The organism is Kitasatospora sp. NBC_00458, from assembly GCF_036013975.1.
In the GTDB taxonomy this organism is placed as follows: domain Bacteria; phylum Actinomycetota; class Actinomycetes; order Streptomycetales; family Streptomycetaceae; genus Kitasatospora.
In genome coordinates, this window is record NZ_CP107904.1 from 230,687 (window position 1) to 288,357 (window position 57,671).

Genomic DNA, 57,671 nt, shown 5'->3' on the forward strand with positions numbered 1-57,671 from the left:
CAAGCGAATGTCTCGCATGGTAGCCATGCGGGATGGACATGGCATGGCTCGAAGTCTTCCGCACCGCGGCCCGGCTGGGCTCGTTCACCGCCGCCGGCGAGCGGCTGGGGTTCACCCAGTCCGCGATATCGCGTCAGATCTCCACGCTGGAGGCCGAGTTCGGCGCTCCGCTGTTCGACCGCCTGGCCCGCGGGGTGCGGCTCACCGAGCACGGGCGCACCCTGCTGCCGCACGCCGAGGCGCTGCTGGAACGGCTGGACGGCACCCGCCGCGACCTGGCGGCGCTCACCGAGCTGGACCTCGGCCGGCTGCGGCTCGGCGCCTTCGACAGTGCCAACGCCGCCCTGGTGCCGGCCGCCCTGGCGGCGTTCCGGGCGGCGCACCCGCAGATCGGCGTGTCGCTCACCGAGGGGCTGTCGGCCGCCCTGCTCGACCGGCTGCGGGACGGCGCGATCGACCTCGCGGTGGTCTCCGCCTATCCCGAACACCCCTACGACACCGAGCTGTTCGATCTCCGTCCGCTGGTCGACGACCCGGTCCTGGTGGCCGTTCCGCCGGACCACCCGCTGGCCGGCCGGGAGGTGGTGCGGCTGTCCGAACTGGCCGACGAGCACTGGATCGCCGTCAGCCGGCGGGCCGAGTCCACCCTGCTGGCCGCCTGCGTGCGCAGCGGGTTCCGGCCCCGGATCGAGTACGAGGTGGCGGGGTGGCCGGCCAAGCTCGGCCTGGTGGCCGTCGGCCTGGGCGTCACCCTGATCCCGGCGCTGGCCGCCCGGGCCGCCCGTCCGGACGTCGCGCTCGTCCCGCTGCACCCGGACGACACGCCCGTCCGCCTGGTGCGCACCGCCGTCCGCCGGGGCTGGTCGGTCCCCCCTGCGGTGACCGCCTTCCTCGACCACCTGGCCGCGGCGGCCCGGCCGTCCCGGCGGGGCTGAGCGCCCTCGGGCGGGCGGGTCGGCCGGCTTCGCCGGCCACCGGTCCGGTGCCGCGCCGGCCGACCGGGGAGCGCGGTCGGGGAGCGCGGTCCGGGACCGGGACCGCCCGGGACCGGCCCCGGGTCCGGATGGGGCCCGGGGCTGGGACACCCGGGACCGGGGCGGGCGCGACCGGGCGGAACCGGGCGGCGGACCGGGCGGGAAGTCGGGCCGGGAGACGACCCCTGCCCCAGGCATCCGGGACGCCGGGCGGCGGACCTTGGAGGTCACGCCCGGCCGGTGCCGGGCGGCCGCCCCGTTCCGCACCCACCCACGGGAACCCCCTCATGACCGCACAGCCCGTCCCGTCCGCCGCCCTCCTCGACGCCCGACGCTCCGTCTGCCTGCCCGACCTGCTCCGCGAGCAGGTGGCCGCCCGGCCCGACGCCACGGCCGTGACCGGCGGCGACGGCCGGCTCAGCTACCGCGGGCTCGGCGAGGCCGCCGACGCCCTCGGCGCCCATCTGCACCAGCTGGGCGTGGCCGCCGACGACTGCGTCGGCCTGTACACCGAGCCCTCCCTCGACCTGATGACCGGAGCCTGGGGCATCCTCTGCGCGGGCGCCGCCTACCTGCCGCTCTCCCCGGAGTACCCGGAGGAGCGGATCCGCTACATGATCGAGTCGAGCGGGACGAGGGTGGTCGTCACCCAGGCCCACCTGCGGGACCGGGTGGCCGGGCTGGTCCCGGCCGGCGTCCGGATCGTCACACCCGCCGACGCCCGGGCCGCCGCCACCACGACCGCCGTCACCGCCGCTGCCGACGCCTCGCACCCGATCCCGCACCAGAGCCAGGGCCCCGGCGACCGCCCGCCCGGCCCGGCCCCGGACGCGCTGGCGTACGTCATCTACACCTCCGGCAGCACCGGCCGCCCCAAGGGCGTGATGATCGAGCACCGGAGCATCGTGTCGCAGCTGCGCTGGCTGGCCGACGCCGGCCACCTCGGCCCGGACACCACCGTGCTGCAGAAGACCCCGATGAGCTTCGACGCGGCGCAGTGGGAGATCCTCGCCCCCGCCGCGGGCGCGCACGTGGTGATGGGCGCACCGGGCGTCTACCGCGACCCGGACGGTCTGATCGACACCGTGCTGGAGCACGGCGTGACCGCCCTGCAGTGCGTGCCCACCCTGCTCCAGGCCCTGCTGGACACCGACCGGCTGGCCGGCTGCACCACGCTGCGCGCGGTCTACTCGGGCGGCGAGGCGCTCTCCGTCCGGCTCGCCCGGACGCTCACCGCCGCCCTCCCCCGGGCCTCGCTGGTCAACCTCTACGGGCCGACCGAGTGCACCATCAACGCGACCGCCCACCGGGTGGACCCGGAGTACCTCGGCGGGGGTTCCGGTTCGGTGCCGATCGGCGTGCCGGTCGACCGCACCCGCTGCTTCGTGCTGGACGCGGAGCTGGCCCCGGTGGAGGTCGGCGCCACCGGGGAGCTGTACATCGGCGGGATCCAGCTGGCCCGGGGCTACCTGAACCGGCCCGACCTGACGGCGGAGCGGTTCGTCGCCTCCCCGTACCTGCGGGGCGAGCGGCTGTACCGCACCGGCGACCTCGCCCAGTGGAACCCGGACGGCACCCTGCAGTGCGCCGGCCGGGTGGACAACCAGGTGAAGCTGCGCGGCTACCGCGTCGAGCTGGACGAGATCGCGCTGGCGATCGAGGAGCACACCTGGGTGCGCCGGGCCGCCGCCGTGGTCACCGACGACGCGCGGACGGGGCACCGGAACCTGGTGGCCTGCGTGGAGCTGAACCCCAAGGAGGCGGCCCTGATGGACCAGGGCAGCCACGGCGGGCACCACCGGTCCAAGGCGAGCAGGCTCCAGGTGAGGGCGCAGCTGTCGAACCCCGGTGTGCGGAGCCCGGGCCGGCTGGCGGGGCGGCCGGTGCTCGCCCTGCCGGGGCGCCGGGAGACCGCCCGGCAGCGCCGGGAGACATTCGCCCGCAAGACCTACCGGTTCTTCGAGGGCGGCCCGGTGACCAGGGACGACCTGCTCGCGCTGCTCGCCGCACCGCACCCGGCCGGCGGGCCGGTCCGCCGGAGCGGTGGCGTGACCCTCGCCGAACTGGGCGGGATCCTGCGGTGGTTCGGGCAGTTCCACAGCGCGGAGCGGCTGCTGCCGAAGTACGCGTACGCGTCGCCCGGCGCCCTGTACGCCACCCAGCTGTACCTGGAGACGGACGGGTCCCAGGGCCTGGCGGCGGGCGTCCACTACTACCACCCGGTCGACCACGGTCTGGTGAGGGTCGGCGACGCGGCCGGGGACGCCGTCCCGCTGGCCCTGCACTTCCTCGGCCGGCGCGGCGCCATCGAACCGGTGTACCGCAACAACATCCGGGAGGTCCTGGAGTTCGAGACCGGGCACATGCTCGGCGTGCTGGAGGAGGTGCTGCCCGGGTACGGGCTGGCCGTCCGGCCGCTCGGGTTCGAGCCGGCCGTCCGGGAGCGGCTGGACGTCGCCGCGGAGGACCTCTACCTGGGCAGCTTCACCGTCGTCCCGGAGGACGGGCGGCCGCACCGGGACGACACCGAGCTCTACCTCCAGGCCCACCCCGGCCGGGTCGAGGGCCTGGCGGCGGGCACCTACCGGTACGCGGACGGCGGGCTGACCAGGATCTCGGCCGAGCTGGTGGAGGCCCGGCACGTGATCGCGATCAACCAGCAGGTCCACCGGCGGTCGGCGTTCGGCATCACGGCGGTGAGCCGGGCGGCGGAGCCGTGGCTGGAGTACGTCGGCCTCGGCACCCGGCTGCACCACCTGCAGCGCAACGGGCTCGGCCTGGGGTTCATGTCCTCGGGCTACAGCTCGAAGACCGGGCACCCGCTGCCGGCCGCCCGCCGGCTGGACGCGATCCTCGCCTCCAGCGGGATCGCGGCCGGTCCGTCGTACTTCTTCCTCGGCGGGCGGGTGAGCGGGGAGCAGGTCCGCAGCGAGGGCATGCGCGAGGACGCCGTCCACATGAAGGGCCCGGCGGAGATGATCAGGGACGAGCTGGCCGCCGCGCTGCCGGACTACATGGTCCCCAACCGGGTGCTGATCCTGGACGAGCTGCCGCTCACCGCCAACGGCAAGGTCGACGCCAAGGCGCTGGCCGCCGCCGAGCAGGTGCGGGACGCCGACACGGGCGCGCCGTTCGTGGCCCCGTCGACGCCGACCGAGCGCCGGCTCGCCGAGGTCTGGGGCGCCGCGCTGAAGTACGAGGCGGTCTCGCTGGCCGACGAGTTCTTCGCGGCGGGCGGGAACTCGCTGATCGCGGTGGCGCTGGTCAACCGGGTGAACCGGGAGTTCGGCGTCCGGCTCCCGCTCCAGGTGCTGTTCGAGAGCCCCCGGCTGGCCGAGCTCGCGGAGCGGATCGAGCGCACCGGTACCGGCGCTCACGACGGTTCCGACGGGTCCGGCGATGCCGCCTCGCGGCTGGTCCCGCTGCACCGCGGGGGCACCGGCGACCCGGTGTTCTGCTGGCCGGGGCTGGGCGGCTACCCGATGAACCTGCGGCCGCTCGCCGGCCGGTCGGGCCGGCCGTTCTACGGAGTCCAGACGCACGGCATCAACCCCGGGGAGACGCCGTACCCGACGATCCGGGAGATGGCCGCCGCCGACGTGGCGGAGATCCGCCGGATCCGCCCGGAGGGTCCGTACACCCTGTGGGGGTACTCCTTCGGCGCCCGGGTGGCGTTCGAGGCCGCCTGGCAGCTGGAGCGGGCCGGTCAGCGGGTGGACGACCTGCTGCTGATCTGCCCGGGCAACCCGGAGCTGCGGAAGGCCGACGGCGAGCGGTACGGCCGCGAGTACTCGTACCGCAACCCGGCGTACCTGACGATCCTGTACTCGGTGTTCGCGGGCTCGATCAGCGGGCCGGGGCTGGCCCGGTGCCTGGCCGAGGTCCGCGACGAGGACGGGTTCGCCGCCTTCGTGCACGGGCTGCTGCCGGAGCTGGACGAGGAGATGGTCCGCCGGATCGCCCGGATCGTCGGGGAGACGTACGAGTTCGAGTACAGCTTCCGCGAGCTGACCGAGCGGCGGCTGGCGGCGCCGGTGACCCTCTTCAAGGCCACCGGCGACGACTACTCGTTCATCGAGGACGGCTCCGGCCGCTCGGCGACGGTGCCGGCCGTGGTCCAGCTCGCCGGCGACCACTACGGGGTGCTGAAGGAGCACGGTGTCGGCGAGCTGGTCGACGCCATCCGGTCCCGGCCGGGCGCCTGAACACCCGGACGCCCTGAACCCCGGACGCCCTGACACCCCGGCACCCCACCAGCCCGGTCCGGTCCGGTCGCCGCGAGCGGCCGGACCGGACCGGCCCACCGCCCTCGGACGGTCCACGCCTGGCACGCCCTCAGGGGCGCGTCCCCTTTCCCGCGCCCCCCGCGTTCGCCGCGGGCGCCCCCGACACCCCGGCGGCGTCCGCGGCTCCGGCGGGGTCCCCGGCCTCGGCGGCCTCAGCGGCCTCGGCGGCCTCGGCGAGCAGCTTGATCCGCGCCAGCCGCCGGTCCCAGTCCGCCGCGAGCGAGGCCATCCACCGCGCGGTCGCGTCCAGCGCCGCCGGCCGGACGGCGTAGCGGACCTCCCGCCCGGCCCGGTGGCCGGCGACCAGCCCCGCGGCCTCCAGCACGGCGAGGTGCTTGACCACGGCCTGCCGGGTGACGGGCAGCGGCTCCGCGAGGGTGGTCGCGGTCGCCTCGCCGCGGGCGGCGAGCAGGTCGAGCAGCCGGCGCCGGGTCGGGTCCGCCAGCGCGCCGAGCACGCCGTCGACGACCTCGGTGCCGGCGCCCCGCTCCTGCGTCACTCCGACCTCTGCTCTGCGCGCGTGCGGAGCGCGTCGAACACCTGGGGCCAGCCGCCGCTGTTGTCCTGGACGGCCTTGCTCCGCTGCTCCTCGGAGGCGGCCAGGGCCGCGAACCCGCTCTCGACGACGCGCAGCCGGGTCTTGTCGCCCTCCGCGCTCAGGGTGAACTCCACCAGGGTGGAGTTGTCCTCGCGCAGTTCCTCGCCCGGGAACGCGCTGGCCCAGCGGTAGGCCAGGTAGGTCGGCGGTTCGACCTTCTCCACCCGGACCGGGAAGTCGCCGTACTCGGGGTTGTGCGCCACGACGGACTCGCCCTCGCGGGCCACCGTCCCGGCCACGCCCTCCGGCGTGCCCACCCAGAAGCCGGGCTCGGCCACCAGCGACCAGACCCGCTCCAGGGCGGCCTCGATCAGGGTCTCCCGCTCGATCCTGTCCTCGCTCATGGGATGCTCCTCCGTCGTCACCAATGAATGCAACTCCATGGTTGCACTTCGATCCACTCGGGCGCAACCGGAGAGTTGCGCCCGAACGGCGTCACGCCGGTCAGCCCCACCACTGCTCCGGGACGGCGGCCTCCTCCCCCGGCCGCCCGGCCGGCTCCTCGGCGGCCCGCGCGGGACCGGCCGTGACCAGCAGTTCGTCCAGTCCGGTCGCGGCCACCTGGTAGCCGGACTCGCGCAGCACCACGGCGACCGCGCCGGTGACCGCGACCCTGATCCCCTCGACCGGCGGCGACGGGTCGGCCCCGCCGCCCCCGCCGTCCCGGCCGGGCCCGTCAGGGCCGTCGACCGGCTGCCAGTCGACCACCACCCCCTGCGGACGGTGGCCGATCCGCAGACCGGACACCCCCCGTCCGGTGTCGAACCCGGCCCGGGCCAGGTCGGCTGTCACGTCCTCGAAGAGTTCCCGGTGATCCACCATTGGCGCAGCGTAGGCCCGCCACCGCACCCTCCCCGGGCACGGCGCGCGCCGAAACGCTTCAGCGCCCCGGCACAGCACCCGGGCGCAGCATCCCGGCACCCCGCGGGGGGTCGCGACGCCCCGGACGGGCCGACACGAGCGGCCGGACGGGCCGATGGACGTGCACAGGCGGCGCGGTGCCGACAGCATGTCAGAGTAAGCGCTCCATCACTTTGAGCAACGGGGTCGGCGGATCGGCGGATCCGCGCGTCGGCGTTCCCGGCACCCCCGCATCGAGAGGTCCGATGATCACATCACTCCGCCGGCCGGCAGCTCTGCCGCCGGGCGTCCAGGACGTTCCGCAGCGGACGCCGGGGAGCCCGTCGTGAGAGCCGGCCGGCAGCCGAGCCCGGCGCCCGTCACCAGCACCCGCGCGGCGCCCGCCAACAAGGCCGAGGCGCTCGTCGACTGGGCCGACGGGCGACTCGGCATCTACGCCCTGTCCAAGTCCAACCTGCGCAAGATCTTCCCGGACCACTGGTCCTTCATGCTGGGCGAGATCTGCCTCTACACCTTCGTCATCATCATCCTGACCGGGGTCTGGCTGACGCTGTTCTTCGTCCCCTCGATGGGCGAGGTCATCTACGAGGGCTCGTACGTGCCCCTCAGGGGCATCCCGATGTCGGAGGCCTTCGCCTCCACGATGGAGATCAGCTTCGACCTCCGCGGCGGCCTGCTGATCCGGCAGATCCACCACTGGGCCGCCATCGTCTTCGTCGCGGCCATGTTCGTGCACATGATGCGCGTCTTCTTCACCGGGGCGTTCCGCAAGCCGCGCGAGATCAACTGGCTGTTCGGGGCACTACTGCTGTTCCTCGGCATGTTCGACGGGTTCATGGGCTACTCGCTGCCCGACGACCTGCTCTCCGGCACCGGCATCCGGTTCATGGAGGGCGCGGTCCTCGCCGTGCCGATCGTCGGGACGTACCTCCAGTTCTTCATCTTCGGCGGCGAGTTCCCGGGCGTGGTGATCATCCCCCGGCTGTTCACCGTGCACATCCTGCTGATCCCCGGGATCATGCTGGGGCTGCTGGTGGCCCACCTGATCCTGGTCTTCTACCACAAGCACACCCAGTTCGCCGGGCCCGGCCGGACCAACTCGAACGTGGTCGGGATGCCGCTGATGCCCGTCTACATGGCGAAGGCGGGCGGCTTCTTCTTCCTGGTGTTCGGCGCCGTCTCCGCGATGGCGGCGATCGCGACCGTCAACCCGATCTGGCTGTACGGTCCGTACCGGCCCGACCAGGTCTCCACGGACGCCCAGCCGGACTGGTACATGGGCTTCTCCGAGGGCCTGATCCGGATCATGCCGGGCTGGGAGATCGGGCTCTGGGGCCACACCCTCAACATGGGTGTCTTCGTACCGCTGATGATCTTCCCGATGGTCCTGATGGCGATCTGGTCCTACCCCTTCCTTGAGGCGTGGATCACCGGCGACCGGCGCGAGCACCACATCGCCGACCGGCCCCGCAACGCCCCGGTGCGCACCGCGTTCGGCGCCGCCTGGATCAGCCTCTACCTGATCCTGCTGGCCGGCGGCGGCAACGACCTGCTGGCCACGCACTTCCACCTGTCGATCAACGCGATCACCAACGCGGTCCGGATCGGGTTCTTCGTCGTCCCGGTGGTGGTCTTCGTCATCACCAAGCGGTGGTGCCTGGGCCTCCAGCGGCGGGACAAGGAGAAGGTCCTGCACGGGCGGGAGACCGGCGTCATCAAGCGGCTCCAGCACGGCGAGTTCGTCGAGATCCACGCGCCGCTGCCGCAGGGCCGGCTGTACACCCTCACCTCGCACGACCAGCCGCAGCCCGTGGACCTGCCGGCCGAGGTGGACGAGAACGGGGTGGCCCGCAAGCTCGGACTGCTGGCACGCACCCGTGCCAAGCTCTCCCGCGGCTTCTACGGCTCGGGCAGCCAGATCGCCAAGCCGACGGTCGAGGAGCACGACGAGATCACCAGCGGCCACGGGCACCACTGACCCGGACGCCCCGCACCGGCGGGCCCGCCGCACCCCGTGGGTGTGCGGCGGGCCCGCCCGTCGTTCCCGGCCGGGCGGGGTTCCGCCAGCCGGACGGGGCTCCGTCAACCGGGCGGGGCTCCGTCAGCCGGACGGGGGCGTCAGCCGTGCAGGGCGGCCGGGAGGGCCGCGAGCAGCGCCGCCGCCAGGGCCACCGAGAGGCAGACGGCCGCCCAGCGGGCACAGATCCGGCGGCACTCGGAGCGGTAGCGGGCGGCCAGCTGCCGGCACCGCTCGACCGCCCGGTCGACGACCTCCTCGGCGTACCGCAGCCGGTCGTCCGCGTAGGCGCGCTCCAGGGCCTCCCGGTCGTCCGGCGCGAGCCAGGGGAACCGGTCGGCGAAGGCCCGGGCGTCCCGTTCGGCCGCCGCCACCTCCGCCTCCCAGGCGAGATAGCCCTCCAGCCGGGCGATCTCCACCCGGGCGTCCACCGCCGGCCCGCCCGCGCGCGGGTCCGTCGCCCGCCTGCCCGGCCGGGCGTTCCGCGCCTTCGGCGGGCGCTGCCTGCCACCCATGACCGCTCCTTGTCCCGTCGTCGTCCCAGCACCCCCCGGCGCGGACCGCTCCGCAGCCACGCAACTACTATCAGTGACCGGTGGCGGGCGGCGCCCGACTCGCCGGACCGCAGCCCGCCCGGCCCGCGGCGACCGGGCGCGCGGAACGCGGCGCGCGCCGGGGTGGCTCCGGCGCACGTCAGCGGGGGTGCGCACGGGCGTGGCGCCGCCGAAAGGATGGACACGCTCCGCACATGGCCGTGTACCATCAGCGATCGAGACCGGCGCCCTGCCCGCGTCGGCCCGGCCGCCCCGGCCCCGCCCGGAGCGCGAACCCAGGAGGTCAGCCATGCCCGACGCCGGTCGGTTCAGCGAGTTGGGCGAGCAGGGCTCGCGCGCGGTCATGGAGGCCGCGGCCGTCCTGGAACGCGAGCTCTCCGCCGGGCTGGCGGACGCCAAGGCGGCCACCGCCCGGCTGACCGGCGAACACCGCGTGGACCAGGAGGAGTTCGACCGACTGGTCCGCCGGGTCTCGGAGAACACCCACCAGCTGATCGACGCGGTCAGCACCCGGGTCCTCGCCAGTACCACCGGCGAGGTGTCCGACCAGGCCGAGCGCCTCACCGCCAACGCCCACGACGTCCTCGACCTGCTGCTGAACCTCAGCAGCCTCGCCCCGGGCCTCGCCAACCGCACCCTGCAGGGCGCCTTCGGCCCGCAGCGCCGTTCGGGCGAGCGCGCCGAAGGCACCGGCGGCGGGTCGGCCGAGCGGCCGGAGGGGTGAGCACGGCGGCCGGCCCCGCGGCCGTCGGGGCGCCGCTGGTCGAACGGGTCCTCGCCCGGTACCGCGAACGGACCGTCACCGAACTGCTCCGCCACATCCCCGAGCAGAGCCCGCCCTACCTCTACGAGCTCACCGCCGACTACCCGGCCCGGCCCTGCAAGGGCCTGCGCGCGGCCCTCTGCCTGGCCACCTGCACCGCCTTCGGCGGCTCCCCCGGGCGGGCCCTCAACCCCGCGGTCACCGTCGAGCTGTTCCACAACGCCTTCCTGATCCACGACGACATCCAGGACGGCAGCGAGCTGCGCCGCGGCGCGCCCACGCTCCCCACCCGGTACGGCGTCGAGGTGGCCCTGAACGTCGGCAACGCCACCCACCTGCTCGGACTGCGCAGGGTCATGGCCAACCGGCGCGGCCTGGGCGGCGAACTGGCCTGGCGGCTGTTCGAGGAGACCGAGCTGATGTGCCGGCAGTCGCTGGAGGGCCAGGCGATGGAGATCGGCTGGATCAGGGACAACGTCTGCGAGCTGACGGCCACCGACTACTACCGGATGTGCCTCAAGAAGACGTCCTGGTACACCTTCCTCTACCCGTGCCGCTCCGGACTGCTGGTCGCCCGGGGCGCCGGCACGGACGCCAGCCGGCTCGACCGCTTCGGCTGGTACCTCGGCGCCGCCTTCCAGATCCAGGACGACGTGCTCAACCTGATCGGCACCGCCGAGGAGTACGGCAAGGAGATCGCCGGGGACCTCTGGGAGGGCAAGCGGACCCTCATGCTGATCCACCTGCTGGAGCGCTGCACCGCCGCCGAACGGGCCCGCGTCGTCCGGTACCTGAGCCGCACCCGGTCCCAGCGCGGCCCCGGGGCGGCCGAGGACGTCCGCTGGCTGCTCGACCGGATGACGGCCTACGACTGCGTGGCGCACGCGCAGGAGGCCGCCGCCGGGCTGGTCGCCGCCGCCCGGCGGGAGATCGAGAGCGTCCTCGCGGACGTGCCCCCGGCCGGGCCCGAACCGGCCGCGGAGGACCCCGAAGCGGCCCTGGAGGCCACCGAGGCGCGGGAGTTCCTGCTGGCCCTGCCCGGGTTCGTGGTCGCCCGCGGCCGCTGACCCTTGCGCGTTCACCCACCCTGCGTAAGATCCACAAGGCCGGCCCCGGACGGCGGGAACCGACCACCGGCCGGCCGACGTCACCGGGGGTGACGTCGCTGCGGTCAACGTGGGGGTGGGGTGGCCGATGTCCATGGAATCCGGCCTGCGCGAGCTCGAACGGCTCGCCGGGCGACTGCCGGGCGGGGTCGACCTGTACCGGCTCCGGCCCGACGGCCGCGTCCTGCTCGCCGACCGGGACGGCGCACGGGAACTCGGCCCGGACGCCGCCCACGGACCGGCGGGCGAGGAGCTGCTCCGCTTCATCGACGAGGGCCAGTTCGCCCACTACCTGGTCGGCGACGCCAAGACCTCGCCCGAACGGCCGTCCAACGCCACCTACAAGCTCGGCATCGTCGCGCCGCGCAGCGCCTTCACCCCGCACGCCCACGGCGGCGAGCACCTGGTGCTCAGCCTCGGCCACGCCGCCTGCGGCCTGTACGACGCCGAACGGCGCCGGGTGGTGAACGTCCCGCTGACGCCCGGACTGCTGATCCGGATCCCCGAACTGATGCCGCACTCCTTCGCCAACCGGGGCGACGAACCGCTCAACATCCTCGCCGCGAACACCGGTTACGGCATCGACCACGAGGACTACGCGATCACCGCCGCCGAGGCCGAACGCCGGCAGGAGACCGAACTCGCCGAGGCGCTGCGCGCGGTGGAGCGCGGGCAGCAGGTGGGCGGGGTCAGCCCCCGGGAGCGGCTCGCCGCCCGGCTGCGCCGGCTGGCGGCGGCCCTGGAGGTGCCGCGGTGATCTGCCCGCACTGCCGGCAGCAGCTGCTGCACCGCGAACGCTACGGCCGCCGCTGCGGCCGGTGCCGCCGCGAGTTCGCGCTGGAACCGAAACTCGACCAGGGCCTGCACGACCTCCGGGTGATGCAGCACGCCGCCCGGCTCACCGACGGCGGCCGCCTCCTCTGCACCACCGACCAGCTGCGCTGGTCCCTCGTGAAGCGGCAGCAGCCCCGGGCCCTCCCGGACAAGGCGCCCGCGGAACCGCCCGCACCCGTCGCCGACACCGACAGCCCGGGCTGCGCGGCGGCGGGCGCGGCCGTCCCGCTGACCGTCGCCGCCCTCTGGGCCGTCCTCGCGCCCGCGTACCCGCTCCTCGCCCTCGCACCGGCCGCGTTCGGCCTGTGGTTCCTGTTCGGCCTGCTGGTCATCGCCGTGGAACGCCGGCAGCTCCCGCGCAAGCGCCGGGAGTGGCAGCGGTCGCACGACCGGTGGACCGAACACCTCCGGGAGTGGCAGCACGAGCAGCGGCGCTGGACCGAACCCCTCGTGACCCCCGTCGACCTGACGGCCCAGCAGGTGCGGTCCTCCCTCATGCACTCCTGGAAGAGCACCTACGGCGCCCTGCCCGAGGGCGTGGTCGACGAGTCGACCGTCCGGCCGGCCCGCCCGCCCGGCGCCCCGGCGCTCGCCGTGCTCTGCCCGGACCCGACGGTGACGGCCTTCCTGCACGCCAACGGCTTCCCCGGGCGCCACGACGCACTGCTCGTGCGCACCCCGGAGGAGATACCCGCCGGACTCCCCGTGGTCGTCCTGCACGACGCCTCCCCGCAGGGCCTGCTGCTCGTCGCCGACACCCGGGCCGCGCTCCCCGGCCGGCGGGTCGTCGACGCCGGACTGTCGGCCCGCACCGTGCTCGCCGAACCGACGCGGACGGTCCAGCTGTACACCCGTCAGCAGCGCGCGGTGCTCGCGGAACAGCTGGCGCGGATACCGGGACTCACCGACGCCGAACGCACCTGGTACGAGAAGGGCCTGTCGAGCCCGATCGCCGCCCAGCCGCCCAAGCGGGTGATGGCGGCCGCCGAACGGGCCGCCGAACGCGCACGGGGACGCGACCTGGGCTTCCTGAGCTGGCCGGCCCCACCGGCCGGACCCGCCCCGGCGGTGCCGCCCGCCCGCCCGGCGGACCTGGGCAAGGCGACACCGGAGGCGCCACGATGATCTGTCCGCACTGCGCGAAGAGCCTGCAACAGCGCGAACGCGGCGGGCACCGCTGCTCCTACTGCCGCAAGGAATTCGCCCTCGACCCGAAGTCGGAGGGCACCGGGCTCCACGACCTGCGGATCCGCAAGCTCACCGCCAGACTCACCCTGGACGGCCGGCTCGCCTGCACCACCGGCCAGTTGCGGTACGCCCTGCAGCGGCGCGGACGGCCCGACCCGGCCTTCCTCGGCAACCGCGGCGGAGGCTCGTGCCTCGCCGTGCTCGGCCTCGCCGCCATCGTCGTCGGCGCGGCCCTGAACGGGACCCTCACCGTGCTCCTGGTACTCGGCGGCCTGGTCCTGATCGGCACCGGCGTCCGGATGTTCCGGCTCGCCGACACGCCCGCGCCACCCGTGCCGATCGAGCTGCGCTGGGACGCCGACGGCTTCCGGCGGACCGTGGTCGACCGGTGGAAGAAGGTCTACGGCACGCTCCCGGCCGGGCTGGTCGAGGACGAGCTGCTCCGGCCGGGACCGCCGCCCGCCGACCCCGCGTTCGTGCTGCTCTGCCCGGACCGGACGGTCACCGCGTTCCTGCACGCCAACGACTACCCGCGCCGCCACCGCGCGCTGCTCGCCGCCGACCTGCGCGCCGTCCCCGCCGGACCGCCCGTGGTGGTGCTGCACGACGCCTCCCCGCAGGGCCTGCTGCTCGTCGCCGACACCCGCGCCGCACTGCCCGGCCGCCGGGTGCTCGACGCGGGCCTCCCGGTGCGCACCGTCCTCGTCGACCAGGACAAGTACGTCCTGCTGCGCGACCCGCACCGCCCCGAGGAGTTGCAGGTGCGGCTGGAGCGGACCGTACCGGGGCTGACCGCCACCGAGCTGACCTGGTTCGCCGAGGGCTGGTGGAGCCCGCTCGCCGCACTGCCGCCCAAGCGGCTGATGGCCGTCGCCCTCCGGGCCGCCGAACGGGCCGGCGGGGCGCACCCGGCACACGGCCGCGGCACGGCGGGCGGGCCGGGCGCACCGGGCGGCCTCGTCAAGGCCCCGGCGGCCCGGCGGCCCGAACCCGCCGAGAGCCCCGCCGAGACCCGTCGACGCGCCCTCGCCGTCGGCTTCCTGACCTGGCCCGACGACCGGCCCGGCAACGGGCCCGGGCCCGCCGAGAAGGGCACCGCATGACCCCGCGTCCACTGCTGGACGGAGCACTGACCGTCGCCGCCGCCCGGGCCGGAGCACCCGGCGGACTGCGCTACACCGAACGCCAGCTCTACTACGAACTGTGCCGGGTGCTCCAGCCGCTGCACGCCGGCCCGCGCCGGATCCCGTACACCCTGGCGCCGCCGGTGCGGTACGGCCGCTTCGCCACCGCGCTCGCCGCCCGGCGCGACGGGCTGCCGGGCCTGCTGCCACCGCTGGAGCCCGGGGCGACGGTCGCACCGCGCGCCCGGGTCGCCGCCGAGGCGGACCTGTACGACTACGGGCTCCCCCGGCTGCTGGTCTGCCAGAGCCCCGAGATCTCCGCCATGCTGATCGCCAACGACCTCCACCTGGAGGCCGCCTGTCCCGTCGTCCCCGCCTCCGGCCTGCCGCTCGACCCGCGGCTGACGGCCGCGCTGGCCCGGGCGGGCGGCGCCGTGGTGCACGTGCTGCACGACGCCAGCCCCACCGGCCTGGCCTGCTTCGAACAGGTCCGGGCGGAGTACGGCACCGCGGCGGGCGCCGGCGGAGCGGACGGCACCGCCGGCGTGCGGGTGCGCTCGATGGGCCTCGTCCCCCGGCACGCCGCCGCCCTCCACCTGACCTCCGGCCGCGGCCCGCAGGCCCACCGGGGCCCGCTGCCCGCCGGGCTGCGCCCCGAGGAACGGGCCTGGCTCGGCAGCGGCCGGACCATCGAACTGGCCGCCGTGGCGCCGGCCCGGTTGCTGCACACCGTGATCCGCCAGGTCCGCGGCACCGCCGCCGGACCGCGCCGCACGCCGCTGCGGAGCCGGGTCCGCAGCGCACGGGAGGCCGGCTTCCTCAGCTGGCCCACCGCCTGACCACCCGCCCCGTCCCCGACGCGTGAGGACCCCTCGACCCATGAGCAACGCCCGCCACCTCGGCTACCGCGACGAACTGCTGGCCGACGGCCAGCTGCACCGGCGGTACGAGGACGGCCGCAGCGAGTGGCGCCGGCGCGGCGCCGGCCACCTCGTCCACTGGCACGACAGCCTCGGCCGGTCCGGCACCGACGAACGGCTCGGCCGGGACCTCGTCAAACGGCGCCACGGCGACGGCACCACCGAGTACGGCCGCGACATCGGGTACGGGCGCACCGTCTGGGCCGGCGGACTGGTCACCGTCAACCGGACCTCCTTCAGCGGGCGGCTCGGCGTGGTCGTCGGCGCCCTCGGCGTGGCCGGCGTCGCGGCGGTCACCGCCGCACAGCTCCCGCCCGCGGCGCTGACCGAGGAGGAAGAGGAGGAGCTGCGCCAGGAGGCGCAGCGGCAGCGGACCGACAGCGGCGGCGGTGGCGACGGCGGGGGTGGTGGCGACGGCGGGGGCGCCACCGAGGCCGACTGGGGCGACTCCGACGACGGCTGGGACGGCTCGGCCGACGACGGCTGGGACGGCGACGACTTCGGCTGAGCCCGCCCCGCCCCCGCACGACCCCCCGACGAAAGGCACCGCCCACCCATGCCCCGCTGCTGCGCCTGCGCCGGCCCCGACGCCGACCGGGCCCGCTCCCACCTCTCCGCGCTCACCGGCACCCCGGACCGGACCGGCGCCCCGGACCCGGCCGACGCGGCCGGCCGGGGCGGTCAGGCCGCCCTCGTCCACGGTGAACCCGGCTTCGCCACCGGCCCGTTCACCGTCGACGGCGCCACCGCCGTCGGCGAGGTCACCCTGCACAACCGGCCCGAACTGCTCGACGCGCTCGCCACCGCCGGCTCCCCCGTGCCCGCGGCCTGCCCGGACGGCGAACTGCTGCTGCGGCTGTGGCTGCGGCTCGGCGCCGACGGGGTCCGGCGCGCCGACGGCATGTTCGCGCTCGCCGTGGTCGACGGACCCGACCTCGTCCTGATCCGCGACCACACCGGCGCCCGCACCCTCTTCTACGCCCGCGCCGACGGCTGCTGGGCCGCGTCCACCTCGCTGCGCGCGCTGCGCCGCTGGCCCGCGCTCGGCACCGGGCTCAACCTGGCCGCCGTCCGGTCCTTCCTCACCTTCGCCTACCTGCCCGGCGAGGAGACCCTGCTGCGCGGCGTCCACGAGGCGCTGCCCGGACGGATCCTGCGGCTCGCCGCCGACGGCTCCACGCACCAGGACCCCTACTGGGAACCGGCCGAACTGCTCGCCGAGGACGGCCTCCTCCCGCCCGCCGGGTACGCCCGGGAGCTGCGCGCCCTGCTGGAGCGGGCCACCGGGCGCCGGCTGCCCGCGGGCGAGGCGGTCGCGGTCCTGCTCTCCGGCGGCGTCGACAGCTCCCTGGTCACCGCGCTCGCCGCCCGCCTGCACGACCGGCCCGTGCACACCTACTCGATCAGCTTCGGCGACCGGCTCCCCAACGAGCTCGGCTACTCCGGCCTGGTCGCCGGCCACTGCGGCACGACCCACCGGGTCCTCACCGTCTCCGGCGAGGAGGTCGCCGCCCGGCTCGCCGACACCGTCGCGCTGCTCGACAGCCCGGTCGGCGACCCGCTGACCGTGCCCAACCTGATGCTCGCCGAGGCCGTCGCGGGCGACGGGATCACCGTCTCGCTCAACGGCGAGGGCGGCGACCCGGTGTTCGGCGGGCCGAAGAACCTGCCGATGCTGGTCCACGAGATGCACCGGGACGACCCCGACCCCGAGGCGCGCGCCGAGGCGTACCTGCGGTCCTACCGCAAGTGCTACGAGGACCTGCCCCGGCTGCTCACCCCGGCGGCGCTGCGGGCGCTGGCCGGCGAACCGCAGCCGCGCCGCTTCGTCGCCCCGTACCTGCGGCCCGGGCCGATGCACACGCTGCTCAACCAGCTGCTCCACTGCAACCTGCGGACCAAGGGCGCCCACCACATCCTCACCAAGGTCGAGCGGCTGACCGCCTCGCAGGGCGTGCAGGGGCGCTCCCCGCTCTTCGACCGGCACGTCGTCGACCACGCCTTCGCCACCCCGCCGACGCTCAAGCTCCACGGCACGGTGGAGAAGTGGGTGCTCAAGGAGGCCGTCCGCGACCTGCTGCCGGCGGCCGTCGTCGACCGGCCGAAGAGCGGCATGCGGGTGCCGGTCCAGCAGTGGCTGCACGGGCCGCTGCGCGACCTCTCCGGCGACCTGCTGCTCGGCCGCGCCTCCCGTGAGCGCGGCCTGGTCCGGCCCGACACCGTGCGCACCTGGATGCGGCGCGAGGGCACCCTGCTGCCGCGCCAGGGCGGCAAGCTCTGGCTGGTGCTCACGCTCGAACTCTGGTTGCGCGCCTACGACCTGTGAGGCCGTACGGCCTCCGAGGCCGGAGTCCCCGCCCGGGACCGCACCCCGTCCGCCCCGTCCGCCCCGCAATCCCAGCTGCAGCTGCCCAGGCCCGGGAGGCCCGCCCATGGAAGCGTCGACCGAACCGTCGATCCACCTGACCGACCCGCGCACCGGCCACACCCGCGGCACCCTGGTGCCCGCCCGCGCCGGGCGGGTCGCCGAGACCGTCGCCCGGGCCCGGGCCGCCGCCCCCGGCTGGCGCGCGCTCACCCCGCGCGAGCGCGAACGCCGCCTCGACGCCCTCGCCGACCTCGTCGAACGGCACCTGACCGAGTACACCGTGCTGGAACAGGCCGGCACCGGCAAGCCCGAGGCGGAGGCGGCCGGCGAGATACACCAGGTCGCCGACCTGTTCCGGTTCTACGCGGGCGCGGCCCGGACCGGCAGCGCGCCCGCCGCCGGCCGCTACCTGCCCGGCCACGAGAGCTGGGTGCGGTGGGAGCCGATCGGCGTCGTCGCCGCCGTCGTCCCGTGGAACTACCCGCTGCTGATGGCCGCCTGGCGGTGCGCCCCGGCGCTCGCCGCGGGCAACACCGTGGTCGTCAAACCCGCCGAGACCACCCCCGACTCGGCCGCCCTGCTCGCCGCCCACGCGGCCGAGGCCCTCGGTGAGGACGTGCTCACGGCCCTGCCCGGCGACCGGGAGACCGGGCGCCTGCTGGTCACCGCCGACGTCGACCTGGTCGCCTTCACCGGCAGCGCCGCCGCCGGCGCCGACATCGCGGCCCGGGCCGGCCACCGGCGGGTCAGCCTGGAACTGGGCGGCAACAGCCCCGTCCTGGTCCTGCCCGACGCCCCCGCGCACACCTGGTCCGCCCTCGCCGACGCCTGCACCTACAACGCCGGCCAGAGCTGCGCCGCCCCCGCCCGCGTGATCACCCTGTCCGACGACTACGAGCACGTCCTCGCCTCGCTGACCGCCGCCTTCGCCGAGCGGCAGGCCGGCCGCGACTTCGGCCCGCTCAACAACCCCGACCAGGCGGCCCGCTACGACCGCATCCTGGCCGCCTCCGCCGCCAAGCGCTCGACCGCCGCGCCCGGCCGCACCGACGGCCTCTGGCGCCCGGCCCGCCTGCTCGCCGACCTCCCGGACGACGACCCCGCCGTGCTGGAGGAGGTCTTCGGCCCGCTGCTGACCGTCCAGCACGCCCCCACCGCCGAGGAGGCCCTGGCCCTCGCCAACGCCGTCCCGCAGGCGCTCGCCGCGAGCGTCTGGACCCGCGACCTGGCCACCGCCCTGGACCTCACCGCCCGTCTGGAGGCGGGCGAGGCGTGGATCAACTGCCACCTCGTCCAGACCGCCGAACTCCCCCACGGCGGACGCGGCGCCTCCGGCCACGGCACCGACCTGTCCGTCCTCGCCCTCCAGGAGTACCAGCGCCCCAAGACGGTGACCGCCCGGCTCTGAGTACTTCGTGCACGGGGTACCGAGTACCCGTGCTCTGACGGGGCGGCGCGGCGGCCGGGCAGGATCGCCGGTATGACGAAGACGGTGGCCCGGTCGCGGGTCGAGTGGTGGCGTGCACCGATGGTGTCGACCCTGGTGACGGGGCTCTGCCTGCCGATCCTGCTCTTCCTCCGGGGGCTGGCCGAGATGGCCCTCGATCCGTGTCCGTCCGAGCCCGGGTCCTGCCCGGCGACCCGTCACGGCCTGGCGTTCGCGGACGGGTGCCTCACGGCCACGCTGGTGCTGCTGGTGGTCCAGTGGCCGGTCGCGTTCCTGCTGCGACCGGCCCGGGTCTGGGCCGCCCTGGCACCCGGGACCGCCCTGTTCCTCGGTGTGGTGACGGTCTTCGGCGTCCAGCCGGGGCAGTGAGCGGACGGGTCAGGCGAAGGAGCCCGGGCGGCCGAGGGCGACCAGGTGGTGGTCCTTGGTGCCGACGTAGATGCGGCCCTTGTCGGTGGCCGGGACGGAGAACTTGCTGACCGTGCCGAGCGGGAAGGAGCGGCGCAGCCTGAGGACCCCGTCGACCGGGACGGGGTCGTAGGCGCGCAGTTCGCCGCCCTCGCCGTACTGGCCGGTGCCGGACCAGATCACCCAGACCAGGGCCGACCCGGAGCGGGTGCCGTCCGAGGTGACGACGGGTGAGCCGGACATCTTCAGGAAGTCCTCGGCGCTGGTGCCGGCGCTGCTGAGCTTCGGGGTCCCGGCGGCGTCGACCGAGTACCGCAGGGCGCGCAGCTTGCCGAAGTTCTCGACGGTGTAGACGTAGCCGCCGTCGCCGCCCCAGACGGCCGGGTGGCCCCAGACGCCGCCGTGGGGGCCGGTGAGGCCGACCACCTTGTCCGTCCCGCCCGGTCCCTGGCCCATGCCGCCCAGGTCGTCGCGGTCGAGCAGGAAGATCCGGCCGTCCTTGCCGACCTGGACGAGCAGGCGAGGGTGGGCGGGGGTGCCGAAGGTGGACGGGAGGGCGACGGGCCCGCCGGAGCCCAGGTCGGTGTCCCGCTTGTCGAGGGTGGCGTTGTTGCTCGGGCTGAAGAAGTCCACCGGGGCGAAGCCGCCGTCCTCGTCGACGGCGAAGCGGATCACCGACTCGCCGAGGCCGCCGGGGGGCCGGTCGCCGGGGCCGGCGGCGGGTGAGGCGCCGGCCCCCTGGCCGTTGGCGGTGGTGAGGAAGAACCGGCCGGGGCCGTCCGAGACGAGGCCGCTGCCGGCCATCCAGATCGAGGCGCGCTGGGTGTCGGAGCCGGCGACGGTGGAGAACAGGGTGAGTTTGCGGGTGCGGGTGTCGAGGCCGGCCAGGGTGCCGATGTAGTCGCCGATGCCGCAGAGGGAGCCGAAGCCGAAGTAGAGCCGGCCGTCGAGGAGCAGCAGTCCGGGGCGCTGGAGGGAGCGGTAGGCGTTGAACGGCTTGCCGGGGGCGTTGACCGGGTCGCCCTGGACGGTGACGGGCCAGCCGCTGCGCTCGGCGCCGGTCTGGGCGTCGACGGCGTGCACGTAGTAGTGCGGGTGCTTGTCGTCGGGGCCGTCGTCGACCTTGCTGGTGAGGTAGACGGTGCCGGTGGCGGGGTCGTACACGGGGGTGGAGGTGGTGCCGACGTTCGGGCCGGGGTCGGAGCAGCCGATGGCGGCGGAGGCCCAGGCCGGTCCCATCTGGCGGTGCCAGGTGATCTTCCCGGTGCCGGCGGCGATGCCGTAGACGTGGTTGGTCTCGGTGGCGACGACGACGGTCGGGCCGATGACGAGGGGCTGGGCGAAGACCTGTCCGTCCAGCGGGGTGGAGAAGCGGACGCCGAAGTCGGACTTGCCGACCTCCGCCGGGCTCAGCGCGGGTTCGTCGCGGTCCCAGGCGGTGCGGTCGTTGGAGAAGGAGATGGTGCCGACGTCGGCGCGGGCGGTGCCGGCGGCGGCGGGGGCGAGCAGGGCGAGGCCGGTGAGCACGGCGGCGGCGCGCGGCAGCCGGCGGGGGCGCGGACGGCGGCGCGCCGCGGGGCGCGGGAGGGTGGTCCCGTGCGGGAGGACGGTTCCGTCCGGAGCGGTGGTCCGGTGCGGGCGGGGGGCTCGGTTCATGGCGCCCATGGTTCGGGCGCGAGGGTGGGGCCACCAGCGGGGGTGGTCCACTCGGCGGTCGGCCGTTCGCCCGATTCACCGGACACGCCGGGCGCACTGCTCTATCGTCGTCGCGGCAGGTTTCCGAGTGACGGGTGGTGCGGTTGTGCGGTACGGGGTCATTGGTACCGGTGGGGTTGGCCGGACGATTGCGGACAAGCTGGTGGCTCTCGGCCACGAGGTGACGCTGGGTTCGCGGACCAAGGCGAACGAGGCCGCGCTGGCCTGGGCCGAGCAGGCCGGGCCGAACGGGCACAACGGCACCTTCGCGGAGGCCGCCGAGTTCGGCGAGCGGGTGGTGAACGCGACCGCCGGCACGGTGGCGCTGGAGGCCCTGCGGGCGGCGGGCGCGGAGCGGCTCGGCGGGAAGGTCCTGCTGGACCTCTCCAACCCGCTGGTGTTCTCCCCCGAGGGCGCGCTGACGCTGGACCCGGTGAACACCGACAGCGTCGGCGAGCGGATCCAGCGCGAGTTCCCGCAGGCCCGGGTGGTGAAGGCGCTCAACACGCTGACCGCTCCGCTGATGGTGGACCCGGCCCGGCTGCCGGGTGAGCACAACGTCTTCGTGGCCGGTGACGACGCGGCCGCCAAGGCCGAGGTCGTGGCGCTGCTGGGCGAGTTCGGCTGGCCGGCGGATTCGGTGATCGACCTGGGGGACATCTCGGGCGCCCGGGCGCTGGAGATGACGATGCCGTTCTGGATCCGGCTGATGCAGGCCTTCGGGACGACGGAGTTCAACTACTCCTTCAAGCGCGCGCAGTAGCCGGAGCGCCGACGCAGCCGGAGCGCCGACACAGCCGGAGCGCCGACGCCCCCGCGCCCGCCCGTACAGGACGGGGGGCGCGGGGGCGTCGGTCGTCCGGCGGCCGGCGCCACCGGTCGGACGACCGGTCGACCGGTGCCGCTACCGGCCGGCCGTGGAGGCGGGGACCCGGTCGGCCGGGTCCGCCGGGTCGTCCTCGACCGGCTCGGGCGAGCCGGCCGGGCGCGGCACCCGGGCGCCGGCGGGCTGCCCGGCGCGGCCGCTGCGGGCCGCCTCGGCCAGGGCGAGCCGGCGGTCGGCCTCGGCCTGGATGGCGTCCTTGTCGCCGATCTCGGCGTCCGGCAGCGCGTCCGGGAGGAGGTCCTCCAGGAGCCGCAGCGGCCGGTAGGCCAGGCCCAGCAGGCCCCACACCGTGAGCACCAGGCCGACCACGACGAGGAGCAGTCCGGCGCCGCGGCCCGGTCCGGTGCCGAGGACCAGGCCGACCGAGTCGGCGAGCGCCCCGCCGGGGCGCATCAGCGGCTCGAAGACGTGGTCGGACAGCGGACCCGCGGTGAGGAAGCCGAGCGGCATCATCGACATGGCGAGCATCTGGTTGGTGGCCAGGACGCGGCCCTGGAGCTCCATCCCCACCTTGGTCTGGATCAGTGCCATCCAGTGCGAGTTCAGGATCATCATGGCGGCCCAGAGGACGAACAGTCCGCAGGCGGTGAGGGCGGCCTCGGGACGGCTGCCGGTCAGGACGGCGGCGACGCCGACCACCGAGGTGAAGCCGATCATGCCGAAGGTCCGCCGCCGCGTGCCGCCCCACAGGGCCATCACCAGGGCGCCGGTCATCGCGCCGAGGCCGCCGAGCGCGGTGATCACGCCGAGCTGCACGGCCGAACCGCTCGCCAGCACCATCGGGGTGATCAGCACGGTGGCGACGGCGAACAGGTAGTTGAACACCACGAAGAAGACCACCATGGCGACCAGGCTGTGCCGGCGCACGATGTACCGCCAGCCGGTGACCACCTCGCGGAGCAGCGGCTCCTCCTGCCGGTCGAACATCGCGTCCGGGAAGCGGACCAGCAGCAGGCAGGTGACGCCGGTGAGGAAGGTCGCCATGTCGAACAGCACGACGCCGTGCAGACCGATCAGCGAGACCAGCACGCCGCCGGCCAGGACGGCCATCATGTCGCCCGCGCCGGTGCCGAGCTGGGCGAGGCCGTTGGCCTGCCCCAGGTACCGTTTGGGCACCAGCTGGGTGATCGCGGCCAGGTAGGCCGGGCGTTGGAAGGCCGAGCAGACGGCCGCCACGCAGGCCACCACGTAGATGTGCCAGACCTGGAGGAGGTCGGCCCAGAGCAGCGCGCCGAGGCCGAGCATGGCGGCGGCGGCCACCGTGTCGGTGACGATCATGATCCGGCGGCGGTCGACCCGGTCGGCGAGCGCCCCGGCGATCGGGAGCAGCAGGACCGCGGGCAGCACCGCGACCACCGAGATCATCGCGAAGTCGAAGGCGGAACCGGTCTGCTGGTAGACCCAGACCCCGAGGGCGAAGGTGGAGAGGCTGGTGCCGATCATCGAGACGAACTGGCCGATCGCCACCTTGCCGAAGGTGGCCAGCTCCGCGCGGGCGGCCGGGCGCTTGGCGTCCGCCTGGCCGGCGACCGTGCCGGTGGCGGCGAACCCGACCAGCACCCGGGCGAGTTCCTCGGCCTGGTGCTTCAGGAAGTAGTGCCCGGCGCGCGGGATGACGGCGAGGTCGACGGTGCCGCCGAAGTGCTCCCACTCGGCGTACCGCTCCTGGTAGAGCAGGGTGGCGCGGTCCTTCTCGCCGACGACGCAGAGGATCGGCGCCGCGATCGGGGCCGGGCGGGCGTCGCCGTAGGCGCGGGTGTAGAAGTCCTCGGCCTGCCGGACGTCGTGGCGCAGCGCCCGGACCAGGAAGTCCTGTTCGGCCTGGTCGTAGACGTCGGTGAAGCCGCCCATGGCGCGCAGGTAGTCGAGGTAGGAGCGGTTGGAGAGCATTCGGTCGCCGGGGAGCCTGCGGGCCATCCACTCGGCGAACCGGCCGGGCAGCCGTGCGGCGGGGAAGGTGCCGCCGAGGGCGACGCCGCGCAGGTCGGCGCCGGCCGCCTCCAGGCGGGAGCCGAGCGCGGTGGCGAGCGCGCCGCCGAGGCAGTGGCCGTAGAGCAGCACCGGCCCGTCGATCAGCTCGCGGATCTGCGCGGTCAGGGTGTCGGCCAGCGCGTCGAGTTCGGCGAGTTCGTCGTCGGGGCGGCTCGGGTCGTGGCCGGGCAGCTCGACGGCGTAGAGCCGGTGGTCGTCGGGCAGGGCGTCGGCGAGCGGCTGGAAGGTGATCGGGCTGCCGCCGCCGTACGGGACGCACACGACGTTGACCGCCGCGGGCCGGTTCCCGCGGGTGAGCTTGTGGACCAGGGTGCGCGGGCCCTCGTCGGCGGTGCCGCCGGCCCGGGCGTCGAGCAGTGCGGCGAGTTCGCGGACGGTGGGGTGCTGGAACAGGTCGATGACCGAGAGGCCGCGGCCGATCAGCCGGACGGCGTGCACGGCGGAGAAGGAGTCGCCGCCGAGGGCGAAGAAGTCGTCGGCGGCGCCGATCTCCTCGGCGGCCAGCACCTGTCGGTAGGCGGCGGCCACCGCGTGCTCGGTCTCGGTGGCGGGTGCGCCGCCGCCCGCCGAGACGGGCTGGGCGGCGACCGGCTCGGGCAGGGCGGCCCGGTCGACCTTGCCGTTGGCGTTCAGCGGCAGGGCGTCCAGGACGACCAGCACGGCGGGCACCATGTAGTCGGGCAGCCGGGTGCGCAGCGCGGCGCGCAGCGCGCCCGGGTCGGGGGCGTCGGCCGGGTCGGCGGGGACGAGGTAGCCCGCCAGGGTGCGGGCGGCGCCCTCGCCGCGGGTGACCACGACGGCCTCCCGCACCTCGGGACGGGCCGTCAGCTCGGCCTCCACCTCGCCGGTCTCGACCCGGAAGCCGCGGATCTTGACCTGGTGGTCGATCCGGCCGAGGAACTCGACGGCCCCGTCGGGGCGACGCCGGACCAGGTCGCCGGTGCGGTAGCAGCGGCGGCCGTTCACCTCGGTGAAGCGTTCGGCGGTGAGGTCGTCGCGGCCGAGGTAGCCGCGGGCCACGCCGGCGCCGGAGACGTACAGCTCGCCCGGGACTCCGACCGGGACGGGGCGGCGGCGGGAGTCCAGGACGTGCGCGCCGACGTTGCCGAAGGGGCGGCCGAGCGGGGCGGTGGCGGCGTCGCCGAGGTCGGCGGGGACGGGCGCGCCGAGCATCGAGACGGTCGTCTCGGTGGGCCCGTAGTGGTTGTGCAGCGCGAGGTCCGGCCGGGCGGACCGGATCCGGGTGACCAGGTCGGGCCGCAGGGCCTCGCCGGCGCAGATCAGCAGGCGGGCGGGCAGGATCGCGCCGAGGCCCGCGCCGTGCGCGGCGAGGCCCTCCAGGTGGCTGGGGACGAGCTTCATGGCGTCGATCCGGTGCTCGGCCGCGTAGGCGGCGAACGCCTCAGGGTCGGTCGCCTGGTCGCGGGTGAGCAGGTGCAGGCAGCCGCCGCCGGTGAGCGCGCCGAACACGTTGGTGGTGCCGAGGTCGGCGGCGAAGGTGGAGACCAGTGCCCAGTTCCAGCCCTGCTGGTCGCCGCCGATCCGCTCGCGCAGGCCGTGCAGGTAGTTGCGGTAGTTGCGGTGCTCGACGGCGACGCCCTTGGGCGCCCCGGTGGAGCCGGAGGTGAAGACCAGGTAGCAGAGGTGCTCGGGCCGGACGTCCACCTCGGGCGCGTCGGCGGTCGCCGAACCGTCCGGCACCACCGCCGGGATCCCGGGGGCGAGCCGCCCGCGCAGGTCCTCGGTGGTGACGACGGCGGCGGCCCCGGCGGCGGCGAGCAGCCCGTGGATGCGCTCGTCCGGGTAGACCGGGTCGAGCGGCAGGTAGGCGCCGCCGGCCTTGAGGATGCCGAGCATGCCGACCGCCAGGGCTGCGGAGCGCTCGACCAGCAGCCCGACCGGGCGGTCCGGACCGACGCCGAGCGCCCGCAGCCGGTGGGCCAGGGCGTTGGCCCGCTGGTCGAGCTCGGTGTAGCTGAGCACGCCGTCGGCGCCGCGGACGGCGGGCGCGTCCGGGGTGCGGCGGGCCTGCTCCTCGACCAGGCCGTGCAGGGTGCCGCCGAGGTCCCAGCCGCGCAGCGTGTCGTCCCACTCCGCGAGCTGCCGCTGTTCGGACGGGGTGAGCAGCGGCAGCTCGGCGACCGGCCGGTCGGGGGCCTCGGCCATCGCGTCGAGGACGGTGGTGAGGTGGCCGAGGAAGCGGCGGACGGTCGGCTCGTCGTACAGCTCGGTGCGCCAGACCAGGTCGGCGGCCAGGTCGCCGCCGGTGTCGACGACGGCCACCGACAGGTCGAACTTGGCGGCGTCGGTGTCGATCGGCCGCCAGCCGACGGTGTGCCCGGGCAGTCGCGGCCGGGCCTCGGCCTGGTTGTGGACGTTGAGGAGGACCTGGAAGAGCGGGGTGTGGGCGAGCTCGCGCTCCAGGCCGAGCGCGTCGATCAGCCGCTCGAACGGGAGGTCCTGGTGGCCGTACGCGCCGAGGGCGGACTCCCGTACGCGCTCCAGCAGTCCGCGCACGGTCGGGTCGCCGGAGAGGTCGGTGCGCATCGCCAGCGTGTTGACGAAGCAGCCGACCAGCGGCTCGGTCTCGCTGCGGGTGCGCCCGGCCACCGGGGTGCCGACGGTGACGTCCTCGCTGCCGGTGTAGCGGCCGAGGACGGTCTGCAGGGCCGCGAGCAGCACCATGTAGACGGTGGTGCCGGTCTGTTCGGCGAGCGTCCGGATCCGGCGGGTGCGCTCGGCGCCCAGCCCGGCCGTGAACCGGGCGCCGGAGGTGCCGGCCACGGCCGGCCGGGGGCGGTCGGTGGGCACGGTGACGGTGGCGGTGGCGCCGCGCAGGCGCTCCTGCCACCAGGTCTGCTGCCGGTCGAGCTCGGCGGCGAGCTCGGTCTGCTGCCAGTGCGCGACGTCGGCGTACTGGACGGCCAGCGGCGGGAACCCGGGCGCGCGGCCCTCGCGCCGGGCCGCGTAGGCGGTCGCGAGGTCGCCGAACAGGACCCCGATCGACCAGCCGTCCGCGGCGATGTGGTGCAGCACCAGGCTGAGCACGGAGCCGTCGCCGGTGCGCAGCAGGGCGGCGCGCAGGGGCAGCTCGGCGGCGAGGTCGAAGGGGCGGTGGGCCTCGGTCTCCAGCCAGGCGTCGACCCGGTCGGCGGGGACGTCGGCGGTGGTGAGGGCGAGGCGGTCGGCGGGCAGCGGCTCCGGGCGGACCTCGCCGTCGACGGTCGGGTAGACGGTGCGGAGCACCTCGTGCCGTTCGAGGACGTCGCGGAGGGCCGCGCCGACCACGGCCGGGTCGGGCTCGCCGTCGATGTGCAGGGCGAGCGGGATGTGGTAGGCGGCGCTGTCGGGCTCGTACTGGGCGAGGAACCACATCCGGCGCTGGGCCGAGGAGAGCGGCGCGGGGGTGCCGTCGGGGCGCGGGGCGATGGCGTACCGCTCGGCGGTGGCGCCGGTGGTGCCGCCGGCGGCGCCGGCCTCGGCGTTGGCCCTGGCGTTGGCCTTGGCCTTGGCGAGGCGGCGGCGGAGCAGCTCCTGCCGTCTGGCCTCCGGGTCCGGCGCGGCGGTCCCGGTGGTGGGCTGGTCGGTCATGCGGTCTCCCCCGTCCGGGCGCCGGTGGTGACGGCGGCCGTGGCGTCGTGCGGGCTCCCGGAGGCGCCGGGGTCACCGGGGCCGTCGGGGTCGGTCGGGTTTCCCGGATCGCCGGGGTCGCCCGGGTGCGCGAGGTCGCCCGGGTCGTCGAGGTCGCCGATCTCGGCGAGCATCCGGTCCTCGATGCGGCGGGCCAGCGCGGCCAGGGTGCGGGCCTCGAAGATCGTGCGCAGCGGCAGCTCGGTCTCGAAGGTGTCGCGGACCCTGGTGAGCAGCCGGGTGGCGAGCAGCGAGTGCCCGCCGACGGTGAAGAAGTCGTCGTGCCGGCCGACCCGTTCGATGCCGAGGACCTCCTGCCAGAGGTCGGCGAGGAGTTCCTCGCAGTCGCCCTCGGGCGGGGCGCCGACGCCGCCGAGCTGCGGTGCGGGCAGCGCGGCCCGGTCGACCTTGCCGCTGGGGGTCAGCGGGAGCGCGTCGAGCAGGACGAGGGAGGCGGGCACCATGTAGTCGGGCAGCCGCTCGGCGAGCGCGGTGCGCAGCGCGTCCTCGGTGAGGCGCTCCGCGGCGGGCGCGGTCGTGGCGGATGCGGTGGCGGGCGGGGTGCCGGGGACGGCGTACCCGGTGAGGACCGGGCCGGCCGGGGTCACGACGAGCCGGACCGCCGCGGCGGCCACCCCGGGGACCGCGGCCAGCGCGGCCTCGACCTCGCCGAGCTCGATGCGGAAGCCGCGGAGCTTGACCTGGGCGTCGGCCCGGCCGTGGTACTCCAGCCGCCCGTCGGCGCGGCGGCAGGCGAGGTCGCCGGTGCGGTACATCAGCGCGCCGTCGGGGCCGCCGGGTTCGGCGGTGAACCGTTCGGCGGTGAGGTCCGGGCGGCCGTGGTAGCCGAGGGCGACGCCCGCGCCCGCGATGCAGAGCTCGCCGACGCCGTTGACCGGGACGGGCCGCCCGGCGGAGTCGAGCAGGTGCAGCCGGGTGTTGGCGATGGGCGCACCGAGCGCCACCACACCTCCGTGGGCGGCGAGTTCGGGGGTGACCCGCTGCACGGTGGACCAGACGGTGGTCTCGGTCGGCCCGTACAGGTTCCACAGCGCGCCGACGCGCGGGAGCAGCGCCTCGGCGAGGTCGGCGGTGAGCGCCTCCCCTCCGCACAGGGCGGTCAGGCCGGGGCCGCCGGACCAGCCGGCCTCCAGCAGCATCCGCCAGGTGGCGGGGGTGGCCTGGAGGTGGGTGACACCGCGGTCCGTCAGCCAGCGGGCCAGCGCGTGGCCGTCGGTGGCGGTGGTCCGGTCGGCGATCTCCACCCGGGCGCCGGTGACCAGCGGCAGCCAGAGTTCCAGGCCGGCGATGTCGAAGGTGACGGTGGTGACGGCGGCCATCACGTCCTGCCCGGTGAGGCCGGGTTCGCGGCCCATCGAGGTGAGGAAGTTGACGATCGCGCGGTGCGGGACGGCGACGCCCTTGGGGCGGCCGGTGGAGCCGGAGGTGTACAGCAGGTAGGCGCGGTCCTCCGGACCGACGGTGACGGCGGGCGCCCCGGTGGGGGCGGCGGCGTGCTCGGGGCCGTCCACCAGGACGGTCTCACGGCCGTCCAGCAGCGGGTCGCCGGCCGTCGCGGTCTCCGCGACCAGCAGGGTGACGCCGGCGTCGTCGAGGACGCCGCGGTTGCGGACGAGCGGCTGGTCGACGTCGAGCGGCAGGTACGCGGCCCCGCTGCGCAGCACGCCGAGCAGGGCGGCGGGCAGCAGCCGGCCGCGCCGGACGGCGACCCCGACCAGGCTCCCCGGACCGGCCCCGCGGGCGACCAGCAGGTGGGCCAACCGGTCGGCGGCGTCGTCGAGTCCGGCGTAGTCGAGGACGCCGTCGGCGGCGGAGACGGCGACCGCCTCCGGGGTACGGGCCGCCTGGGCCGCGACCAGCTCGTGCAGCCGGGCGTCGGGGATCGGCGCCGCGGTGCGGCCGACCGGCCCCTCGGCGGCGAGCCCGGCAGGTTCGGCGGGTCCGGAGAGACCGGAGAGGCCGGAGTGTTCGGCGAGTTCGGCGAGTTCGGCCGCGGAGAGCATGGCGAGCTCACCGAGCGGGCGGTCGGGCTCGGCGACGGCGGCGGTGAGCAGCGCGACCAGGTGGTCCAGCACGGCCTGGACGGACCGCTCCTCGTAGCGCGAGGTGCGGTACTCGGCGGAGAGCAGCGGGCCGTCGGCGGGGAACTCCAGGAAGACCGAGAGGTCGGTCTTGGCGGTGCCGTTGCACACCTCGGCGGTGAACCGCAGGCTGAGGCCGGGCAGTTCGACGGCGGCCACCGGGTGGTTCTGCACGGCGAGCAGCACCTGGGAGATCGGCGAGGCGGTGAGCCCGCCCGAGCCGCCGAAGCGGCGGGCGTGGTCCACGAACGGGTGGCCGCTGTGCTCGGCCGCGTCCAGGACGACCGAGCGGACCCGGGAGACCAGGTCGCGGAAGGTGTCGGTGCCGGCCGCGTCGAAGCGCAGTGCCACGGTGTTGATCAGCGAGCCGAGGACCTGCTCCAGCTCGGGGACGGGCCGGACGGCGAAGGGGCTGAGCACCGCGAAGTCGGTGCGGCCGGTGTAGCGGTGCAGGACCCCGCCGAGCGCGGCGAGCACGGCCATGTAGAGGCTGGCGCCCTCCTGGGCGGCCCAGCGCTCGGTGGACCGGATCAGCTCGGCGTCGAGCCGGCGGGCGATCCGGCGGCCCGCGATGTCCTGCGGGTTGGGGTGGGAGCGGTCGCCGGGCAGGTGCTGCTCGGCGTCCAGCCCGCGCAGCCGCTCGCTCCAGCGCCGGGCCGCCTCCTGGCCGGCCGCCACCGCGCGGTCCTCCCAGCGGGCGACGTCGGAGAGCTGGAGGGCGGGTTCGGGCAGTTCACCGTCCTGGTGGGCGCGGGCGATCTCGGCGAGCAGCAGCCCCGCGGCCCAGCCGTCGATCGCGGCGTGGTGGACGGTGAACAGCAGCTCGTGCCGGTCCTCGCCGGTCCGCACCGCGAGGACGCGCAGCAGCCTGCCGCCGGACAGGTCGAGCGGCCGGGCGGCCTCGGCGCGCAGCGCGGCGTCGAGGGTCCGCTCGTCGGCGCCGGTGAGGTCGAGCAGCGGGACGTCGACGGGGTAGGGCGCGACGACCTCCGCGCTGACCTCGCCCTCGTCCCCGCGCGGGTTCTCGATGCCGCGCAGCGCGGTACGCAGCACCTCGTGCCGGCGGACCACCTCGGTCACGGCGCGGCCGAGGGCCTCACGGTCGAGGACGCCGTCGGCGCGGACGAGCAGCGGCACGTTGTAGAGGGGGCTGCCGGCCTGGATCGACTCGTGCAGCCGGAGCTCGCGCTGGAAGCTGGTGGCGCGGGCGGGCAGTCCGGCCCCGCGCTCGGGGGGTGCGACGGAGCGGCGTCCGCCGCCGCCGTTGGCGACGCGGACGGCCAGTGCGGCGACCGTCGGCGCGGCGAAGAACTCGGCGAGCGGCACCCGGGTGCCGAACTCGCGCTCGATCCGGGCCAGGAGTCCGGCGGCGAGCAGCGAGTGCCCGCCGAGGTCGAGGAAGACGTCGTGCACGCCGACCTCGGGGACGCCGAGCAGGCCCTGCCAGAGCGCGGCGATGCGGGTCTCGACCGGGGTGCGGGGGGCGACGAACAGCTCGTGTCCGGCCCGGCTGCGGGCGACCGGGGGCAGCGCCTTGCGGTCGGTCTTGCCGTTGGGGGTGAGCGGCAGGCCCTCCAGGACGGCGACGGCCAGCGGCACCATGTAGCCGGGCAGGGCGGCGGCGCAGTGGGCGCGCAGCTCGGCGGGCGACGGTTCGGCGGTGCCGGGCGCGGGCTGGACGAAGGCCGCCAGGTAGTCGCCCGCCTCGTCGCGCTGGACGACGGCGGCGGCCGCCTCCACGGCGGGGTGCGTGGCGAGCACCGCCTCGATCTCGCCGAGCTCGACCCGGAAGCCGCGGACCTTCACCTGGTGGTCGACGCGGCCGTGGTACTCAAGGTCGCCGTCGGGCAGCCGGCGGACGAGGTCCCCGGTGCGGTAGCAGCGCACGCCGTCGACGGTGACGAACCGCTCCTCGGTGAGGTCGGGGCGGCCGTGGTAGCCGCGGGCCAGGCCCTCGCCGGAGAGGTACAGCTCCCCGATGCCGCCGTCCGGCACGGCTATCCGCTGCTCGTCGAGGACGTGGCAGGCGGTCCCGTCCAGCGGGCGGCCGATGAGCGGCTCGCCGCTCTCGTGGCGGCCGACCAGCGACCAGGTGGAGTAGACGGTGTCCTCGGTGGGGCCGTAGAGGTTGTAGAGCCGCTCCACCTTGGGCTGGGCGTACACCTTGTCCGCCAGGCCGCGCGGCAGGGCCTCGCCCGCCAGGTTGACCACCCGGACGCCGTCCGGCAGGCCCCCGCCGCCGGGGAGGCCGTCGCCGCGCAGCAGGGCCGCCATGGCGCTGGGCACCGTGTTGATCAGGGTCACCTCGTCGCGGGCCGGCAGCTCGGGCAGCGCGAGGACGTTCTCCGCCACCACGACGGCGCCGCCGACGGCGAGCGGGAGGAACAGCTCGTACACCGAGATGTCGAAGCAGACGGAGGTGCTGAACAGCACGCCGGCGAGGTCGGCCGGGGTGTAGGTCCGTGCGGCCCAGCGGAGCATGGCGTTGACGCCGCGCCGGGGGACCTCGACGCCCTTGGGGCGGCCGGTGGAGCCGGAGGTGTAGAGGACGTAGGCGAGCCCGTCGGGGTCGTCCGGGGCCGGGGAGGCGGGCGCGGCGGGGGCGTCGGAGGCGTCGAAGGCGGAGGCGGATAAGGCGCCCTGCGCGGCCGTGACGGGCGTACCCGTGGCCGTGCCCGTACCCGTGGCGCCCGTGGCGGCCGTGGCATCGCCGTCGACGTACAGGAGAGCGGCACCGGCGCCGGCCAGCAGGTGCTCGTGGGCACGGTCCGTCACCACCACGGGGGCCTGGGCGTCGCCGACGACCAGTTCGAGGCGGTCGCGCGGGTAGGCCGGGTCGAGCGGTACGTACGCGCCGCCGGCCCGCTGGACCGCCAGCAGGGTGACCACGAGGTTCGCCGTCCGTGGCAGACAGACCCCGACCAGGGTCTCCGCCCGGACTCCGGAGTCGGACAGGCGGGCCGCCACCGCATCGACGGCTTCGTGCAGTTCACGGTACGTCAGCCGGTTCCCGCCGTCGATCACGGCGATGGCTTCGGGGGTACGCCGGGCCTGAGCGGTGAACAGCTCGGCCGGCGATGCTGCCGGGTCCAGCGGAGGATGTCCCGTCGAACTCATCAACTCTCCTGAGGGTGTTGCTGCTCCGACTTGTGGTCGGCGAGAAACGGTCGGTGTGCCCTCGGAGATGGTGGGGTAAAGATCTTCTGATGACCAGCACATTTCCGTCACTCGTTCGATATGCCGGAAAGATCACCCCACTCACCCCCGTCGCCGGCACGCAGACGTGAGGGTTCGCCGGTGTTTTCGCACTGATTGTCAGGACCCTTGGCATCGGCGCCCGTTGACGCTACGTTCTTCGCCAACGGGCTTCCGGGAAAAGACCGACGCCGTTCGCCGGAGACGCAAGACCCCTTCCGGCCATCTCGTTGTCAGAGACCTGTCACGCAAGAGGCCGTGCGACCCCGCGCGGGACGGGGCGGCAGCGGCGGGCGCGACAGCCACCAAGCGAGCAACGGTGACCGTGAGTGACGAGCGCGGCGGCCGCCCCGACGGTGGCCGCACCGGTGGCGCACGTCCGACCGGCCGGTCGGGCACACGGGCGCACGGGCGCACGGCGCACAACAGGCCGCGCGGCCGCGCGCGGCCGCGCACCCGGGCGGGCACCCCGTACGCGGCCCCGGCGCTCGGCCCCGGCTCTCGGCCCCGTTGTGCGGCAGGGTGGGCGGGAGCCACCCGGACAGGGGCCAGAATGTACGCCATGTCCCGACGACGCCCCGCGCCCCGCGCCGCCGCGCCCGCGCCCCGCCTGCTCCCCTCCTCCCCCTGCCCGTGCGGCCTGCCCGCGACGTACGGCGAGTGCTGCGGCCGCCTGCACCGCGGCCAGGCCGCGGCGACCACCGCCGAGGCCCTGATGCGCTCGCGGTTCAGCGCCTTCGCCGCCCGCGACGAGGCCTACCTGCTGCGCACCTGGCACCCCGACACCCGGCCGGACACGGTGGACTTCGACCCCGGGCTGCGCTGGGTCCGCCTGGAGGTGCTCTCCGGCTCCGAGGGCGGAGCGTTCCACACCGAGGGCACGGTGGCCTTCCGCGCGCACTACACCGAGGGCCGGGAGGAGGGCGTCCTCACCGAGCACAGCCGCTTCGTCCGGTACGAGGGCGCCTGGGTGTACCTCGACGCCCTCTCGCTCGACTGAGCGACCGGCGGGCGGCCGGTCCGGGCCCCGGCCGACGGGGCGGGCCCGCCGGGCGGACCGCCGGACTGACCGCCGCGTCGGCCGGGGCCCACCGCGCGGCCGCTACAGGTAGTCGTCCAGCCGGGCCAGCGCGAAGCCCTGCGCGGTGACCTCCTCGACGACCTTGCGGAGCAGGTCCGTCATGGTGCCCGGCCAGAGGTCGGTGCCCCGGAAGTGGGTGAGGATGATGTCGCCCGAGTGGAGGCGCTGGTCGAGCTGGCGGTACTCCATCCGGTCCGGGAAGGCCTCCTCGTTCCAGAGCGGCACCGCCTCGATGCCGCAGGAGGCGGCGGCCCGCAGGGTGTCCTCGTTGTACTCGCCGTACGGGGGCCGGAAGAGCCTGGGGCGGGCGCCGATCTGCTGCTCCAGCTGGTCCTGCTGGTTGCAGATCTCCTCCCGCTGGGTCTCGTAGCCGAGGACCTTGAGGTTGCGGTGGTTGATCGTGTGGTTGTTCACCGCGTCGCCCTGGGCCGCGAGCCGGCGGAAGTAGCCGTAGTCGGAGCGGGCGAGGTAGTCGGCGACGAAGGTGGAGAGCGGGATCCCGAGCTCGGCGGCCATCCGGCTGAACTCCGGGTCCTTCTCCGCGCCGTCGTCGACCGTGAGGAAGACGATCCTCTCGTCGGTGGGCACCCGGTAGACCACCGGCGGCAGTCCGGCGGCGAGCTTCACCCCCGAGGCGGCCCGCAGCTCCGGCCGGCCCGCCGGCCGCGGCGGCACCGGCAGCGGCGGGCGCTCCAGCCCCCACCGGTGGGCGGTCTCCAGTGCGGTCCGGACGGCCTCGGCCTTGCGCGCCACCGCCTCGCTGCTGGTCTCCTCCTCGGCGCGGGCGGGCCCGGGCAGCGACAGCGGCACGGCGGGCGGACGCGGCGCACCCTTCTCGGCGGGCGCCCCGCCCGCGAGCGCCCCGCCGCCGGCAGCCGCGCCCGCCCCGGCCCGCGCGGGCTCCGGCGCCGCCGAACCCCCGGCCGGCCTGCCGCAGCCCGCGACCGCGGCGGCCAGGCACACGGCCGCGACCAGCCCGGCCCGACCCCGGTGATGCCCCCTCAGAAACCCGCTAATACGACAATCTGATGGTCTGTCCATGGACCCACTGCTCCCCCGCCACGCCGACCCCCCAATCCCCCCGTCACCCGACCGGCGCAGCGGCGGCACCGCCCACGGCCCGTCCAGACCGGCCCCCCTGGGACGCCCGAGCCGCCCCGGCCGACAACGCACGCGGCGAACAGCCGGACCTCTGCGACGGCTGCCGCCAGGGGCCCGAGGCGATCTGCTCGCTCTGCAACCGGGTCCGCCCTTGCGCCAGCCGCGGCGAGCAAGGCCAGCCGATCTGCGCCACCCACTACCAGCGTCACCGCACCGGCGAGCCGTGCGCCCGCTGCGGCACCGTCCAGCCAGTGATCGCACGGGACGACGACGGCGCAGGCCTTTGCGGACCCTGCGCCGGCTTCGCAGCCGACTACACGTGAAGGAGAGCCCGAACACCAGGCCCCTCGCCCGGCTCGCGGCCGAAGGTCAGACCCTGAGCCACAAGCCGCTGAACGAGCTCCCGCCCAGCCGGACACCAGAGCCCACTCCCGCGGCCCCCACCCCGGCCGTGCACTGCCGCCCCGCCGGCCCACGGCACCAAACCCCACCCCGCCACTCTTCACAACCGCTGCCTGCGGCCCCAGGCCTGTCGAGCAGCAGGAAGAAGGGAATTCTCCCCTTATCCAGACGGCTGCTTGCGCCCTCACCGGACTCCCGGCCACTGAGCTGGTAGTTCGCCAGAATCGGAATCGCCTGACAGGCCAACCGTGCACGCGCCAGTATGAGCCCATCGATTGGGCAACTACGCGGAACCGGAATCACGGGGGAGCATCGTGCAACCTCTACAGTTCATCGGGATCATCTCCAACACGCCAGAGGTTGACTCGCCGACGATTTGGCGCGACCCGGAGAGCGGCACCCTGATCATCCAGTCCTACAAGGCCAGTGAAGTGGACTTGAGTCGCTGCAAGGACGTCGGTTCGATCCCCGGGCACTCGGCTGACGTGCCTGACCATGAGACCGTGATCCGCCTCCCCAAAGAAATGATCAAATCCATCGTGGACCTCGCCGCACGGCTGGCCACTCACGAGGAAGTGAAGGAGTAGCGTGGCCAACCCGATCGCCACAGCCATGGCAGAGGCCAACTTCTCTGCCGTGCACCTGGAGATGCGCGACATCTACGCGCCGAACGACCCGCAGTTCGAGCGCTATCGGGAGGGTCTTCGCTACAGCCCGGACGACCGTCCGGAATGGTTCCAGAACTGGACCGAATTCGCCGGAGAGGTGATCGACCGTGGCGTCGCCATGCGTCGAGCTCGGATCGTCTCCGAACCGGTCACGGAGTACATCCGCTACGAACACCATGTGACATTCCTGAACGTGGCTATCGGCGAGCAGGTGCGCCGGCTTCCGCGCCGCTTGGCGGCAGACATCGCTCTGCCCGGAACCGACCTGTGGATTCTCGTTCCTCCCCGTTCGGACCGGCGTCCGACCGCTTGACCCGAAATTCCTGGAGGCCACGCCCGACCTCGCCACGGCACTGTCCGTGGCAGTCGATGACGGTCGGGACGTCTTCGAGCACATCCCATGCGAGTGGAGGGCAGTAGGAGAATGGGCGAGTTCAATTCCGATGCCGCAGAGGCGCTGAAGGCCGCAGAGGCGGTCTGCGGACCCCTGGAGCTGAAGGAGATCAGCAATCGGCGCGGCTCGGCGGTATGGAAGGCCACCGGTCCCCGAGGAGTGGCGAGCATCAAGCTCGGTACCGGCGAGGCCGCCGAGGTCACCGCCCGCGAAGCCTCCGTGCTGGACCGGCTCCCCGGCTACACCGTGACCGTCAGCCGCTTCGCCGACGGCGTCTGGTACGTCACCCCATGGCTGGCCGGGCCGTCCACCTGGGACGTGTTCCGGCTCGTACGCAGGAGTGACGAAGGCAAGGGCGAAGCCCTCGCCGCTGCGGTCGAACTGTGCCGCGCCGTGGCCGAGCTGCACAACGCCGGGTGGGTACACGGGGACCTCCAGCCCCAGCACGGCATCCACACCGAAGAGGGTGTCCGGCTCCTGGACTTCGCCTGGTCCCGCCGGGTCGACATCACTCCCTGTCCGACCTTCGACGGCACGATGATTCACCTCACCGCCCCCGAGCTGGCCGCCCGTATCATCACCGGCCCTCAGCCCGTCATCACCACACAGACGGCCGACGTCTACGCCCTCGCCGGCACCCTGTGGACCTGCGTCACCGGTAGCTGGCCGCTGGACTACGAGGCCGGCGGACTCCGCAAGGACGCCACAGTGGAGGCGAAACGCAAGGCCATCGCCGGGAAGGCCGTCCCGATGTCCACCACGATGCCCTGGCCCGCCCTCCAGGCCCGGCTTCGCTACGTCCTGCTGGCCGACCCCGACGACCGGCCGACCGCGCCCGAGCTGGCCAAGCTCATTGAAGCGGTGGGCGCGTGATCGAGCTGAGGAAGCTGGCTCCCGACGATGCCGAAGCCCGCTACTACACTCGCGACGCCGCAGCCTCCGCACGGCAGGACCCCCGGACGCCGTACATGCTCGGCCTCGTCGGGGACGGTGACCTCCTCGGTGTAGTCAAGCTCCACCGTGACCGCCCCATCGCCACCATCAGCTACATCCTGCGCGCGGACGCCTGGGGCCGGGGCCACGCCACCGAAGGTGTCCGTAGGATACTCGCCTTGGGCATCGGCCACCTCGGACTGCCGAAGATCCACGCCAGGCACCACCCCGACAACCCCGCCTCCGGCCGCGTCCTCCTCAAGGCCGGGTTCGTCCTCACCGGCGTCAGCGAGTTCATGACCTACGCCTTCCGACCACCCGGGATCGCCGGCCGCGCTCCTCCTCACCTGACGAACAACCGGAGCACCCCGTGGAACCGCCCTTCCGATCACCGCCAGGCCTGCGCGGGAGGACCCCCGTAACGGCTTCGCCTCCATCGACAAGACGCTCGTCACCGAGTGGGCGGGATCACCGGTCCCGGGGTGTACGCAGTACCGAGAACCCTTCCGGTGGATCGCGCGGCGCCTTCGGACGTGCGGTCCTCCCCGTCGGCGGGCCCGAACAAGCCCCGGTCGTCCGATGAGGACGACCGGGGCTGAGACCTACTTGCCCTGCTTACCGCTGACCACGCAGCAGCTCCCACAGGACGGGACCGGTGAGGCCGACGGCCGCGGCCGTCGTCGTCGGCCAGCCAACCTGGCCGTGGAGGACGAGGGCCGTGACCACGCCGTGGGTGTAGACCGTGAGGTCCCGCCAGGTCACGGGCCTATCGGCCCTGGCCAGGGGAACCCGGTTGCGCTGTGCCATGATGGGGCGTTCCTTTCGGTTCTCTCGAATACCGGCACGCGAGGAACGCACGGGTCGCCTCTGCCAGGAGGCGGCCCGCACTCGCACCGGCATCCTAAGACCCGTCAGAGAAGGTCTCAAAATCACCAGGCGTCGAATTGACCGGACATGCATCTGCGCAGGTCAGGCACCACAGAAAACATGGTTTAATTGATTCAGAAAACCATGGCAGGAGTGCACTAAAACCAGATGCGCGGGAGTTATATAACTTCCGCTCCGTCGAATTGATATAAATTACTATTTGACGCCGGTGGATCCTGCTGCTGGGCAATTCCCGCGACCTCCGCTGATCAGCGGAGCAAGGGCAGGGCGCCTGGGCGCTACCGGGCCGCCGCCCAGGCGGCCAGCACGGCGAAGTCCTCCGCCATCAGCCCGCGGGCCGGGTGCACCCGGTGCAGCAGTGCGGGGCCGACGTGGTGGGTTGCCACGTACGCGTGGTCGGCCGGCCCGATGTCGTCGTCCACCCAGGCGAACGGCCGCCCGGCCGCCCAGCTGACGATCGGCCAGGTCTTCGGGCAGGTGTCGTCCGGCCGCCACTCCGCCGGACCGGGCAACCGGAGGTACGGCAGCTCGGGCAGTCCGAGCACCGGTCCGATCCACGTGTTCGCCCCGTCCTGCCAGAGCGACGGGTCGCCCTTGCACCTCCAGGATGCAGGCCCGTGCCGCTGACTGGAGAGTGGAACCATGGCGCGCAAGTCTGCCGGACCGGTGCGATACGTCGACCTGCTTATTAGGAAGTCGCAGGTCGTGAGGGGTACGGCTGCCCGGGACATTCTGTCGTTGAAGGCGCAGGAGGTGCGGGGGCGGGCGTGGGCGAAGGCGGACGGGTACGAGATCCGGAGGATCTTCCGGGAGAACCTTTCGGCCTACAAGAAGGGCGTGGCGCGTCCGGAGTTCGAGGCGGCGGTGCACGCGCTGCTCGAAGGCGATTCGGACTGCCTGTGGGTGTACGACTCGTCCCGGTACTCGCGGCAGGGTGCGGGCGACGTGCTGAAGGTCCTGGACGTGCCGGGCAAGCGGCTGGTGTTCGACCTGGACCGGCTGGACACGGACGTTCCCGCAGACCGCGTCCGCATCGTCGGCAAGGCGGAGGACGCCCGCGAGTACAGCCGTGTCCTGTCGGAGAAGGTCCGGGACACCAAGGCTGCGCAGCGCGAAGAGGGCAAGTGGCTGGCGGGTGCGCCGTACGGGTGCAGGGTCACGAAGAAGCGCAAGCTCAAGCCCGGCAAGTTCTGGGAGGTGATCGTCCGCATCCACGCCGAGGCCGCCGAAGGCTCTTCGAACCGGAGAATCGCGCTGGGGCTGACCGCCGACGGGTACCGGTCCTCGAAGGGCGGGCCGTTCCGGTCGAACACGGTCGGCAAGATCCTGCGCAACCCGGTGTACCTCGGATGGCAGGTCTTCACCGTGAAGGGGCACCACCACCTCTACCTGAACGGCAAGGGGAAGCCGGTGAGGGTGTTCGCCAAGGACGCGCAGACCATCCCGCAGGAGACGTGGGACAAGCACCGTCGGATCGCGGCCGGATTCGAGCGGCGCAAGAACCTGCCGACCGTGGAGGAACAGGCCAAGCCGGTGGAGCGCTCGCCCGCCTCGGGCCTGATGTGGTGCGACGGCGGGGGCCGCGACCCGAGGAAGGGCCACACGGCGACGATCCACGGCCAGTCGTTCCGGTGCGGTCCGCTCAGTCTCGGCATCAAGACCTGCCCCGACCCTGTGTCGGGGATGCGGACCACGGTGGAACGCGTCCTCGGGGAGGAGTGGCACAGGAAGCTGACCACCGCCGACCCGCTGGACCCCGTGATGCTGGCCGTCGCGGAGGGCTGGGTGGCCCTCTCGCAGCCGGAGGAGAGCCAGAAGGAGTCCGAGGCCCGGGGCCGGATCAAGCTGGCGGAGGAGGCCGTGGCCAAGCTCGACCGCCTGAACGCGGGCGGGGCCTACACCGGCCGCGACGGCGAGGAGACGTTCATCAAGCTGCGCCGGGCCGCCGTGGAGGACCTGGAGAGCGCCCGCAGTGACTGGGAGGCGGTGGCCGTGCCGATGGCGGACATCTCGGCGCTGAGAGACCCGGAGCGCTGCCGGGAGCTGTGGGAGTCCGCCGACAGCCACTACCGGGGTCAGCTCCTGCGGCTGGCAATCGAGCGGGTGTACCTGAAGAAGGCCCCCTACTCGGGTGCGCGGTTGAAGGCGGACCGGCTGCACATCGTGTGGAAGACGCCGCGCGGGTGGAAGCAGCCGATGCCGGCGGCCGGAGAGGGAGGCCGTTAACCGGCCCGACTTAATACCTACGGGACCTTCTCCCGTGAGGAGTTGGGGGATCGGCGTTAACCGCCTCCCCTCAATACAGGTGGACAGGTGCGCACACTCGGACGTGCGTGGCGGCTTCGCGGGAGACCCCGGCACAGTGCCGGGGTCTCTCTCATTTGCTCCGGGATTCGTCCGCAGGCGAGAGCGACGGCCGCACCTCTACCTGTTCATGATCACCGCGTTTCGTCGGGGGGAGGAGTGCCGGACATGGAGACCACCACGGCCCGGTGCCGGGTGTGCGGGGTGCGGCCCCGGGCCCGGGACGGCCCGCAGCCGCTCTGTGCGGACGAGCGCTGCCGCAGGGCCTTCGCTCTGGCGCGGGAGTCCCAGCGCGCGGCCCTGAGGGAGCTTGCGGACCCCGCGCTGTGCGGTGAGTGCGGCGAGCCGTCGGGCAGGCGGCCCGCCCGCGCCGGGCAGGCCACCTACTGCGAACGGTGCGCGGCCGACCGCCGGGCCCGCCGCCGTGAGGACGCCCGCCGCGCCGAGCTGCTGGAGCGCACCGCGCACGGGCCACGGGCGTGCCACAACCCCCGCTGTACGGGCACCGTGGACGCGCTGGCCGACCCCCGTAGGCGCTACTGCTCCGACCGGTGCTCGCGCGCCGCCGAGCACGCCCGCCGCAAGGCCCGCCAGGCCGGGAGAGACCCCGGGGAGAAGGCCCGCCCGTGTCGACGCTGCCGCTTCCGCAAGGAGGTGATGCAGTTCCCGGACGGCGTCTGCCAAGTCTGCCAGGACGAGCAGCGCCGCCGCCTGCGGGACCGCCGGGAGTCGATCCGCCGGAAGGTGTCCGAGCGCCACGGCGACCGGTGCGCGTACTGCCCGCCAGCACTGGCCACGCCGGGCGAAGTCCTGGACCACGTAAGGCCGGTGGCGCGCGGCGGGCTCACGGAGATCGCCAATCTCCGCTGGGCCTGCCGGGACTGCAACACCGACAAGGCCGACATGCTCACGACCGAGTGGATCTCACCCCGCGAACGCCTGACCCCACCTCAGATTCGGGGGGATGCCGTGACGTGCGCAAACCCCCCGACCCCCTGACCCCAGGGAGGGGGCCGCACCCCACCCGACACCCACCGAACCCCTTGCCAGCACGGGCCGGACCCCACCCGCACCTCCGACCATGATCACCAGATCCGGGGCGGACGGGACGGCCAGCATGCCGTTTCACCCCCAACCCCCTGGTGATCATGAACCCCGCCACCCGACCGAAAGAAGGACCCCCAACCATGATCCACCCGTTCTCCCTCTCCGCCCGCCGCAAGGCACTGGACCTGTCCGTTGCCGAGGTCGCCGACCGCGTCGGTGTCCACCTGGCCACCGTCTACGCCTGGGAGTCCGAGGACAAGACCCCGACCACCGCGCACTACCTGCGGTGGTGCGCGGCCCTCTCGCTGACCTACCGCGACGTGGTCAACCACGAAGCGTGGGAGGCCAACCCGAACGCCGAGTTCATGTACCTGTCCGCACTGCTCACCCTGCAACGGACGACGGGCGCCCACTTCATGAGCGGTGACGCGCGGCTGTTCCGCGCCCCTGACGGCTACCGGCCGCCGACCGCCGCCGACCTGTTCGACGGGCTTCCCGTACCTTCGGCCGGCTGACCGCACCGACACCCCAACTCCCCAGCCCCGCGCCGCAGATGGCCGGGGCTTCTCCGTTCCCGCCGCATCGGCGGGAACCCCAGGAAAGGCGCTACCCCGTATGACCGGCAACACCTTCGAGATAGACGATGTCGTGGCCGTGGGCCTGGCCCTGATGCGCTCGAACTCCGTCCTGGGCGAGTGCGTGATGCGCGACGCCGAAGCGAGCTTCACCGGCGGCCGGGGCGACTCGGTGCGGGTGCGCACCCCCAAGCGCCGCACCGCCCAGAACTTCAACGGCACCACCGTCTACACCAAGGTGGAGGAGGGCCACGCGCAGGTGAAGCTGACCGACGAGCCCACCGACGCCGCCGCCTTCACCACCAAGGACATGACCCTCAACATCGAGAGCTTCGGCGAGCAGGTCCTCAAGCCCCAGATGGACGCCGTATCCACCTACGTCGAGAAGTCCGCCGCCGCCCTGCTGAACACCGCGAGCAAGGCCGCCACCGCCCGCGTCATCAAGGCGGACGCCAAGCCGGGTGACGCCGGGCACGTCGTGAAGATGCTGACCGCCGCAGCCGCCGACTTCACCCGCCGCGAGATCCCCGCCACGGACCGCTTCCTCGCCATCGGCCCCGACGTGCAGAACGTCCTCCTGGACGTCGAACAGCTCCAGAAGGTCAACGAGGCAGGGGAGCCCCACGCGCTGCGCAACGCGACCATGGGCGACCTGTTCGGCTTCCGCGTGGTCGTCTCGCCTTACCTGGACGGCGCGGTCGCCTTCCACAAGACGGCCTTCGCGCTGGCCGTCCGCGCCCCCAACGAGGTGCAGGGCGGAGCCCGCTCCGTCTCCGCCGCCGACAACTCGTACGCGCTGCGCGTGACCATGGACTTCGACCCGTCCGTGAAGTCCGAGGTGTCCATCGTGGACACCCTGTGCGGCGTGGCCACCATCGACGCCACCCGCGCCATCGCCTTCACGGTCACCCCGCCCGCCAAGGCGTGACCCCAGGCGGGAACCGTCCAGTCGTGGACGGTTCCCGCTCGCTGCCGCCGCGTGGACTTGTCGAAAAAGACATGTTCCAGCGTGCCCAAGGGCGGGCCGCCAGGTGTCAAAACTGACACCTCGCGGCCCGCAGGCGCTCAATGCCCAATTGGACATTGCCCGCCCCGCCCGAGTGGTCCAAACGGGCCGGTTCCAGCCCCCAGCGCAGCCGGGGTCACCAAATGTCCAAACGGACATTTGGTGACCCGCCCCCCTTGCCCCCGCTCGAAGACCGGAGAAACCCACTGTCCGCAGACGACCCGACGCCCGCCGAGGTGATCCCCGGCGGTGTCGCCCACCCCGACACCCCCGTCCAGCGCGACGCCGCGCCGACCCCCGCGACCGAGGCCGCGCCCGAACGCCGGCCGGAGCCCGAACCCGACCCGCGAGACGCCCGAATCGCTGCTCTGGAGGCCGAGTTGGCCCACGTCCGCGAGGAGCACAGCGGCGCATCCGTCGAGGCGGACGAGCTTCGCCACCAGGCCGCCGAGGATGCCCGCCGTGCCGAGGTCGAGCAGATCATCGCCGGGTACTCGCTGCCGCCGTTCGCCGCTGAGGCCGCCCGCGCGGCGGGCCCGTTCGTGGACCTGGACGCGCTGTGCCGCAACCTGGCCGAGGCCGCCGTTCCGCGCCCGCTGTTCGGCAGGGGTGGGCTCGACCCGACCGCCCCCGCCAAGCCCGATCACCAGGCCATCGCCGAGAGGCTGATCCGCCGGGCATGGTGACCACGAGGCCGCCCGGGGCCCCGTGCGTCCGCCTCACAGCCCCGCAGCACCCCAGCAGAGGCGCATGGACCACGGGTGCTCCTGCCGGGCCGCGAGGCGGACGCACAGCGCTTTCGTGAGCCCATCAAGGAAAGCGCCGAGGTTCGCACACCCTCGTAGCCGCGCAGTTCTGTGCGCTTCCCTTGCGAGCAGCCGACGAGTCAAAGTCGAATGGCTTCGCGCTTGCCTGACATGCTCCAAAGTCTCCAACTTCTTTGCATTGCAGCATGGTTGACCAGCTTCGACCGCTGGGGCAGTGCACGTCAGCGCGTGACGCCGGTCACGGAACCCCGGGGGGCGACTCCCCCGTGCGCCTCTTTCTTCTCCGGGGCGTCATAGCAGACCAGCACCGATGCGCATAGGCACACACCAACCCTCATGCGCACAGCGTCACACCCATACACCGAGAGTAGTGAAAGGAGCCTCCCTGAACGAGATCATCACCGACCTACGGGCCGGATTCGCCGCCCTGGAGATCGAGTTGGACCCCCAGGAGGACGCCGCGCTCCGCCTCGCCGAACACCACCTGCGCGACGCCGCGCACTGCGACGAACAGGTCCGCGCGGACGGCCGCCTGATCGCCGGAGGCACCCGCCATGGGGTCATGGTCGCCCATCCCCTGATCGCCGAAGCGCGCCAGCTCCGCGCCGAGGCGGGCCGCCTGATCGCCCGCGTCCGCCTTCCCGCCGATGAGCCCCCCGCGGGCCGCTCCAACGCCGCCCGCAGCCTCGCCGCCTACCGCTGGGGCAACCGCATCTGACCGCCCGAGCACCCCGGCCCCGGCTACCCAACAAGCTGGGTAGCCGGGGCCTTTCGTGCGTTCGGTGTCCTCGGGATTCCAGTGGGCCATCAGGGCTTCTCCGTCGAGGGAACCCTTCGGCTCATCTTGCGCTGAACGGCGTGGGGGATGCGCCTCGTGCCGACTTCGTGCAATTTCGTGCATGCGGGGTTGTGGATCTCACTCGCAGCACCGACGGTGGTGCATGTCCCTGCAACTCCCTAGACGTTGGAGATCGTCGTGGCACTAGATTTCGTGGGCATCGACCCGACCACCGGCGGCGGAGGCTCGCCCACCGTGTGGGTCGAAGACGAGCTTGAGGAGATCATCGTGCAGAGCTTGACGGCCAATGCCGCGCTCTGCGAGAAGATCGCAGGGACTGAGTGGGTTCCCGGCCACGCGATCGGCATTCCCGCTCATGAGTCTGTGATCCGAATCCCGGCACGTATGTTGCCGATCCTGAAGGAGGCTATCGAACGTGTCGAACGTGCCCGACTTCACCACGCTGCTGAAGAGCGCCCAGAAGACTGCCGTACACCTGGAGATGCGTGACGCCTACGCTGTCGGCGACGAGGCCGAGGAAATCGACCACTTCGCCCGAACCGGCGAGATCGAGTTGGACCCCGAGGCGTCGTGGTGGCCCGAGTGGCTGGGCCTCGTCCGCGAGACGATCGGCCGTGGGGTGGTCATGCGGCGGGCCCGGATCGTCTCCGAGCCAGTGACCGACTACATCCGGTGGGAGCACGCGGTCACCCCGATGAACCTCGGTGCTGGCGAACTGGTTCGGTGGTTGCCGAGGAGTCAGGCGTCGGACATCGCGCTGCCAGGCAACGACTTCTGGCTGATCGACGACAAGTTGGTGCTGTTCCACTTCTTCACGGGGTATGGCGACTGGGCCGAACCTGGGTTCGCTTTCTCTGAGGACCCCGCGACGGTTCGTCTCGTCTCTTCCGCGTTCGAAGCCGTTTGGGAGCGCGGCATCCCGCACGACCAGTACAGCGTCTGACCTATCCTTACCCTGCGAGCACCGGACCGCCAGACCTATGCCAACGTCACCGTCATCAAGCGCGCAAGCCGCGCGTCTTGCCCTTGCCAACCGCCTTGTCGACCTCCGCAAGGATGCCGGACTGACGGGTAAGCAGCTGGCGTTCCGGTGCGGGTGGAACCCTTCGAAAGTGTCCCGAATCCAGAGCGCGCGAACCCCGCCGGCCGACTCTGACATTCGGGCGTGGTGCGCGGCCTGCGCGGTTCCCGACCAAGCGGACGACCTGATCGCCACATCGAGAGCGGTCGAATCGATGTATCTGGAGTGGCGGCGGCTCCACCGCACCGGTATGCGCCAGGTGCAGGAGGATTTCTACGCGCTCCACGAGCGTGCGGAGTTGTGCCGGACGTACGTCTCCAACGTCGTTCCTGGTTTCCTCCAGACGCCCGAGTACGCGACTGCCTTGATGCGCTCCATCACGGAGTTCCAAGGAACCCCTGATGACGTTGCCGCCGCTGTTGCCGCGAGGGTGGCGCGGGGGCGGCTTCTACACGAGGGCAGGCACAGGTTTGCGGTGCTGATGGAGGAATGGGTGCTCCGCTCCCAGATCGGTGACGCGGAGACCATGGCCGGGCAGCTCGGCCACCTGCTTGCCGTGATGCCGCTGGCCTCGTTGTCGCTAGGGGTGATCCCGTTCACTGCGCAGCGCGGTATGTGGCCCTTGGAAGCGTTCTACCTGTACGACGATCGGCATGCCATCGTGGAGACGCTGACGGCTGAGGTCAACGTCACTCAACCCCGCGAGATTGCCGACTACGTACGGGCGTTCGGTGAGTTGCAACGCCTCGCCGTCTACGGTGCCCAAGCGCGTGCGCTCATCACGTCCGCGATAGCCGCGCTCGGGTGAATCCCTGCAAGACCGTGCAACACGCTCGCGGCTCGGTCGGCTCGGTCCCTACGGTTCTGACTACGGATCAGAGTTGGAGACAGGAGCCACGGCCAATGTCGCAGACGACGGATCTACAGGAACCGACGGAAGTCGACCGCGTCACCGCGGATTCCGTCCCGGAGCGGGCCAACATCCTGCGGGAGTGGCCGCCCTGCACCTGCGGTAGGGACGTGTGTCCGGACAGGGGCGCATCGTGAGTATTCGCGAGATCGCCGCCCGCCCGTCCGAGGTGCCGCCGGACACCGACGAGTGTCCGGGGTGCCTGTTCTTCGACCGTGCCGAGGCGCAGTACCCGCAGGCCGTGAACCCCATGATCTCGCGGATGCTCGCACGCAACCGTGCCCGACACGTCGAGGACGGGGAGTGCACCGTGCTGGGGGTGGCCGGTGAGTGACCAGGACACCCCGCAGGCGGCTCTGGACGGCCCCACCGAGGAGTTGGGGCCGGTGGACCCGTTCGCGTGGCTGCACGCCCACCCGTGGCCCGTGAGGAAGTTGTCCGGGCCCCGTCCGGTTCTCACGCCGGAGGAGTTCGGCGAGGCGCCCCTGTCGGAGGGAGACAGGGTTCGCCGTGCCCGACTGCTGGCGCGGGTTCGCGAGGCCAACCACCCCTGGCTGCGCTGATGGACCCCTACGCCGCCCCGGTGTTCGGCATCGGCGGCCTGTGGGCGGGCCAGCGCCGGGCGTGGGACGGACTCCCGCCGCCGGTTCCCTGGTGGGGGCAGCACCGGCCCTTGTGGGCCACCCAGATTCCCGCTCCGGCCGTCATCCCTGGCAGGCGGCCGGCCGGAGCGGGTTCCGCAACACCGAAGGACCCCGGCACCTGCCGGTGACCGGGAACCCCGCAGTGTGAGGAGTCATCAGTATGGGCCACGACCCGGAGAAGCAGCCCGAGAGGCCGCCCGGCCCCACGCCGCCGGACGCCGCCGACACCGTCCCCGCCGAGTAGGAGGAACCTGCCATGCGCATCGAGATCATCGTGTCCAAGCACAAGGGCAACGAGAAGCCGCCGCCGAAGCACGCGGGCAAGCCCGCCGAGGAGAAGCCCGCCACGCCGTCGAAGTAGCGGCTGCCAGCACACGGCAGGCCCCTCGCCAGCACGCGCGAGGGGCCTGCCCCCACTGCAAGGGAGAGCACCGATGGCCGACCGTCTGGTCATCTCGTACGAGTCGCGCCACTTCGCCGACGCGGACTGGTCGAGGAACGCGGACCGCTGGCGGGCCAGCTTCTACGAGAACGGATCCAAGATCTTCGGCACCGCCGACATCACCCGCGTCATCCCGGGTGTCACACCGAATCCCCGCGAGGCGCTGGAGCTGGACCCGGGACTTCTCGACCGCATCCCACGGGTGATCTTCACCGAGGACGGCGGACTCGCTCCGGCCCTCGCCGAACTGCGGCCGTCGCTGCTACTCCTGCTGGAGTCGGTCGAGGTCTCGGCCGAGTGGCGGGGGAAAGGCGTTGGGATGCGTCTGGCGGTCGAGGCGCTCCGCCGCCTGGCCGTCCCGGGAACGCTGGCCGTCTGCTACCCCGCCCCGATCCACGACCACGGGCCGGACGAACCGTGCAGCTTCGACTCGGACGACCCCGAGGTCCGCAGGCCCGACGAAGAGGCCATGGACAAGCTCCGCCGGGCCTGGGAACGCCACGGGTTCGGGCCGATCGGCGAGGGCGTGTACGTCCGTCTCATCAAGCCTCAAGACCGATCCTCCGCCACAGGCGGGCGGGGGCAATCTCACCTCCAGGACCAACCATGTGGGCCAGCACCGAGCCCGACCGGCAAGCCATGATCAAACGTCTCGTGATCGCCGCTCTGCCCGCTATCGCCCGACGCTACGAGTCGGGTGTGGGCATGCGGGTCATCGGCACGATGTACGGCTGCGATCCGAACTGGCTCCGCGATCAGATGCTCAAGGCCGGGCATCGCGTCCGGCCTCTTGAGGAAGCCACCGGCATCCGCCCGACGGCTCCCCTTCCATGGACACCCATACGACTGTCGGGGCGGAAGATGATGCCCTAGGTCATCGTGAGAAGGAAGGGGCCACAACAGGGCCGTGGCCCCTTCTTTCTCAGCCCCATTTCCGCAGGTCAGAATCAAGGTGCAAGGGTGATACGTTCTCCCAGGTGGTCGCCCAGACCAGGTCGAACGGCAGCGCGCGCAGCCGCTCGCCGTGCGTCCGGTCCAGCCAGACCTCGACCGGCCGGGCGGACCAGGCCGGCTCGGTGAGGAACGGCCGGTATCCCGGCGGGCGCTCCGCCGGGGCGGCGTAGTAGGGGTTGAGCGGGCCGTCGACGTCGAGCAGGAGCAAGGGGCGCGGATCCACGGGACGGAACCGTACCGGGCACGGTCGGGCCCGGGGCGGCGGCGGACGGGGTCCGGGGGATGATCGAAAAGCGTTCGTCACCGGGGCGGCCGGGTGCCGATAATGCGCGCATGACGATCAGTGGGACACCTACGACCGAGATGACCTGGGCCGTTTCGGCCGCCGACGTCGGCTCCGCGGAGGCCCTGGCGTTGCTGCGGGAGTACTACGTGGACGTCGCCAACCGGTACTACCGGCTCCACCTCGGCCGGGAGGGCACGGCGGAGGAGATCGAGACCGGGCTCGCGGACTCGCCCAGCGACGACCTCGCCCCGCCCGGCGGGGTGTTCCTGCTGGGGCGCTACGGCGGGGCGGCCGACTCCTGCGCCGGCCTGCGCGTGCTCGACGCCCGCACGGTGGAGCTGACCAGGGTGTACGTCCGCCCCGCGCGGCGCGGCACCGGCGGGGGCGCCCGGCTGCTGGCCGCCGTCGACGAGGCGGCGCGGGCACTGGGCGCCGAGCGGATCGTGCTCGACACCCGGCTCGACCTGGTCGAGGCCCGCGCGCTGTACCTGCGGAACGGGTACCGCGAGATCCCCGCGTACAACAGCGGTCCCTACTCGCAGGTCTGGTACGGCAAGGACCTCACCACCGGCCCCGCCGACGACCGGGTGCCGTCCCCGACCGCGGACGGCCCGCGTGCAGACCGTTGAGCTGCTCTGCGACGCGCCGTTCGACCGCGCCGTCCGCGCGGTCTGGCAGCAGTTGGCCGATGGCGGCGTGGACAGCCTCGCGCACAACACCCACCCGGGCCACCGCCCGCACCTGACCCTGGCCGCGTGCGCCCGGATGCCCGACGGAGCGGCCGAGCGGCTCGACGGGCTCCTGCGGGACGCCCTGCCGCTGCCGGTCCGGCTGACGGGTCTGCTCTCGTTCAGCGCCCGCAGCCGGCACCGGGTGCTCAGCCGGTCGGTGGTGCCGACCGTCGACCTGATGCTGCTGCACCAGCGGGTCTGGGAGGTGCTCGACGGCGCCGAGGAGCCGGACCGGCACTACGTTCCGGGCCGCTGGTCCCCACACCTGTCCCTCACCCGCCGCCTCACCCCCGAGGAGGTCACACTCGCGCACACCGTGCTCGGCCGGCTGCCCGACCTCACGGGGGCCTTCGACGCGGCCCGCAGCTTCGACTCCGGGACGCAGCAGACCCGTCCGCTGGGAGCGGGCTGAGGGCCGGGCGCGCCACGCGTGACGGGGCGGTCGCGACGAGGCGGCCGTGACGGGGCGCCCGTGACCGGGCCGCCTGACCGGGCGTCCGGCGAGGCCCGCCGGGTGGTGGCGATCCGGCGACGGCGCGCCGGGCCCGACAGGCCCGCCCGGGCCGGCGGCGGAGCCGTGGCGCGCCGTCAGGGGGCGGTCGCGGCCAGGGCCTCCGCCAGCTCGGCGGCGTCGGGCGGGTTGGCGCCGGGGCGGGCGACCGTCAGGGCCGCCGCCGCGGCCGCCCGGGTCAGCGCCTCGTCGAGGCCGGCGCCGCCGTGGCGGGCGTGGAGCAGCGCGGCCATGAAGGAGTCGCCCGCCCCTACGGTGTCGGCGACCTCGACGGCTCGGGCCGGCACCTCGACGCGGCGGCCGTCCGCGGTGAGCGCGAAGGCGCCGTCGGGTCCGCGGGTGACCGCGACGGTGGCCGGGCCGAGGCCGAGCCAGTGGCGGGCCGCCTCCTCGGGGTCCCGGCCCGGGTAGAGCCAGCCGAGGTCCTCGTCGCTGGCCTTGACGAGATCGCTGAGCGCCACGCACCGCTCGACCCGGCGGACGGCGTCGGCCCGGTCGCCGAGCAGCGCGGGGCGGACGTTCGGGTCGTAGCTGACGCCCGCCCGGCCGCGCCACCGCTCGACCAGCGCGAGTACGGCGGCCGCGCCGGGCTCGGTCACCGCCGCGATGGAGCCGATGTGCAGGTGGCCGGGCGGGTGCGGGAGCTCGCCGGCCGGGAGGGTCCAGTCGATGTCGAAGGTGTAGCGGGCCCGCCCCTCCCCGTCGATCCCGACCACCGCCGAGGGGGTGCGCACGCCCCCGGCCGGACCGGTGAGGACGGTGACGCCGGCCGACTCCAGGTGGGCGCGGATCAGCCGCCCGTACGGGTCGTCGCCGAGCTGGGTCAGCAGGGCGGTCGGCGTTCCGAGCCGGGCCAGTCCGTACGCGACGTTGGCCGGGCTGCCGCCGGGGTGGACGGTGTCGGGCGCGCCGTCGGTGCGGACGACGTCGGCGACGCACTCGCCGATCACCACGAACTGGGGGCTGGTCACGGGCTGCTCCTGCCGGTCCGGTGCACCGGCGGGGCTGCGGGCGGCCGGCGCGGCTGCCCAGCCTACGAGGTGGTGGACGCGTACGGCCGGTGCGTACGGCCGCTGCGCACAACGGGGGCAGCACGGCGGGGGCACTGCGGCGGGGGCGTCCGTACGGCGCCCGGAGCGGGTGCGGGCGCGCGGCACGGGTGCGACCGTAGGCATGAGTACGGCCGCCGGACCTGGCCAGGTCCGGCGGCCGTGGCCCCTCCCGTCAGGGGGTGGAGCTCTTCGAACCTATGACACTGCGCAGCCGCTCGGCTACCACGGTGGTCCGTCCGGGGGACGGCCGCGTGTCGCGCGGCTCCGTCGGGGCCTCCGGGATCGGCCGGAACCGGGCGGGGTTGTCGGACCCCTCTGCTACGTTCCGTGTCGGTAGGGTCGCGCTGCGGAACCGGGTGTGCCCGGTCCGTGCTGCGGGCCGAACGACACGAGAGAGGTGATCGCCTTGTCCAGGTACCGCTCCGTCCTCGCCGCCGCGCTCGCTGCGGCGCTGCTCGCCCTGGCCCCGCCGGTCCCGGCCGCCGCGGAGCCGGGCGCCGGCCCGGGGGCGGGTACGGACGTGGGCCCCGGCACGGGGGGCGGCACCGGGGACCCGGTGTTCCCCGGGCTCGGCACGACCGACTACGACGCGCTCGCCTACGACCTCGCCTTCACGTACCGGGCCGACACCCGCACCGTGGACGGCACCACCGTGCTGACCGCCCGGGCGCTCACCGCACTGCGCGCCCTGGAGCTGGACGCCCTGGGGCTGGACGTGCGCTCCGTCCGGGTCGACGGCCGGCCCGCGCAGTTCCGGGAGCACGACGAGAAGCTCACCGTGGTGCCCGCCCGGCCGGTGCGGCGCGGCGCCGCGCTGCGGGTGGAGGTCGCGTACACGGCCGACCCGCGCGGCGCGCTGCCGCACACCGGCTGGGTGGTGACGCCCGACGGCTTCGCGGTGGCCGGTCAGCCGGACGGTGCGCACACCGTCTTCCCGTGCAACGACCGCCCGGGCGACAAGGCCCGCTTCGCCGTCGCCGTCACCGCGCCGGACGGGCTGTTCGGGGTGGCCAACGGCCTGCTCACCGCCACCGAGAAGCACTCCGACGGCTCCACCACCCGGCGGTACGCGTCGCGCGAGCCGATGGCGACCGAGCTGGTCCAGGTGTCGGTGGGCCGGTACACGGTGCGCGAGAGCCGCGGACCGGGCGGGATCCCGCTGCGGGACGTCGTCCCCACCGAGCGCGCCGCCGCCCTGGAGCCCGCCCTGGCGCTGACCCCCGGGCAGCTGGCCTGGGTCGAGGGGCACCTCGGCCGCTTCCCCTTCGAGACGTACGGGCTGCTGCCCGCCGACACCGACGACCCGGCGGCGTTCGACTTCACCGGCCTGGAGACCCAGACGCTCACGCTCTACAAGCCGAACTTCCTCCGTCAGCCCGAGAACCTGATCGGCTCGCACATGGTGCACGAGCTGGTGCACTCCTGGTTCGGCAACAGCGTCACCCCGGGCGCCTGGGCCGACCTCTGGCTGAACGAGGGCCACGCCGACTTCTACGGCCTGATGTACCGCTACGAGCGGGGGTGGCCGGACTCCTCCGGCTTCACCGACCTGACGGCCCGGATGCGGGCCGTGTACGCCAAGGGCGACCAGTGGCGCCGCGACTCCGGGCCGGTCGCCGCGCCGACCGCCGCCAACCTGTTCGACAGCCAGCGGTACACGGGCGGCGCGCTGGTGCTGTTCGCCCTGCGGGAGCGGGTCGGCGCCCAGGTCTTCGACCGGATCGAGCGGGCCTTCCTGGAGCGGTACCGGAACGGCAGCGCCACGACCGCCGACTTCCTGCGCACCGCCGACGAGGTCTCGGGGCAGCGGCTGAGCGGGTTCCTGACGGAGTGGCTGTACGGGGAGAAGACGCCGCCGATGCCGGGCCACCCGGACTGGACGGTGGACCAGGTGGATCGCGCCGCCCTGCGGGCCGCCGACGTGCCGCAGGGCTCCGGAACGCTCTGACCGCTCCACCCCGGGCGGCCCCGGCCGCAGGGACCAGCCGCAGGGACCGGCCTCGCGTACCGGCCGCAGGGACCGACCCGGTCCACCGACCGGGTCGGCCGACCCGACGCGCCGGGTCGGTGCGCCCGGGCGCCGTCCGCGCGCCCCTGGACGGCCCCCGCGCAGGGGCGGATCGTGGTGCCCACGGCCCGCCCGCCGCCCGGCCGAGTCCCGGCCGGCTCGCGGGCCGTCCACCGTTGTGTGCCGGTGCCTCAGGCCCGGCTCCGGTCCCCCGGCCCTGGTCCCCGGCACCGGCCGAGTCCGGCCGCCCCTGGGACGAGCCGTCGGACGCATCCGGGCTGCGGGACGGATGGCGGCCCCCGGGGGGCCGGGCCCGCCCGAGTCGCCCCCGCCCCGTCCCGCCCCGAACCGCCCGGCCGTGCTGGGCGGAGGGCCCCGCCCGGTCCGCACCGCGCCTGCCCGGCCGCGCCAGCCCGCCGCGGTGCCGGAGGTCCGGCCGGATGCCGGAAAGTCACCCCCGGAAGGCAACCGAAATCGGTCCCCGGCGCGTTCAGCAGCCGTGAGAACGACAGCGAGGACACGGCGGCCCCGGCCGACCGGCAGGACCTCCGCCGCCGACACGGCGGCGAGGACTACGGACACGACAACGGACACGACGACGGACACGACGGCGGGAACGGCATGGCGGGGGCGGCAGGATGAGGGACGCGACACCGGACTTCGAGGAGTTCGTCGCCGCCCGCAGCCCACGGCTGCTCCGGATGGCGTGGCTGCTCACGGGCGACCCGCACCTGGCCGAGGACCTGTTGCAGACCGCCCTGGCCAAGGTCTGGCCACGCTGGGACCAGATCTCCATCGACCGGCCCGAGGCGTACGTCCGACGGGTGCTGGTGAACTCGCACGTCTCCTGGTGGCGCCGCCGCTGGCACGGGGAACTGCCGCACGACCGGCTGCCCGAACCGCCGGTCGACGCGGACCCGTTCGAGGACGTGGTGGTCGGCCAGGTGGTGGCCGCCGCGGTCCGGGCACTGCCGCCGCGCCAGCGGGCCGCCGTGGTCCTGCGCTTCTTCGAGGACCTCAGTGTGGAGGAGACCGCCGAGGCGCTGGGCTGCACCGCGGGCACGGTCAAGAGCCAGACGCACCGCGCCCTGGTGGCCCTGCGGGGCAAACTGCCGACCCGCGAGCTGCTGATGCACGGAGGACACCGTGACGGGGCGTGAGTCCGGCCCGGACTACGGCAGGCCGCCGGCGCCCGGGGTCGAGGACGAGGACGAGCTGCGGATCCTGCTCCAGCTGGCCGCCCCCCATCTCGCGGCACCCGACGACCGGATGGACCGGATCCGCGAGCGCGCGGCCCGCACCCGGCGGCGGCGCCGGACCGCCGCCCTCGCGGCCGGGCTGGCCACCGGGCTGACGGCCGCGGTGCTGGCCGCCGCACCCGCCCTGGCACCGAGCCCCTCGGGGACGGCGCTGGCTCCCGGCTCCGCAGGCCCGGCCGCGCCCGGCGGGGCGCCGTCGAACGCGTCGCCCAGCCCCACGCCGGACCGCACCACCGGGTCGGAGACCGGCGGGCCGGTCCGGTTCCCCGACCTGGGCGGGGTCATCGTCGACATCCCGCCCGACTGGTACCGGCTGTCGGTGCCCGGCACGAACCGCAGGGACGGCACCGCCGCCTTCGGTTACGCCGCCGGCCAGCCGATCGTCCCCGAGGCGGGCTGCCCGATCCGGAACGGAACGCGGGACCGGTTCTGCCTCGCCTCCGGGAGCTTGGAGGACGGCGGGGCCCTGGTCGGCCTCACGCTCGTACGCGATCCGGCCCTGGCGGGCAAACAGGCCGGCCAGGCGATCGATCTCACGGAGGCCCCGCTGGAGAAGTCCTGCCTCGTGCAGGGGGGCACCAGTGCGTTCCGCGGGTACCGGACGGTGGTGGTGGACTCCCGGCCGACGGTCGTCGAGCTGACGGCCTGCATGCGCAGGCCGTCCGAGGAGACCGTGTTCGTGGTGGACCGGATCCTCGGCTCGGTCCGGCTGAGCGGCGCGGCCGCGGACGCCCCGACGACGGCTCCGGAGTGACGGCGGGCCGGGACTCCCCGGCCCGCTCGTTGCGGCGGCGTGGCCGGCGCGCACTCCACCGGCTGCTGCCCGCCGCTCCGGTCCCGCCCGGTCCCGGCAGGTCCCGGGCAGCGGCCGACCGCGTCCGGCGACACCCGTGAGGGGACCGCCGTGAGGGGACAGCCTTGAGGGGACCGCCGACGGCGGGCGCAGCGGCACGCCCGGTGGCACCGGCGACCGGGCGCGGTGCCGGCGACGGGGCCGGCCGGCGGGCCTTCCGACGGCTCGGTCGGCTCCGGGACGCTTCCGGGCCCTGCCGGGGGCGCGAGGCGCGACCCGGACACGACCGCCGGGCCGTAACCCGAGTGGCGCAGCGTCGTTGGACGGGGCATGAAGAAGCGCAGCATGCTCGCCGTCGCCTCGCTCGCCGTGGGCGTCGTGGCCTCCCTGACCGCTCCCAGCGCCCACGCCTCCGCGGTCGGCGGCCAGGGCGACCTCACCGGGCCGCTCCAGGGCAGCGTGCCGGCCACGGTCCCGGACGCCCTCCCGGGCCAGGTCGGGGACGCCGGCGGCGTCGTCGGCGACGCGACCGGGTACGTGACGGGGCAGGCGCCCGGGCTGGTCGGACTGTCGTCCTGACGGCCCTGGGCCGAGCCACCGGCGCGCCGTGGTGAGGGTCGGCGCCGGTGGGCGCCGGTCCGGTCCGGGGCCGATGAGGGTCGGCGCCGGTCCGGTGGGGGTCAGCCGAGCGGGGCGCCGAGGTCCTGGGTCCAGTAGAGGCCGGCTGGTCCGGTGGCCACGCCGATGCCGACGTCCTTGAAGGCGCAGTCGAGCATGTTCGACTGGTGGATGCCCCCGTCCATCCAGCGGGAGAAGACCACGGCGGGGGCGGTCGGCCCCCGGTCGAGGTTCTCGCCCCACTGCGACCAGCGGTAGCCGGCCGCGCCGAGCCGGGAGTCGGCACGGGTGCCGTCCGGGCTGGTGTGGTCGAAGAACCCGCGCGCCACCATGTCCTCGGCGTGCTTCTGGGCGGCCGCGTGCAGCTTCGGGTCGATCCGCAGCGGGCCGCAGCCGGTCCTGGCGCGCTCGGCGTTGACCAGGTCCACCAACTGGCGCTCCAGGCTGGGCGGCGGGCCGGCCTGGCGACTGGGGCTCGGGGTCGGGGTGGCCGCCGGGGTGCTCGGTGCGGGCGGCTCGGCGGGCGCGGACGCGAGGGTGACCACGACCGTCGGTGACGGGGCCGTGGTCGGGGTCTCGGGCTCGGGTGCGGGCGGCGCCGGTATCGCGGCGGCCGACGGGGTGTCGGGAGCGGCGGCCGGAGTGGTCGGTTCGGGTGCGGTCTCCCCGGGCTGCGGATGGTGGGGCCAGACCATCGCGAGCGTGGCCGCCGCCAGCACGGCGGCCGTCCCGCCCGCCAGGACGGTCTTGCGGCGGGCGAACTCGGCCCAGCCGCCCGTTCCCCCCGCGGGGTCGGCCGGAGGCGTGCCCGTCCCGCCGGGCGAGGCCGCGCCGGGAGCCGAGCCGCCTCCGGCACCCGCCCCGCCCGCGGCTGCCCCGGAGGACGCGGCGGAGGAGTTGGCCGCGGCGGTCGCGGCCTGGAGGGCCAGTCCGGTCGGCGTGTCCATCGGCACGGGCACCAGCGCCAGCCCGGCCAGCAGTCCCTCGGCCGGGAACAGGTCGCGGCCCAGCCCGTCGCAGGAGGCGCAGGACCGGATGTGCCGGGCGATCCGCTTGCGCCAGACGGAGTCGGGTGCACCGTCCCACCCGGCGGTGAGTTCGGCCAGCTCGGGGCAGCGCGGGTAGGCGGTCAGCGCACGGACCACCACCCGGCCCGCCTCCAGCTGCTTCTTCATCCGCTGCACCCGGACGGCGGCGTGCTGGGGCGTCAGGTCGAGCGCCTCGGCGAGTTCGGCGCGGGTGAGGTCGCCGCACGCCTCCAGCCACCAGAGGGCGAGCAGTTCCTGGTCGTCCGCGTCCAGCCAGCGGGTGGCCTCGGCGACCTCCCGGCGCTGGCCGGAGAGGCCGAGGCGGAGGATGGTCAGGTCGGTGAAGTCCGCGCGGGGGTCGGCCAGCTCCCAGGTCTCGTCGAGGCCGCCGACGGCTGCCTGCTGCTGACCGGTCGACCGCCGGCGGACCTGGTTCATGGTGATCGCGACCAGCCAGGACCGGAACGCCTCGGGGTCGCGCAGCCCGTCCAGTCCGTCGAG

At 74.2% G+C, this 57,671-nt stretch carries 49 protein-coding genes and 2 pseudogenes (1 of these 51 cut by a window edge); 38 read left to right on the plus strand and 13 right to left on the minus strand.

Going from position 1 to position 57,671, the window contains the following annotated elements; all coding sequences use genetic code 11:
* Positions 1-38: 38 nt before the first annotated feature.
* Both OG550_RS01050 and OG550_RS01055 read left to right on the plus strand, forming a co-directional pair.
* The gene (locus OG550_RS01050) at positions 39-935 is read left to right on the plus strand and encodes a LysR family transcriptional regulator (RefSeq protein ID WP_327673477.1); all 897 of its coding nucleotides are present in this window, start codon (positions 39-41) and stop codon (positions 933-935) included.
* A 326-nt stretch (positions 936-1,261) separates the two neighbouring features.
* The gene (locus OG550_RS01055; protein WP_327673479.1) at positions 1,262-5,179 is read left to right on the plus strand and encodes an amino acid adenylation domain-containing protein; all 3,918 of its coding nucleotides are present in this window, start codon (positions 1,262-1,264) and stop codon (positions 5,177-5,179) included.
* Positions 5,180-5,411: 232 nt separating this feature from the next.
* Here OG550_RS01055 and OG550_RS01060 read toward each other — a convergent pair.
* The 3 genes and pseudogenes from OG550_RS01060 to OG550_RS01070 all read right to left on the minus strand — a co-directional run.
* Positions 5,412-5,759 (minus strand): annotated as a pseudogene (locus tag OG550_RS01060) (ArsR/SmtB family transcription factor); the annotation flags it as partial.
* A complete protein-coding gene (locus OG550_RS01065) occupies positions 5,756-6,202 on the minus strand; it encodes an SRPBCC domain-containing protein (RefSeq protein WP_327673481.1) in 447 nt (148 codons plus the stop codon). The gene OG550_RS01065 and the pseudogene OG550_RS01060, both read right to left, overlap by 4 nt.
* Positions 6,203-6,302: 100 nt before the next feature.
* Positions 6,303-6,680, minus strand: a complete 378-nt coding sequence (locus OG550_RS01070; RefSeq protein WP_327673483.1) for a hypothetical protein — start codon at positions 6,678-6,680, stop codon at positions 6,303-6,305.
* A gap of 364 nt (positions 6,681-7,044) precedes the next feature.
* Between OG550_RS01070 and qcrB the strand changes: the two genes are divergently transcribed.
* Positions 7,045-8,697 carry a cytochrome bc1 complex cytochrome b subunit gene (gene qcrB / locus OG550_RS01075; RefSeq protein ID WP_327673485.1) on the plus strand — a complete coding sequence of 551 codons (1,653 nt, stop codon included), beginning with the start codon at positions 7,045-7,047 and terminating at the stop codon, positions 8,695-8,697.
* Positions 8,698-8,837: 140 nt separating this feature from the next.
* Here the strand turns inward: qcrB and OG550_RS01080 are convergent, their stop codons facing one another.
* Positions 8,838-9,251 carry a hypothetical protein gene (locus OG550_RS01080; RefSeq protein ID WP_327673487.1) on the minus strand — a complete coding sequence of 138 codons (414 nt, stop codon included), beginning with the start codon at positions 9,249-9,251 and terminating at the stop codon, positions 8,838-8,840.
* Positions 9,252-9,579: 328 nt separating this feature from the next.
* On the opposite strand from OG550_RS01080, the gene OG550_RS01085 reads away from it, so the two are divergent.
* The 10 genes from OG550_RS01085 to OG550_RS01130 all read left to right on the plus strand — a co-directional run bounded on the left by OG550_RS01085 (position 9,580) and on the right by OG550_RS01130 (position 19,409).
* Entirely contained in the window at positions 9,580-10,014 is a 435-nt protein-coding gene (locus OG550_RS01085) for a hypothetical protein (RefSeq protein WP_327673488.1), read from the plus strand.
* The gene (locus OG550_RS01090) at positions 10,011-11,120 is read left to right on the plus strand and encodes a polyprenyl synthetase family protein (RefSeq protein ID WP_327673490.1); all 1,110 of its coding nucleotides are present in this window, start codon (positions 10,011-10,013) and stop codon (positions 11,118-11,120) included. The genes OG550_RS01085 and OG550_RS01090 overlap by 4 nt, the downstream gene beginning before the upstream one ends.
* A gap of 127 nt (positions 11,121-11,247) precedes the next feature.
* Complete coding sequence (locus OG550_RS01095; protein ID WP_327673492.1) at positions 11,248-11,916, plus strand: cupin domain-containing protein; 669 nt, start codon at positions 11,248-11,250, stop codon at positions 11,914-11,916.
* A complete protein-coding gene (locus OG550_RS01100) occupies positions 11,913-13,118 on the plus strand; it encodes a hypothetical protein (RefSeq protein WP_327673494.1) in 1,206 nt (401 codons plus the stop codon). Before OG550_RS01095 ends, OG550_RS01100 begins: the two co-directional genes overlap by 4 nt.
* Positions 13,115-14,284, plus strand: coding sequence for a hypothetical protein (locus OG550_RS01105; protein ID WP_327673496.1), 1,170 nt, complete (start codon positions 13,115-13,117; stop codon positions 14,282-14,284). Before OG550_RS01100 ends, OG550_RS01105 begins: the two co-directional genes overlap by 4 nt.
* The gene (locus tag OG550_RS01110; RefSeq protein WP_327673498.1) at positions 14,281-15,144 is read left to right on the plus strand and encodes a hypothetical protein; all 864 of its coding nucleotides are present in this window, start codon (positions 14,281-14,283) and stop codon (positions 15,142-15,144) included. Before OG550_RS01105 ends, OG550_RS01110 begins: the two co-directional genes overlap by 4 nt.
* A 40-nt stretch (positions 15,145-15,184) precedes the next feature.
* Entirely contained in the window at positions 15,185-15,733 is a 549-nt protein-coding gene (locus tag OG550_RS01115; RefSeq protein ID WP_327673500.1) for a hypothetical protein, read from the plus strand.
* 48 nt (positions 15,734-15,781) lie between these two features.
* On the plus strand, positions 15,782-17,551 hold the full coding sequence (locus OG550_RS01120) for an asparagine synthase (protein ID WP_327673502.1): 1,770 nt from the start codon (positions 15,782-15,784) through the stop codon (positions 17,549-17,551).
* Positions 17,552-17,657: 106 nt separating this feature from the next.
* Positions 17,658-19,001, plus strand: coding sequence for an aldehyde dehydrogenase family protein (locus tag OG550_RS01125; protein WP_327673504.1), 1,344 nt, complete (start codon positions 17,658-17,660; stop codon positions 18,999-19,001).
* Positions 19,002-19,073: 72 nt separating this feature from the next.
* Entirely contained in the window at positions 19,074-19,409 is a 336-nt protein-coding gene (locus tag OG550_RS01130; protein WP_327673506.1) for a hypothetical protein, read from the plus strand.
* Positions 19,410-19,418: 9 nt separating this feature from the next.
* Here OG550_RS01130 and OG550_RS01135 read toward each other — a convergent pair whose 3' ends face one another.
* A complete protein-coding gene (locus OG550_RS01135) occupies positions 19,419-21,104 on the minus strand; it encodes an outer membrane protein assembly factor BamB family protein (protein ID WP_327673508.1) in 1,686 nt (561 codons plus the stop codon).
* Between the two features lie 145 nt (positions 21,105-21,249).
* Here OG550_RS01135 and OG550_RS01140 point away from each other — a divergent pair, with 145 nt between their 5' ends.
* Complete coding sequence (locus OG550_RS01140; RefSeq protein ID WP_327683621.1) at positions 21,250-21,906, plus strand: NADPH-dependent F420 reductase; 657 nt, start codon at positions 21,250-21,252, stop codon at positions 21,904-21,906.
* Positions 21,907-22,047: 141 nt separating this feature from the next.
* Here the strand turns inward: OG550_RS01140 and OG550_RS01145 are convergent, their stop codons facing one another.
* Positions 22,048-27,612 (minus strand): non-ribosomal peptide synthetase/MFS transporter, encoded by a 5,565-nt coding sequence (locus OG550_RS01145; protein WP_327673510.1) that lies wholly within the window; start codon positions 27,610-27,612, stop codon positions 22,048-22,050.
* Entirely contained in the window at positions 27,609-32,870 is a 5,262-nt protein-coding gene (locus tag OG550_RS01150; RefSeq protein WP_327673512.1) for a non-ribosomal peptide synthetase, read from the minus strand. Before OG550_RS01150 ends, OG550_RS01145 begins: the two co-directional genes overlap by 4 nt.
* A 640-nt stretch (positions 32,871-33,510) precedes the next feature.
* Between OG550_RS01150 and OG550_RS01155 the strand changes: the two genes are divergently transcribed.
* Positions 33,511-33,948: a YchJ family protein gene (locus tag OG550_RS01155; protein WP_327673514.1), complete on the plus strand. Its 438-nt coding sequence runs from the start codon at positions 33,511-33,513 to the stop codon at positions 33,946-33,948.
* A gap of 102 nt (positions 33,949-34,050) precedes the next feature.
* Here OG550_RS01155 and OG550_RS01160 read toward each other — a convergent pair whose 3' ends face one another.
* Positions 34,051-34,992, minus strand: a complete 942-nt coding sequence (locus OG550_RS01160) for a polysaccharide deacetylase family protein (protein WP_327673516.1) — start codon at positions 34,990-34,992, stop codon at positions 34,051-34,053.
* An 815-nt stretch (positions 34,993-35,807) separates the two neighbouring features.
* Here OG550_RS01160 and OG550_RS01165 point away from each other — a divergent pair.
* The 4 genes from OG550_RS01165 (at position 35,808) to OG550_RS01180 (ending at position 37,949) form a co-directional block, all read left to right on the plus strand.
* Positions 35,808-36,119 (plus strand): hypothetical protein, encoded by a 312-nt coding sequence (locus OG550_RS01165; RefSeq protein WP_327673518.1) that lies wholly within the window; start codon positions 35,808-35,810, stop codon positions 36,117-36,119.
* Position 36,120: 1 nt separating this feature from the next.
* Positions 36,121-36,513: a DUF6879 family protein gene (locus OG550_RS01170; RefSeq protein ID WP_327673520.1), complete on the plus strand. Its 393-nt coding sequence runs from the start codon at positions 36,121-36,123 to the stop codon at positions 36,511-36,513.
* A gap of 111 nt (positions 36,514-36,624) precedes the next feature.
* Positions 36,625-37,467, plus strand: coding sequence for a protein kinase domain-containing protein (locus tag OG550_RS01175; RefSeq protein WP_327673522.1), 843 nt, complete (start codon positions 36,625-36,627; stop codon positions 37,465-37,467).
* Positions 37,464-37,949 carry a GNAT family N-acetyltransferase gene (locus OG550_RS01180; RefSeq protein WP_327673524.1) on the plus strand — a complete coding sequence of 162 codons (486 nt, stop codon included), beginning with the start codon at positions 37,464-37,466 and terminating at the stop codon, positions 37,947-37,949. The genes OG550_RS01175 and OG550_RS01180 overlap by 4 nt, the downstream gene beginning before the upstream one ends.
* Before the next feature lie 193 nt (positions 37,950-38,142).
* Here the strand turns inward: OG550_RS01180 and OG550_RS01185 are convergent, their stop codons facing one another.
* Complete coding sequence (locus tag OG550_RS01185) at positions 38,143-38,334, minus strand: hypothetical protein (RefSeq protein WP_327673526.1); 192 nt, start codon at positions 38,332-38,334, stop codon at positions 38,143-38,145.
* A gap of 359 nt (positions 38,335-38,693) precedes the next feature.
* The gene (locus tag OG550_RS01190) at positions 38,694-39,059 is read right to left on the minus strand and encodes a hypothetical protein (protein ID WP_327673528.1); all 366 of its coding nucleotides are present in this window, start codon (positions 39,057-39,059) and stop codon (positions 38,694-38,696) included.
* Between OG550_RS01190 and OG550_RS01195 the strand changes: the two genes are divergently transcribed.
* The 13 genes from OG550_RS01195 to OG550_RS01255 all read left to right on the plus strand — a co-directional run bounded on the left by OG550_RS01195 (position 39,058) and on the right by OG550_RS01255 (position 48,803).
* Complete coding sequence (locus tag OG550_RS01195) at positions 39,058-40,641, plus strand: recombinase family protein (RefSeq protein WP_327673530.1); 1,584 nt, start codon at positions 39,058-39,060, stop codon at positions 40,639-40,641. The two genes, OG550_RS01190 and OG550_RS01195, sit on opposite strands and share 2 nt — an antisense overlap.
* Before the next feature lie 246 nt (positions 40,642-40,887).
* Positions 40,888-41,718, plus strand: a complete 831-nt coding sequence (locus tag OG550_RS01200) for an HNH endonuclease (protein WP_327673532.1) — start codon at positions 40,888-40,890, stop codon at positions 41,716-41,718.
* Positions 41,719-41,906: 188 nt separating this feature from the next.
* Positions 41,907-42,281 (plus strand): helix-turn-helix transcriptional regulator, encoded by a 375-nt coding sequence (locus OG550_RS01205; protein ID WP_327673534.1) that lies wholly within the window; start codon positions 41,907-41,909, stop codon positions 42,279-42,281.
* 100 nt (positions 42,282-42,381) lie between these two features.
* Complete coding sequence (locus OG550_RS01210; RefSeq protein WP_327673536.1) at positions 42,382-43,269, plus strand: P22 phage major capsid protein family protein; 888 nt, start codon at positions 42,382-42,384, stop codon at positions 43,267-43,269.
* Positions 43,270-43,583: 314 nt separating this feature from the next.
* Positions 43,584-44,033: a hypothetical protein gene (locus OG550_RS01215; RefSeq protein WP_327673538.1), complete on the plus strand. Its 450-nt coding sequence runs from the start codon at positions 43,584-43,586 to the stop codon at positions 44,031-44,033.
* A gap of 451 nt (positions 44,034-44,484) precedes the next feature.
* Complete coding sequence (locus OG550_RS01220) at positions 44,485-44,832, plus strand: hypothetical protein (RefSeq protein ID WP_327673540.1); 348 nt, start codon at positions 44,485-44,487, stop codon at positions 44,830-44,832.
* Positions 44,833-45,078: 246 nt separating this feature from the next.
* Positions 45,079-45,402 carry a hypothetical protein gene (locus tag OG550_RS01225; RefSeq protein ID WP_442905912.1) on the plus strand — a complete coding sequence of 108 codons (324 nt, stop codon included), beginning with the start codon at positions 45,079-45,081 and terminating at the stop codon, positions 45,400-45,402.
* The gene (locus OG550_RS01230) at positions 45,329-45,856 is read left to right on the plus strand and encodes a DUF6879 family protein (RefSeq protein WP_327673542.1); all 528 of its coding nucleotides are present in this window, start codon (positions 45,329-45,331) and stop codon (positions 45,854-45,856) included. The genes OG550_RS01225 and OG550_RS01230 overlap by 74 nt, the downstream gene beginning before the upstream one ends.
* Before the next feature lie 37 nt (positions 45,857-45,893).
* Complete coding sequence (locus tag OG550_RS01235) at positions 45,894-46,742, plus strand: helix-turn-helix domain-containing protein (protein ID WP_327673544.1); 849 nt, start codon at positions 45,894-45,896, stop codon at positions 46,740-46,742.
* A gap of 235 nt (positions 46,743-46,977) precedes the next feature.
* The gene (locus OG550_RS01240; protein ID WP_327673547.1) at positions 46,978-47,178 is read left to right on the plus strand and encodes a hypothetical protein; all 201 of its coding nucleotides are present in this window, start codon (positions 46,978-46,980) and stop codon (positions 47,176-47,178) included.
* On the plus strand, positions 47,171-47,407 hold the full coding sequence (locus tag OG550_RS01245) for a hypothetical protein (protein WP_327673549.1): 237 nt from the start codon (positions 47,171-47,173) through the stop codon (positions 47,405-47,407). Before OG550_RS01240 ends, OG550_RS01245 begins: the two co-directional genes overlap by 8 nt.
* Before the next feature lie 515 nt (positions 47,408-47,922).
* Positions 47,923-48,573 carry a hypothetical protein gene (locus OG550_RS01250; RefSeq protein ID WP_327673551.1) on the plus strand — a complete coding sequence of 217 codons (651 nt, stop codon included), beginning with the start codon at positions 47,923-47,925 and terminating at the stop codon, positions 48,571-48,573.
* On the plus strand, positions 48,537-48,803 hold the full coding sequence (locus OG550_RS01255) for a hypothetical protein (protein WP_327673553.1): 267 nt from the start codon (positions 48,537-48,539) through the stop codon (positions 48,801-48,803). Before OG550_RS01250 ends, OG550_RS01255 begins: the two co-directional genes overlap by 37 nt.
* A 94-nt stretch (positions 48,804-48,897) precedes the next feature.
* Here OG550_RS01255 and OG550_RS01260 read toward each other — a convergent pair.
* Positions 48,898-49,107 (minus strand): annotated as a pseudogene (locus OG550_RS01260) (hypothetical protein); the annotation flags it as partial.
* Positions 49,108-49,217: 110 nt separating this feature from the next.
* On the opposite strand from OG550_RS01260, the gene OG550_RS01265 reads away from it, so the two are divergent.
* Complete coding sequence (locus tag OG550_RS01265; RefSeq protein ID WP_327673555.1) at positions 49,218-49,799, plus strand: GNAT family N-acetyltransferase; 582 nt, start codon at positions 49,218-49,220, stop codon at positions 49,797-49,799.
* The gene (locus OG550_RS01270; RefSeq protein ID WP_327673557.1) at positions 49,786-50,313 is read left to right on the plus strand and encodes a 2'-5' RNA ligase family protein; all 528 of its coding nucleotides are present in this window, start codon (positions 49,786-49,788) and stop codon (positions 50,311-50,313) included. Before OG550_RS01265 ends, OG550_RS01270 begins: the two co-directional genes overlap by 14 nt.
* A gap of 176 nt (positions 50,314-50,489) precedes the next feature.
* Here OG550_RS01270 and OG550_RS01275 read toward each other — a convergent pair whose 3' ends face one another.
* On the minus strand, positions 50,490-51,383 hold the full coding sequence (locus OG550_RS01275; protein WP_327673559.1) for a carbohydrate kinase family protein: 894 nt from the start codon (positions 51,381-51,383) through the stop codon (positions 50,490-50,492).
* A gap of 487 nt (positions 51,384-51,870) precedes the next feature.
* On the opposite strand from OG550_RS01275, the gene OG550_RS01280 reads away from it, so the two are divergent.
* The 4 genes from OG550_RS01280 (at position 51,871) to OG550_RS01295 (ending at position 56,103) form a co-directional block, all read left to right on the plus strand.
* Positions 51,871-53,412, plus strand: coding sequence for a M1 family metallopeptidase (locus tag OG550_RS01280; RefSeq protein WP_327673561.1), 1,542 nt, complete (start codon positions 51,871-51,873; stop codon positions 53,410-53,412).
* A 698-nt stretch (positions 53,413-54,110) separates the two neighbouring features.
* Positions 54,111-54,632 carry a SigE family RNA polymerase sigma factor gene (locus tag OG550_RS01285; protein WP_327673563.1) on the plus strand — a complete coding sequence of 174 codons (522 nt, stop codon included), beginning with the start codon at positions 54,111-54,113 and terminating at the stop codon, positions 54,630-54,632.
* Entirely contained in the window at positions 54,619-55,485 is an 867-nt protein-coding gene (locus OG550_RS01290) for a hypothetical protein (protein WP_327673565.1), read from the plus strand. The genes OG550_RS01285 and OG550_RS01290 overlap by 14 nt, the downstream gene beginning before the upstream one ends.
* A 369-nt stretch (positions 55,486-55,854) precedes the next feature.
* On the plus strand, positions 55,855-56,103 hold the full coding sequence (locus OG550_RS01295; protein WP_327673567.1) for a hypothetical protein: 249 nt from the start codon (positions 55,855-55,857) through the stop codon (positions 56,101-56,103).
* A 101-nt stretch (positions 56,104-56,204) separates the two neighbouring features.
* Here OG550_RS01295 and OG550_RS01300 read toward each other — a convergent pair whose 3' ends face one another.
* Positions 56,205-57,671, minus strand: the 3' portion of a protein-coding gene (locus OG550_RS01300) for a sigma-70 family RNA polymerase sigma factor (RefSeq protein WP_327673569.1). The gene runs 183 nt beyond the window's last position; only the last 1,467 of its 1,650 coding nucleotides appear in the window; its start codon lies beyond the right edge, outside the window; its stop codon occupies positions 56,205-56,207.

Coding starts and splice junctions, on each gene's coding strand:
- OG550_RS01050 (WP_327673477.1), top strand. CDS start 39: ATGGCATGGCTCGAAGTCTTCCGCACCGCGGCCCGGCTGGGCTCGTTC.
- OG550_RS01055 (WP_327673479.1), top strand. CDS start 1,262: ATGACCGCACAGCCCGTCCCGTCCGCCGCCCTCCTCGACGCCCGACGC.
- OG550_RS01065 (WP_327673481.1), bottom strand. CDS start 6,202: ATGAGCGAGGACAGGATCGAGCGGGAGACCCTGATCGAGGCCGCCCTG.
- OG550_RS01070 (WP_327673483.1), bottom strand. CDS start 6,680: ATGGTGGATCACCGGGAACTCTTCGAGGACGTGACAGCCGACCTGGCC.
- OG550_RS01080 (WP_327673487.1), bottom strand. CDS start 9,251: ATGGGTGGCAGGCAGCGCCCGCCGAAGGCGCGGAACGCCCGGCCGGGC.
- OG550_RS01085 (WP_327673488.1), top strand. CDS start 9,580: ATGCCCGACGCCGGTCGGTTCAGCGAGTTGGGCGAGCAGGGCTCGCGC.
- OG550_RS01095 (WP_327673492.1), top strand. CDS start 11,248: ATGTCCATGGAATCCGGCCTGCGCGAGCTCGAACGGCTCGCCGGGCGA.
- OG550_RS01105 (WP_327673496.1), top strand. CDS start 13,115: ATGATCTGTCCGCACTGCGCGAAGAGCCTGCAACAGCGCGAACGCGGC.
- OG550_RS01110 (WP_327673498.1), top strand. CDS start 14,281: ATGACCCCGCGTCCACTGCTGGACGGAGCACTGACCGTCGCCGCCGCC.
- OG550_RS01115 (WP_327673500.1), top strand. CDS start 15,185: ATGAGCAACGCCCGCCACCTCGGCTACCGCGACGAACTGCTGGCCGAC.
- OG550_RS01120 (WP_327673502.1), top strand. CDS start 15,782: ATGCCCCGCTGCTGCGCCTGCGCCGGCCCCGACGCCGACCGGGCCCGC.
- OG550_RS01125 (WP_327673504.1), top strand. CDS start 17,658: ATGGAAGCGTCGACCGAACCGTCGATCCACCTGACCGACCCGCGCACC.
- OG550_RS01130 (WP_327673506.1), top strand. CDS start 19,074: ATGACGAAGACGGTGGCCCGGTCGCGGGTCGAGTGGTGGCGTGCACCG.
- OG550_RS01135 (WP_327673508.1), bottom strand. CDS start 21,104: ATGAACCGAGCCCCCCGCCCGCACCGGACCACCGCTCCGGACGGAACC.
- OG550_RS01145 (WP_327673510.1), bottom strand. CDS start 27,612: ATGACCGACCAGCCCACCACCGGGACCGCCGCGCCGGACCCGGAGGCC.
- OG550_RS01150 (WP_327673512.1), bottom strand. CDS start 32,870: ATGAGTTCGACGGGACATCCTCCGCTGGACCCGGCAGCATCGCCGGCC.
- OG550_RS01155 (WP_327673514.1), top strand. CDS start 33,511: ATGTCCCGACGACGCCCCGCGCCCCGCGCCGCCGCGCCCGCGCCCCGC.
- OG550_RS01175 (WP_327673522.1), top strand. CDS start 36,625: ATGGGCGAGTTCAATTCCGATGCCGCAGAGGCGCTGAAGGCCGCAGAG.
- OG550_RS01185 (WP_327673526.1), bottom strand. CDS start 38,334: ATGGCACAGCGCAACCGGGTTCCCCTGGCCAGGGCCGATAGGCCCGTG.
- OG550_RS01195 (WP_327673530.1), top strand. CDS start 39,058: ATGGCGCGCAAGTCTGCCGGACCGGTGCGATACGTCGACCTGCTTATT.
- OG550_RS01190 (WP_327673528.1), bottom strand. CDS start 39,059: ATGGTTCCACTCTCCAGTCAGCGGCACGGGCCTGCATCCTGGAGGTGC.
- OG550_RS01200 (WP_327673532.1), top strand. CDS start 40,888: ATGGAGACCACCACGGCCCGGTGCCGGGTGTGCGGGGTGCGGCCCCGG.
- OG550_RS01205 (WP_327673534.1), top strand. CDS start 41,907: ATGATCCACCCGTTCTCCCTCTCCGCCCGCCGCAAGGCACTGGACCTG.
- OG550_RS01210 (WP_327673536.1), top strand. CDS start 42,382: ATGACCGGCAACACCTTCGAGATAGACGATGTCGTGGCCGTGGGCCTG.
- OG550_RS01235 (WP_327673544.1), top strand. CDS start 45,894: ATGCCAACGTCACCGTCATCAAGCGCGCAAGCCGCGCGTCTTGCCCTT.
- OG550_RS01250 (WP_327673551.1), top strand. CDS start 47,923: ATGGCCGACCGTCTGGTCATCTCGTACGAGTCGCGCCACTTCGCCGAC.
- OG550_RS01255 (WP_327673553.1), top strand. CDS start 48,537: ATGTGGGCCAGCACCGAGCCCGACCGGCAAGCCATGATCAAACGTCTC.
- OG550_RS01265 (WP_327673555.1), top strand. CDS start 49,218: ATGACGATCAGTGGGACACCTACGACCGAGATGACCTGGGCCGTTTCG.
- OG550_RS01285 (WP_327673563.1), top strand. CDS start 54,111: ATGAGGGACGCGACACCGGACTTCGAGGAGTTCGTCGCCGCCCGCAGC.
- OG550_RS01295 (WP_327673567.1), top strand. CDS start 55,855: ATGAAGAAGCGCAGCATGCTCGCCGTCGCCTCGCTCGCCGTGGGCGTC.